38 protein-coding genes and 3 pseudogenes are annotated in these 41,309 nt (G+C 72.5%); 17 read left to right on the forward strand and 24 right to left on the reverse strand.

Annotated features, from left to right (window positions below; all coding sequences use genetic code 11):
* The first annotated feature begins 427 nt into the window (after positions 1-427).
* Entirely contained in the window at positions 428-1,069 is a 642-nt protein-coding gene (locus tag ACFWBB_RS25750; protein ID WP_385277010.1) for a hypothetical protein, read from the forward strand.
* Positions 1,070-1,190: 121 nt separating this feature from the next.
* Positions 1,191-2,312 carry a protein kinase family protein gene (locus ACFWBB_RS25755; RefSeq protein WP_385277013.1) on the forward strand — a complete coding sequence of 374 codons (1,122 nt, stop codon included), beginning with the start codon at positions 1,191-1,193 and terminating at the stop codon, positions 2,310-2,312.
* A gap of 1 nt (position 2,313) precedes the next feature.
* On the opposite strand, the gene ACFWBB_RS25760 is transcribed toward ACFWBB_RS25755, so the two are convergent.
* The gene (locus tag ACFWBB_RS25760; RefSeq protein ID WP_385277016.1) at positions 2,314-3,129 is read right to left on the reverse strand and encodes a glycoside hydrolase family 75 protein; all 816 of its coding nucleotides are present in this window, start codon (positions 3,127-3,129) and stop codon (positions 2,314-2,316) included.
* A gap of 451 nt (positions 3,130-3,580) precedes the next feature.
* Between ACFWBB_RS25760 and ACFWBB_RS25765 the strand changes: the two genes are divergently transcribed.
* Together ACFWBB_RS25765 and ACFWBB_RS25770 are read left to right on the forward strand one after the other, a co-directional pair.
* Positions 3,581-4,558 carry a fibronectin type III domain-containing protein gene (locus tag ACFWBB_RS25765; RefSeq protein WP_385277019.1) on the forward strand — a complete coding sequence of 326 codons (978 nt, stop codon included), beginning with the start codon at positions 3,581-3,583 and terminating at the stop codon, positions 4,556-4,558.
* Positions 4,559-5,053: 495 nt separating this feature from the next.
* Positions 5,054-5,599 (forward strand): hypothetical protein, encoded by a 546-nt coding sequence (locus ACFWBB_RS25770; protein ID WP_385277021.1) that lies wholly within the window; start codon positions 5,054-5,056, stop codon positions 5,597-5,599.
* Here ACFWBB_RS25770 and ACFWBB_RS25775 read toward each other — a convergent pair.
* The 4 genes from ACFWBB_RS25775 to ACFWBB_RS25790 form a co-directional block, all read right to left on the reverse strand.
* Positions 5,596-6,162, reverse strand: coding sequence for a PadR family transcriptional regulator (locus tag ACFWBB_RS25775; RefSeq protein ID WP_385277023.1), 567 nt, complete (start codon positions 6,160-6,162; stop codon positions 5,596-5,598). The genes ACFWBB_RS25770 and ACFWBB_RS25775 overlap by 4 nt on opposite strands.
* A gap of 31 nt (positions 6,163-6,193) precedes the next feature.
* On the reverse strand, positions 6,194-8,209 hold the full coding sequence (locus ACFWBB_RS25780) for an FAD-dependent oxidoreductase (RefSeq protein ID WP_385277025.1): 2,016 nt from the start codon (positions 8,207-8,209) through the stop codon (positions 6,194-6,196).
* A gap of 116 nt (positions 8,210-8,325) precedes the next feature.
* Positions 8,326-8,694: a hypothetical protein gene (locus ACFWBB_RS25785; RefSeq protein WP_385277027.1), complete on the reverse strand. Its 369-nt coding sequence runs from the start codon at positions 8,692-8,694 to the stop codon at positions 8,326-8,328.
* Positions 8,695-8,817: 123 nt separating this feature from the next.
* Entirely contained in the window at positions 8,818-9,720 is a 903-nt protein-coding gene (locus tag ACFWBB_RS25790) for a hypothetical protein (RefSeq protein WP_385277029.1), read from the reverse strand.
* 240 nt (positions 9,721-9,960) lie between these two features.
* On the opposite strand from ACFWBB_RS25790, the gene ACFWBB_RS25795 reads away from it, so the two are divergent.
* Together ACFWBB_RS25795 and ACFWBB_RS25800 are read left to right on the forward strand one after the other, a co-directional pair.
* On the forward strand, positions 9,961-12,033 hold the full coding sequence (locus ACFWBB_RS25795) for a SpoIIE family protein phosphatase (protein WP_385277031.1): 2,073 nt from the start codon (positions 9,961-9,963) through the stop codon (positions 12,031-12,033).
* A 118-nt stretch (positions 12,034-12,151) separates the two neighbouring features.
* Entirely contained in the window at positions 12,152-12,847 is a 696-nt protein-coding gene (locus ACFWBB_RS25800) for a hypothetical protein (protein ID WP_385277033.1), read from the forward strand.
* Here the strand turns inward: ACFWBB_RS25800 and ACFWBB_RS25805 are convergent.
* On the reverse strand, positions 12,840-13,691 hold the full coding sequence (locus ACFWBB_RS25805) for a putative protein N(5)-glutamine methyltransferase (RefSeq protein WP_385277035.1): 852 nt from the start codon (positions 13,689-13,691) through the stop codon (positions 12,840-12,842). The genes ACFWBB_RS25800 and ACFWBB_RS25805 overlap by 8 nt on opposite strands.
* 256 nt (positions 13,692-13,947) lie before the next feature.
* Between ACFWBB_RS25805 and ACFWBB_RS25810 the strand changes: the two genes are divergently transcribed.
* Positions 13,948-14,418, forward strand: a complete 471-nt coding sequence (locus tag ACFWBB_RS25810) for a MarR family winged helix-turn-helix transcriptional regulator (protein WP_385277037.1) — start codon at positions 13,948-13,950, stop codon at positions 14,416-14,418.
* Positions 14,419-14,454: 36 nt separating this feature from the next.
* Here ACFWBB_RS25810 and ACFWBB_RS25815 read toward each other — a convergent pair whose 3' ends face one another.
* Together ACFWBB_RS25815 and ACFWBB_RS25820 are read right to left on the reverse strand one after the other, a co-directional pair.
* Positions 14,455-15,183: a GNAT family N-acetyltransferase gene (locus tag ACFWBB_RS25815; RefSeq protein ID WP_385277039.1), complete on the reverse strand. Its 729-nt coding sequence runs from the start codon at positions 15,181-15,183 to the stop codon at positions 14,455-14,457.
* Positions 15,180-16,112: an NADP-dependent oxidoreductase gene (locus ACFWBB_RS25820; RefSeq protein WP_385277041.1), complete on the reverse strand. Its 933-nt coding sequence runs from the start codon at positions 16,110-16,112 to the stop codon at positions 15,180-15,182. Before ACFWBB_RS25820 ends, ACFWBB_RS25815 begins: the two co-directional genes overlap by 4 nt.
* Before the next feature lie 208 nt (positions 16,113-16,320).
* On the opposite strand from ACFWBB_RS25820, the gene ACFWBB_RS25825 reads away from it, so the two are divergent.
* The 7 genes and pseudogenes from ACFWBB_RS25825 to ACFWBB_RS25855 all read left to right on the forward strand — a co-directional run bounded on the left by ACFWBB_RS25825 (position 16,321) and on the right by ACFWBB_RS25855 (position 22,099).
* Positions 16,321-16,926 (forward strand): sulfite oxidase-like oxidoreductase, encoded by a 606-nt coding sequence (locus ACFWBB_RS25825; protein ID WP_385277043.1) that lies wholly within the window; start codon positions 16,321-16,323, stop codon positions 16,924-16,926.
* On the forward strand, positions 16,919-17,674 hold the full coding sequence (locus ACFWBB_RS25830; protein ID WP_385277045.1) for a ferredoxin reductase: 756 nt from the start codon (positions 16,919-16,921) through the stop codon (positions 17,672-17,674). Before ACFWBB_RS25825 ends, ACFWBB_RS25830 begins: the two co-directional genes overlap by 8 nt.
* Positions 17,675-17,843: 169 nt before the next feature.
* Positions 17,844-18,434 (forward strand): hypothetical protein, encoded by a 591-nt coding sequence (locus ACFWBB_RS25835; RefSeq protein ID WP_385277087.1) that lies wholly within the window; start codon positions 17,844-17,846, stop codon positions 18,432-18,434.
* A gap of 87 nt (positions 18,435-18,521) precedes the next feature.
* Positions 18,522-19,490, forward strand: coding sequence for an acetylxylan esterase (locus ACFWBB_RS25840; RefSeq protein ID WP_385277047.1), 969 nt, complete (start codon positions 18,522-18,524; stop codon positions 19,488-19,490).
* 10 nt (positions 19,491-19,500) lie between these two features.
* Entirely contained in the window at positions 19,501-19,905 is a 405-nt protein-coding gene (locus ACFWBB_RS25845; RefSeq protein WP_385277049.1) for a nuclear transport factor 2 family protein, read from the forward strand.
* Positions 19,906-20,127: 222 nt separating this feature from the next.
* A pseudogene (locus ACFWBB_RS25850) lies at positions 20,128-21,185 on the forward strand (serine hydrolase domain-containing protein).
* A gap of 155 nt (positions 21,186-21,340) precedes the next feature.
* Positions 21,341-22,099 carry a GntR family transcriptional regulator gene (locus ACFWBB_RS25855; protein ID WP_385277051.1) on the forward strand — a complete coding sequence of 253 codons (759 nt, stop codon included), beginning with the start codon at positions 21,341-21,343 and terminating at the stop codon, positions 22,097-22,099.
* Here ACFWBB_RS25855 and ACFWBB_RS25860 read toward each other — a convergent pair.
* Entirely contained in the window at positions 22,077-22,850 is a 774-nt protein-coding gene (locus tag ACFWBB_RS25860; RefSeq protein ID WP_385277053.1) for a class I SAM-dependent methyltransferase, read from the reverse strand. The two genes, ACFWBB_RS25855 and ACFWBB_RS25860, sit on opposite strands and share 23 nt — an antisense overlap.
* Positions 22,851-22,855: 5 nt before the next feature.
* Positions 22,856-23,419, reverse strand: coding sequence for a PadR family transcriptional regulator (locus ACFWBB_RS25865; RefSeq protein ID WP_385277055.1), 564 nt, complete (start codon positions 23,417-23,419; stop codon positions 22,856-22,858).
* Positions 23,420-23,498: 79 nt separating this feature from the next.
* Here ACFWBB_RS25865 and ACFWBB_RS25870 point away from each other — a divergent pair, with 79 nt between their 5' ends.
* Positions 23,499-23,906, forward strand: coding sequence for a nuclear transport factor 2 family protein (locus ACFWBB_RS25870; protein WP_385277057.1), 408 nt, complete (start codon positions 23,499-23,501; stop codon positions 23,904-23,906).
* Between the two features lie 262 nt (positions 23,907-24,168).
* Here the strand turns inward: ACFWBB_RS25870 and ACFWBB_RS25875 are convergent, their stop codons facing one another.
* Positions 24,169-25,071 (reverse strand): hypothetical protein, encoded by a 903-nt coding sequence (locus ACFWBB_RS25875; RefSeq protein ID WP_385277059.1) that lies wholly within the window; start codon positions 25,069-25,071, stop codon positions 24,169-24,171.
* 648 nt (positions 25,072-25,719) lie between these two features.
* On the opposite strand from ACFWBB_RS25875, the gene rho reads away from it, so the two are divergent.
* Positions 25,720-26,862: a transcription termination factor Rho gene (rho, locus tag ACFWBB_RS25880; RefSeq protein WP_385277061.1), complete on the forward strand. Its 1,143-nt coding sequence runs from the start codon at positions 25,720-25,722 to the stop codon at positions 26,860-26,862.
* Positions 26,863-26,950: 88 nt separating this feature from the next.
* A pseudogene (locus ACFWBB_RS25885) lies at positions 26,951-27,817 on the forward strand (D-alanyl-D-alanine carboxypeptidase family protein); the annotation flags it as partial.
* 83 nt (positions 27,818-27,900) lie between these two features.
* On the opposite strand, the gene ACFWBB_RS25890 reads toward ACFWBB_RS25885, so the two are convergent.
* The 13 genes and pseudogenes from ACFWBB_RS25890 to ACFWBB_RS25950 all read right to left on the reverse strand — a co-directional run bounded on the left by ACFWBB_RS25890 (position 27,901) and on the right by ACFWBB_RS25950 (position 41,175).
* Positions 27,901-29,415, reverse strand: coding sequence for a glycosyltransferase 87 family protein (locus ACFWBB_RS25890; protein ID WP_385277089.1), 1,515 nt, complete (start codon positions 29,413-29,415; stop codon positions 27,901-27,903).
* A 20-nt stretch (positions 29,416-29,435) separates the two neighbouring features.
* Complete coding sequence (mptB, locus tag ACFWBB_RS25895; RefSeq protein ID WP_385277063.1) at positions 29,436-30,842, reverse strand: polyprenol phosphomannose-dependent alpha 1,6 mannosyltransferase MptB; 1,407 nt, start codon at positions 30,840-30,842, stop codon at positions 29,436-29,438.
* A gap of 297 nt (positions 30,843-31,139) precedes the next feature.
* The gene (locus tag ACFWBB_RS25900) at positions 31,140-32,069 is read right to left on the reverse strand and encodes a glutaminase (RefSeq protein WP_385277065.1); all 930 of its coding nucleotides are present in this window, start codon (positions 32,067-32,069) and stop codon (positions 31,140-31,142) included.
* Between the two features lie 54 nt (positions 32,070-32,123).
* The gene (aspA, locus tag ACFWBB_RS25905; RefSeq protein ID WP_385277067.1) at positions 32,124-33,536 is read right to left on the reverse strand and encodes an aspartate ammonia-lyase; all 1,413 of its coding nucleotides are present in this window, start codon (positions 33,534-33,536) and stop codon (positions 32,124-32,126) included.
* A gap of 576 nt (positions 33,537-34,112) precedes the next feature.
* The gene (locus tag ACFWBB_RS25910; RefSeq protein ID WP_385277091.1) at positions 34,113-35,129 is read right to left on the reverse strand and encodes an asparaginase; all 1,017 of its coding nucleotides are present in this window, start codon (positions 35,127-35,129) and stop codon (positions 34,113-34,115) included.
* A 44-nt stretch (positions 35,130-35,173) separates the two neighbouring features.
* A complete protein-coding gene (locus ACFWBB_RS25915; RefSeq protein WP_385277069.1) occupies positions 35,174-36,613 on the reverse strand; it encodes an amino acid permease in 1,440 nt (479 codons plus the stop codon).
* Entirely contained in the window at positions 36,610-37,287 is a 678-nt protein-coding gene (locus ACFWBB_RS25920) for a FadR/GntR family transcriptional regulator (RefSeq protein WP_189922852.1), read from the reverse strand. The genes ACFWBB_RS25915 and ACFWBB_RS25920 overlap by 4 nt, the downstream gene beginning before the upstream one ends.
* 187 nt (positions 37,288-37,474) lie before the next feature.
* Positions 37,475-38,311, reverse strand: coding sequence for an undecaprenyl-diphosphate phosphatase (locus ACFWBB_RS25925; protein ID WP_385277071.1), 837 nt, complete (start codon positions 38,309-38,311; stop codon positions 37,475-37,477).
* A 94-nt stretch (positions 38,312-38,405) separates the two neighbouring features.
* Positions 38,406-38,771, reverse strand: coding sequence for a fluoride efflux transporter CrcB (crcB, locus tag ACFWBB_RS25930; RefSeq protein WP_385277073.1), 366 nt, complete (start codon positions 38,769-38,771; stop codon positions 38,406-38,408).
* Between the two features lie 149 nt (positions 38,772-38,920).
* Positions 38,921-39,253 (reverse strand): annotated as a pseudogene (locus tag ACFWBB_RS25935) (DUF190 domain-containing protein); the annotation flags it as partial.
* On the reverse strand, positions 39,250-39,705 hold the full coding sequence (crcB, locus tag ACFWBB_RS25940) for a fluoride efflux transporter CrcB (protein WP_385277075.1): 456 nt from the start codon (positions 39,703-39,705) through the stop codon (positions 39,250-39,252). The gene crcB (ACFWBB_RS25940) and the pseudogene ACFWBB_RS25935, both read right to left, overlap by 4 nt.
* A 78-nt stretch (positions 39,706-39,783) precedes the next feature.
* Entirely contained in the window at positions 39,784-40,752 is a 969-nt protein-coding gene (locus tag ACFWBB_RS25945; RefSeq protein ID WP_385277077.1) for an SMP-30/gluconolactonase/LRE family protein, read from the reverse strand.
* 135 nt (positions 40,753-40,887) lie between these two features.
* Positions 40,888-41,175 (reverse strand): ArsR/SmtB family transcription factor, encoded by a 288-nt coding sequence (locus tag ACFWBB_RS25950; protein WP_385277079.1) that lies wholly within the window; start codon positions 41,173-41,175, stop codon positions 40,888-40,890.
* Positions 41,176-41,309 lie beyond the last annotated feature (134 nt).

Below are 41,309 nucleotides of genomic sequence, written 5' to 3' on the forward strand. Positions count from 1 at the left end.
ACAACTTTTTTGTTGGGGGGGGCGGTTTTTTTTTAAAACCCCCCCGGCGGTGGGGCTTGGGGGGGGGGGCCCCCCCGGGGCCGGCGCCCGCCCACGGGGGGGGCGGCCGCGGCGGGTGCGGCGGGCCATCACGTCGGGGGAGACAGCCGGCGTCGCGGAATTCGCACCGGGACGTCGGCCTCCCGCGCGGCACACACCTCCTCGGCCCACTCCGCTGCGGGCCCGACCGCCGGATCGCTGAGGCCTGACGTCGGTTCGGAACACATGTCCGGGGAGAACAACCCGCTCCGGTTATCCGTACTATCTCTAGGCAGGGCACCGTGCACGCATGTTGCTGCCACCCCGCAGGCACCAGCCACAGGTCGGCACACATGACATGGTGGGCCCTTCAACTCCGGCCTCAGGTCGAGGAAAGGTTGTGCATCCCATGTCCGAGGACGCATCCGCTACCGAACTCACATCGCAGTACACCGCTCAGGTAACTGCCGACCTCGAACGCAATGCCAAGGAGCAGCAACGGCTCAGCGCGGAAATCGCCGCACTCCAGGAGCAGTTGGCTGCCCAACAGCGTGACCACACGGTGCTGCTCAGCATCCAGCAGGCGATCGGCGCAGCACCGGTCTCCGCAGAGCCTTCGGCCCTGCCGGACAGCGCCGCTGCGGTGCCTGCCCCCCGCGCGGCGAAGAAGACCGCCGAGTCCGGATCCGGCAAGCGGGCACGGACGAGGAAGACCGCCCCCGCGCCCCGTCAGGCCACGTCCGGGAAGCCGGCCGCCGAGAAGGCCTCCGGCAAGGCCGGATCCGCGAAGACGGTGCAGCCGACGCTGGTCGACCTGATCCGCGGCCATCTCTCGGAGCAGAACGAGCCGCGCTCGGCGGCCGAGATCGCCGCAACCCTCGGGAAGGCTCACCCCGACCGCAGCGTCAAAACGACCGTGGTGCGCACCACGCTCGAAGGGCTGGTGGCCAAAAGCCAGGCGCAGCGCAGCAAGCAGGGTACGTCGGTCTTCTACACCGCTTCTGCGGTACCGGAGCGGGCGGAGGAGCAGCCCGCACCAGCCGGTGCATGACACCGTTGCGGCACGCCCGTGCCACTGTGTTCCTGGCAGCGGCACCGGGCGGTCTGCTGCGCGATCCGCAGTGCAGAGAGTCCCGGCCTCACCGGCCGGGACTCTGTGTGGGCAGCCGCCGATGGATGTGACCGAGTCAGGACATGCCGCGCGGGTTGCCGCATACGCGGCCGCAGGGACACGGCTGTCGCTGTTGAGCGACCGCCGGCTGGAGAAGGCGGTGTCCGCCGCGCCGGGCCTCGGTTCCGGCATCGGCGGACGGTCGGCGGAGATGGAAGTCGAAGGGATGCCCGTCTTCGTCAAACGGGTTCCGCTGACGGACCTCGAGTTGCAGCCGGAGCACGTGCGGTCGACGGCCAACCTTTTCGAGCTTCCCCTCTTCTACCAGTACGGGGCGGGATCGGCGGGGTTCGGTGTCTGGCGTGAGCTGGCCGCGCACATCATGACGACCGGCTGGGTAGTGAAGAACGCGTACGCGGGATTCCCGCTGCTGTATCACTGGCGGGTTCTGCCCGACAGTCCCCCGGCCGGCTTCGTGGACGCGTTCGGGAGCGTTGAAGGGGCCGTCGCGCACTGGGACGGGTCACCGGCCGTACGCGATCGGCTGGAGGCCGTCGGACGGTCCTCTCACAGCCTGGTTCTCTTCCTGGAGCACGTGCCCCGGACCCTCGCTTCATGGCTCGGCGACAACCGGGATGCGGCCCGGCCGGAGGCAGGAGGCGAGTCGGCCTATCGGTGGGTCGAGGATGAACTGCTGCGGGGCACGCAGTTCATGAGCGCGCGCGGACTGGTCCACTTCGACACGCACTTCGCCAACGTGCTCACCGACGGCCGGCAGGTCTACTTCACGGACTTCGGGCTCGCGCTGAGCCGCGACTTCGAACTCTCGGCGAAGGAGGCCGCCTTCCTCACCGATCACCTTGTGTACGACCGCTCCTACGCACCGAACCACCTGCTTCGCCACCATCTGCCCGACGACGTACGCGGTGGCACCGAACACGGAACCTTCCTGCGCGAATGGGTCAACGGCCGCCGCCCCGGCAGGATTTCGCCCGACATCGGCGCGATCATCGACCGGCACGCCCCGCACGCCGTCGTTCTGGACGACTTCCATCATCGACTGCTGACGCAGAGCAAGCGCACTCCCTTCCCGGCGGCCGAGATCGAGCGGGCCCTGGCCAGTGCTTCAGTGTGTCAGTGCCCGGATCGTGAGAGCCCGGAGCCAAGGGTTCGACCATCCTGATTCAGGATCTTCCAGGTTCTCGTGCCGCAGACGGTTCTCCACCCTGCGCCGGCTCCGAAAGCCCGGTCGGCGCCCACTCGTCCACCGGCGGTTCCGGCAGACGGGTCTCTCCCCCCGTGCCGCGCACGAACAGCCGGGCCAGCCGTTCCCCGACCTCCACCGCCGACGCGTGACTCTCGATGGGGGTCGCCCGGGAGTTCTTGAAGACGATGTACGTGACGCCGGAGGGGGTGCCGCCGCCGCGCGGGTCGGGGCGGATGCCGAGCGCCTTGGCGGTGGCGTACGACGCCTCGCCGATGATCTCGCTCGGTCCCGTGTCGCCGACGACCGCGTACTGCACCCGGTCCTGGTAGATGACGGCCGCGACCGATCCTCCGTGTACCCCTTGGTCACGGTGGTCCCAGATGTCGCTCACCCCCGGCACCACGATGTACGGCAGTGTCTCGGCGCTCAGATAGCGGCCGTCGGACTGCTGGTACGCCGTGGCGCCGGAGAACAGCGGATCGGTGCGGCTGTTGCACTCCACGCCCGGGCGGCCGTCGCAGTCGATGTCCATGTCGGCCTTCCAGAACACCGCCTCGTCGGTGCCGCAGACCGGAATCGTGGCGGGAGTGTCGTCGTCGGCCCGGTAACGGCCGCGGGACACCGGGGTGCAGTCGCGGACCCGGGCCAGCAGGTCGGCGGCGCGGACCGAGCCCTCCTCCCGGGGCGCCGAGGCTCCGGGGGCACCCACGGACGGGTGCGGGGCGGCGGATGGGGCGGTCGGGGCCAGCAGGGCAAGGCCGGCCGCGGCCAGTGTCAGCGACTGGACGCGCACGATACGGTCCCTCTCGTAGGGGCATTGACGGGCACTCAGGACAATCTGGTGTCGACCGTGCCCCTGGGCCACCCGAGGGGGCCGTACGGAGCAGGCGGTACCGCGTACGGAGCACGGCGCCCGGTGCGGTGTGCCGGGGCCCCCGCCGTTGCCGTCGGCGTGGCGGCGGCCCGACGGTGCGACTGGGGCCGGGGGCCCGAGCGCCGTCTCGGCTCCGGGCCCCCGGGCCACTCGCCGGCTCGGGATCGGCGACGACAGCGGTCCGCGCCGACGGCCTGAACTCACGTGTGTGCAGAGCGAGTTCAGCCGCGAGGACTTCAGCTTACGTACCCTCCGGGAGCGGCCGCAGGCGGCCGCCCCCCGCACACCTGCCCACCCCCTTGCCGTGTGCGCACCACCACGCCATATTGGTCCGGACCATTGCCGCCGTGCCGGGCCGGGAGGCAAAGCCGTGCGAGGCGTTGTGCTGTGGGTGGTGCTGTGCGGGCCGGTGGCGGCCCTGTGCTGCGGATGTGCGAGCGGCGGAGGCGGTGAGGACGGGCGGGCGCCGGGCGCGCCGACCGGTGTCACCGCCGTGGCCGGGAGCGCAACGAGCGTGCACGTCATGTGGAACGCGGTCGCCTCGAGCCCCGCGGTCGGCGCGTACGAGGTGTACCGGGGCACCGAGAAGGTCGGGGACGTGTCCGGCGCCGCGCGCATGCTCGATGTCGTCCGCCTCTCGCCGTCGACGACGTACGTCTTCACGGTGCGAGCCCGTGACGTCGGCGGGCGGCTCGGTCCCCGCAGCCGGGAGGCGCGGGCCACGACACCGGTGGCCGCCGCGGCGGACCGCTCGGCCCCGACCCCGCCGGGCTCGGTGACCGGCCGGGCCGCCGGGAGCCGGGCCGTCCAGCTGTCCTGGTCGGCGGCCACGGACGACCGCAGGGTGGTGTCCTACGACGTCTACCAGGGCGGCGTGCGGATCCACAGCGTCGGCGGGGGCCAGACGGCGACGGTCGTCACGGGGCTGCGTCCGGGCGCGCGCTACTCGTTCACCGTCCGGGCCCGGGACGCGGCCGACAACGTCTCGTCCGCCGGTCCGCCCGTACGCCTGACCACCCCGCCGGGTGAGGGCGAGGGGGCGGACACCGCGCCGGCGGGCTTCCGGGCGGGCGTCCGCCTCGCCGACGGGGCGTACTACATCGACCTGTCGTGGGTGCCGCCCCGCGTGGACGGCGTGGTCACGGAGTACCAGATCCAGCTCGACGGCCGGCCGGCCACCTCACTGGTGTGGGGCGGGACCCCACCACCCGGGAAGGCGACATACAGCTTCTACGTGGGGCGGCAGAAGGGCGTGGGCCACCGTGTGCGGATCCGGGCCCGGCTGCCGGACGGCACGTGGGGCGCGTTCTCGGCGGAACGAACGGTGACGACGGGCACCCAGCACTGAGGAGCCGCCCCGGCGGGCCACGGGCCACCACGGGCCGGCCCACCGGCCGACCTGCGCCGGGCGACCGGCCGGGCCGCCCTTCGATCACTCTTGAGCCGCCGCTCGACACGGGTCGGGCGAGCCACCGTCCACGGCCACGGCGGCCGCAGCCACAGCCACAGCCACAGCCATAGCCATAGCCACAGCCATAGCCATAGCCATAGCCACAGGATGGGCGACCGGTCGCTCCGCGGACCAGGCCTCCCGTCGGCATCGGACAGGCCGGCCGTCGGTACCGGCCCAGGGCCGGTCGGTACCCGACAGGCCGGTCGTCGGTATCGGACAGGTCGGCCGTCGTTGGGAGCCGTCCGGAGGAATCCGTCACCTGGTCGGGGGCGGTCCGCGTGCGGGGTGGGGCCGGGGCGCGTTGGCTGCCCCTGAGGCAGCACGGGCGTACCCGACCTTCGGCGGCGCAAGGGATGTACCGCCAACCGTGCCGCCGCCGGAGGACATCCCATGCGCACTTCCCGTTTCCTCGTCCGTTCAGGACTGACCGTGGCAGCCGCCGCCGCTCTGCCGCTCGCCCTCACCGCCCACCCGGCCGTCGCCCGCACCTCGGGCATCTCCGTGAGCACGACCGGTTCCACGGTGTCGGTCGTGACCAGCGCCTGCACCCAGATCAACGGCAGCTGGGGCACGGCGGCGCTGCTCAACAGCGGTCAGGCGAGCTTCGCCCAGGGGCGCCAGGTCGCCCTGTCCGGGACGGCCGCCGGCCAGTCCGCCGCCTGGTCCGCCGTCTCCCCGGGCACCTACACCGTGGTCGTCATGTGCTCCAACGGCAGCGTCGCGGGCACCCAGGCCGTGATCGTCTCGACCCCGTCCACCCCGAAGGCCACGGCGACGCCCACTGCCTCGCCCTCGCGGGGTGTCATGGGCGGCCTCGGCGGCGCGGCCCACGACTACGGCCCCGTGGCCATGGGGGTGGGCGGGGCACTGGTGGGGACGGGTGTCATCGCGGCGGCCTGGTTCCTGCGCCGCCGCTCGAAGCCGTACCGGCTCTAACCGGTCGCGTCCGCCCCGTCCGCCCCGTCCGGCACCATGGGCAGCTCCTGGACGGCCTCGGTGAGCCACTGCGTCCAGAAGGTCTCCAGCTCGATGCCCGCACGCAGGACCAGGTGCTGGAGCCTGGCCTGCGCGCTGTCCTCGCCGGGCGGGAAGTCGCGCTTCTCGATCTCCTCGTACTCGGCCAACTGCCGCCGGTGCAGGTCGAGATGGCGGCGCAGGTCGGCCTCCAGGCCCGCGGTGCCGACGACGGCCGCGGCACGCAGCCGCAGCAGCATGGCGTCGCGGTGCGGCTTGGGGTCCTGGGAGGCCGCCGTCCAGCGGGCGAGTTCGGCGCGTCCCGCGGGCAGCACCTCGTAGGCCTTCTTCTGCCCGCGGGCCGGGGCTTGCGTGGGCAGGGCCCGGATGTGCCCCTCGGACTCCAGTTTCCCCAGCTCGCGATAGATCTGCTGGTGCGTCGCCGACCAGAAGTAGCCGATCGACTTGTCGAACCGGCGGGTCAGATCCAGCCCCGACGAGGGCCTCTCGAGCAGGGCGGTGAGGATCGCGTGCGGGAGTGACATGAAGTCATCCTAGGGACGGGCCGGTACGGTCCTACAGCGCCGCCGCCAGTTCCGTGCCCTGCTGGACGGCGCGCTTGGCGTCCAGCTCGGCGGCGACATCGGCACCGCCGATGAGGTGCGCCTTGACGCCGTCGGCGAGCAGCGCGTCGTACAGGTCCCGGCGCGGGTCCTGACCCGTGCACAGCACGATGGTGTCGACCTCCAGAAGCGTGCTCTGCTCACCGACGGTGAGGTGGAGCCCGGCGTCGTCGATCCGGTCGTAGCGCACACCCGGAACCATCGTGACGCCCCGGTGCTTGAGCTCGGTGCGGTGGATCCAGCCGGTGGTCTTGCCGAGGCCCGCGCCGACCTTGCCGGTCTTGCGCTGGAGGAGGTGGACCGTGCGCGGCGGGGCCGGGCGCTCGGGGGCGGCGAGACCGCCGGGGCCCCGGTAGTCCATGTCGACGCCCCACTGGCGGAAGTAGGCCGCCGGGTCCTCGCTGGTCCCGTCGCCGCCGTCGGTGAGGAACTCGGCGACGTCGAAGCCGATGCCGCCCGCGCCGAGAATCGCGACCCGGTCGCCGACGGGCGCGCCGTCGCGCAGGACGTCGAGGTAGCCGACGACGCTCGGGTGGTCGACGCCCGGGATGTCGGGGGTGCGGGGGCTGACTCCGGTGGCGACGACGACCTCGTCGTAGCCGGCCACGTCCGCGGCGGCGACGGGCGTGTTCAGCCGTACGTCCACGCCGTGCGCGTCGAGCTGGTGGCGGAAGTAGCGCAGGGTCTCGTCGAACTCCTGCTTGCCGGGGACCTTGCGGGCGACGTTGAGCTGGCCGCCGACCTCGCTCGCGGCGTCGAAGAGGGTGACGTCGTGCCCGCGCTCGGCCGCGCTGACGGCACACGCGAGACCCGCTGGGCCCGCGCCCACCACCGCGACGCGCTTGCGCAGCCGGGTCGGGGAGAGGATCAGCTCGGTCTCGTGGCAGGCGCGCGGATTGACCAGGCAGGAGGTGATCCTGCCGCTGAACGTGTGGTCGAGGCAGGCCTGGTTGCAGCCGATGCAGGTGTTGACGGCCTCGGGCGTGCCGGCCGCGGCCTTGTTCACGAAGTCGGGGTCGGCGAGCAACGGGCGGGCCATCGACACCATGTCCGCGCAGCCGTCGGCGAGCAGCTGCTCGGCGAGATCGGGGGTGTTGATGCGGTTGGTGGTGACGAGCGGGACGGAGACCGCACCCATGAGCTTCTTCGTCACCCAGGTGTAGGCGCCGCGCGGCACGGAGGTGGCGATGGTGGGGATGCGGGCCTCGTGCCAGCCGATGCCGGTGTTGATGATGGTCGCGCCGGCCTCCTCGACGGCCTTCGCGAGGGTGACCACCTCGTCCAGGGTCGAGCCACCGGGCACCAGGTCCAGCATGGACAGCCGGTAGATGACGATGAAGTCCTCGCCGACCGCCTCGCGCACCCGCCGCACGATCTCGAGGGGGAAGCGGGTGCGGTTCTCGTACGAGCCGCCCCAGCGGTCGGTGCGGTGGTTGGTCTGGGAGGCGATGAACTCGTTGATGAGGTAGCCCTCGGAGCCCATGATCTCGACGCCGTCGTAGCCGGCCTGCCGGGCGAGGCGGGCGGCGCGGGCGTAGTCGTCGATGGTCCGCTCGATGTCGGCGTCGGTGAGTTCACGGGGCGTGAAGAGGCTGATCGGCGCCTGGAGGGGGCTCGGGGCGACCAGGTCCGGGTGGTAGGCGTACCGGCCGAAGTGCAGGATCTGCATCGCGATGCGGCCGCCCTCGCGGTGCACGGCGTCGGTGATCGCGCGGTGCTGCTCGGCTTCCGCGTCCGTGGTGAGCTTGGCGCCGCCCTCGCCCGGCCGCCCTTCGTCGTTGGGGGCGATTCCGCCGGTGACGATGAGGCCCACGCCCCCGCGTGCCCGGGCGGCGTAGAACGCGGCCATGCGTTCAAAGCCGCGCTCGGCCTCCTCCAGGCCGATGTGCATCGAGCCCATCAGGACGCGGTTGGGCAGTGTGGTGAAGCCCAGGTCGAGCGGGCTCAGCAGGTGCGGGTAACGGCTCATGACGGCCCTCCGTGCGCGGTGTCTTCCCTCCAGTTCTAGAGGACCGCGCACGGTTTATGCAACTAGTTGCACAATAGGGCCGGGGTCATGTGCCGCAGGTCACCGGCGAGGCAGTCTCACCGGCTCTCCAACAGGACGTGCAGCTCCCGCTCCTGGTCTCCGGAGGCCGAGGATAGGTCGCGCACCTCGAAGACCGAGTCCAGCGTCGCGCGCAGCCGCTCGATCGCCCAGTAGCTGCCCTGCGCGTCCGCCTCCACGGAGGAGGAGAGACGGGCGGGCCTGGCGCAGTCGTGCGCCTCGGTGACCTCGAAGGTGCCCAGCCACACCATCGGGCGGCTCTCATGGAGCTGCTGCGGCGCCTCGTCCGTACTGCGGTCCGACTCGAAGCACTGGTTCAGCATGTCGAACACGATCCGGGCGTCCTCCTTGCTGCATCCGCTGATCTCGACGGAGACGGACTCCTCGTGCGGTCGCTCGCGATCCATCGTGCTCGCTCCTCTCGTGGCTGTGACGCGGAGGTGCGGGTTCCCCGCGAACCGCGCCACATCCCCAGAAAAGCATCACTTTCCGAGTGGGACCAACGAGAAGGAGGGGCGCCTGCGCCCCGGTCAGCTCCGGGTGAAGCGGTAGGTCTTGCTGTCGGTCAGCACACAGAAGCCGGGCGAGACGACGATCACCCGCAGGGTGCCGGAGCGCCGGTCGTAGTCGATGCCCTCCGCCTCGAACGTGCCCGAGCAGGAGCTGCGCAGCGGCAGCTGCCGCAGGGCGGTGACATGGCCGGTGACGTCGGAGGTGCCGTTCGGTTCGGCGGACAGGTCGATCCGGAGGAGCGGCTTGGTGATGCCGAAGAGGGTTCCGGCCGGGTCGTCCGAGGAGCACAGCAGCGTGGTCGGGCCGGTGAAGTCGCAGCCCTGGACGTCGCGCACGGCGTGGTCGAGACGGACGGTGGACACCTGCGGCAGGTTCGCCGAGGGCGAGGTGGCGGGGTTGGCGCCCGGAGTCGGGAAGACCAGGAACCGGGTCATGGTGCCCCACTCGCCCGACAGCATCCACTGGCTGTTCGGGGTGATCGCGTCCCAGGAGTTGTTCAGCGCCTCACCGGAGCCGAGGGTGTGGACGTACTCCGACCAGGCGCCGCCGGGCGCCTGCACGCGGTACATCTTCGCGTTGTTCGAGTCGCTCTGGTACGGCTCGACGTAGTAGCCGTCGTAGGACGCGTCCGGATCGCCGACGTGGTTCCAGCCGCGGGCCGACAGGGACAGCGGGATGGTGCCGATGCCGGTGTAGCGGTTGCCGCTGCCCGCCGGGACCTCGACCGAGGTCAGGCCCTGGCTCTCGGTCAGGGGGTCGGCACGGTCGGAGCCGACCTCGGTCCAGTTGTCGGCGGCCGCGGCGGGCGGGGCCGCGGAAAGGGTGGTGACCGTCGCGACGGCCAGCGCCAGCAGGGCAGCGCGGGCGGTGCGGGCGGTGCCGGCCGTGGTGCGACGGCGGCGGGCGGGACGCAGGGGCATGGGACTCCTCGTCGAGGGGGGTGGGCGCACTCGGCGGACAGTCTGGCCCGGGCATCGTGGTCATGTACAGACCAATTCCATGGACAGGTGCGGACCTTGAGGAGAACGGCGCGCGACGCCGTACTGGAGGAGCATGGAAGGGCGCGCGAGCCGTGGGAGAAATGGGTTGAGCACGATAGAACAGGGGGAGTCGGCACGGGGGACGACGTGCCGCGGCGATATGCGGAGGCGGTGCGTGGCATGAGTGGAGCCGGATCGTCCGCGGCCGAGGCCGGTGGCCCGACCGGGCCCAGCGGCCTGCTGGACGTGCTCAACGTGGCCTCTGTGGTGCTCGACACCCAGGGGCGCATCGCGTTGTGGAGCCCCCAGGCCGAGGAGCTGTTCGGGTACTCGGCGAACGAGGCCCTGGGGCGGTACGCGGCGCATGTGATGGTCGACGAACAACACGTCGACCTTGTCGTACAGCTGTTCGCGGACGTCATGGCCACGGGCCTCAGCTGGGCGGGGGCGTTCCCCATCCGGCGCAAGGACGGCACCACCCGGTTGGTGGAGTTCCGCAACATGCGGCTCATGGACGACCGGGGCGAGGTCTACGCCCTGGGACTCGCCGCCGACCGGACGACGGTGCGCCGGCTGGAGAGGGACCTGGCCCTGTCGACGCGGATGGTCGCCCAGTCCCCCAACGGCCTCGCGGTACTGGACACCGACCTGCGGTACGTCTCGGTGAACCCCTCGCTGGCGCGGATGAACGGCGTACCGGCCGAGGAGCACCTGGGCCGGACCGTCCGCGAGGTGCTGCCCCGGCTGGACGCGGACGCACTGGAGGCCGCGGCGCGCCAGGTGCTGCGGACCGGGGAGCCGCTCGTCGACCGGTCCGCCCTCGGGCGCACCCCGGCCGACCCCGAGGAGGACCACGCCTGGTCGCTCTCCCTGTACCGCCTGGAGGACGCCCGCGGCACCGTGCTGGGCGTGGCCGTCTCGGTCGTCGACGTCACCGACCGGCACCGGGCGGCCGTCGAGGCCGAGGCGGCCCGCCGCCGGCTGGCCCTGGTCGCGGACGCCTCCGCCCGGATCGGCACCACCCTGGACCTGGAGCGCACCGCCCTCGAACTGGCCGAGGTGGCCGTGCCGGAGCTGGCGGACGTGGCCGCGGTGGACCTGCTCGACGCGGTGGTGGCGGGCCGGCGTTCCCGTCTCGGGCCCACCGAGCCGGCCGTGATCCGCGCCCTGGCGGTGCGCGCCGCCGACGAGCCGGACGCGCTGCGGGCGGCAGACCAGCCCGGACAGGTGGCCCGCTACGCGCCGGACCGGCTCGTCACCGAGTGCGTGCGCACCGGCAGGCCGGTCATGGTGGCGCAGGTCAAGGACGAGGACCTCGGGCGCATCGCCCACTCCCCCGAGGCAGCCGCCCTGCTGGCCCGGGCCGGTGTGCACTCGTACCTGGCCGTGCCGCTCATCGCGCGCGGCGAGGTGCTGGGCGCCCTCGACCTCAAACGGACCCGCAATCCCCTGCCGTTCGACCACGACGACCTGCTGCTCGCCCGTGAGCTGGCGGCCCGTGCGGCCGTCCAGATCGACAACGCCCGCTGGTACCAGAGCGCCCGCACCACCGCGCTCACCCTGCAGCGCAGCCTGCTGCCGAGCCATCCGCCCGTCACCGGCGGCCTCGAGGTCGCCTCCCGCTACCAGCCCGCCGGCGCCACCACCGAGGTCGGCGGCGACTGGTTCGACGTCATCCCGCTCCCGGACGGCAAGACGGCACTCGTCGTCGGCGATGTGATGGGCAGCGGCATCGACGCCGCCGCCACCATGGGCCGGCTGCGTACCGCGACGACCACGCTGGCCTCGCTCGACCTCGACCCGGCGGTCCTCCTGGAGCACCTCGACCGGATCACCCAGGGCCTGGACCACTCCATCGCCACCTGCGTGTACGCCGTCCACGACCCCCGGGTGGGAAGGTGCCGGATCGCCAACGCCGGCCACCTGCCGCCGGTTCGCGTCCGCCCGGACCGTCCGCCGGAGCTGCTCGACCTGCCCACCGGCGTGCCGCTGGGCGTGGGCGGGGTGCCGTTCTCCACGACCGACGTCGACTTCGCGCCCGGCGACCAGCTCGTGCTGTACACGGACGGCCTGGTCGAGACCCGCAGGCACTCGCTCGACGAGCGTCTGGAGGCGCTGCTGGCGCTGCTCGACGATCCCGCGCGGCCGCTCGAGGAGGTGTGCGACCTGCTGCTGAGCGCCTTGCACCACCCCGACAACCACGACGACGTGGCCCTGCTGGTGGCCCGGGCGCGGACGCGTACCGGGGACTGAGCGCCGCCGCCCGCCCGATTCACAGGCTTTTGTTATCGCTTCCTTATCGGGCACCTCGGACAATCAATGTGAGGCGTGGCACTGGTGCCGCCGTCGTGCCCGAGGAGGGTGAGCCGTGATGCAGGAGCCGGACAGGCCGCAAGGGCCGGAAGAGGCCGAAGTGCTCTCGGGGCCGGTCGACGCGGAGCGGGACCGTGCCGGCCTGCGCACGCAGTGGCGACGCCGGTCGGCCCGCGGGCGGGCGGTGATCGCGGCCACCACCGTCGCCGTCCTGGCGCTCGGCGGCACCGTCGCCTACGCGGCGGCCTCGGGGGACTCCGGAGGCGGCGCACCATGGGCGTCGCCGGCCGCGTCCTCCTCCCAGGGGCCCGGTGGCCGGCACGGCCACGGCGGCCCGTGGTTCGGCCTCGGTGGCGACGCGGCGCACGGTGAGGCGACCGTCAAGGACCCCGGCACCGGTGACTGGGTCGTCCGCGTCTGGCAGCGGGGCACGGTGACGAAGGCGGACGGCAAGCAGATCACCGTCAGGAGCGAGGACAGCGCCGCGTGGACGTGGACGGTGGCTGCGGACGCGTCCGTGTCCGCCGACGGCGCCTCCGGCTCCGGGGCCGACGCGCCGAAGAAGGGCGACTCGGTGTACGTCGTCGGGACCCGTTCCGGTGACACGAACACCGCCGAGCGCGTCCTGTCCGGCACCTTCGGCGACCGCGGCCCGGACGACCGACGCGACGGCTCCCCGGGGCACGGCCCGTGGAACCACGAGGACGGCCGCTCGCCCTCCCCCGGTCCCACGGGCAGCGGAGCGGCTACCTGACCCCGGTCACCCGGGTTCCGACGACGACGTGGGCGTACAGCTCCTCGCCGTACGCCCGCCGTACGTCCAGACCGCTGCGGCTGAACGCCTCTACTGCGGCGGGGACTTGACGCTCGCCGGTCTCGACGAGGAGACAGCCGCCGGGGGCGAGCCAGCGCGGCGCCTCGGCGGCGACCCGGCGCAGCACGTCCAGACCGTCGCCGCCGCCGTCGAGGGCGGTGAGCGGCTCGTGGTCCCGTGCCTCCGTCGGCAGCAGGGACACCTCGCCGCTGGGTACGTAGGGCACGTTGGCGGCCAGGAGCTCTATTCGGCCGCGCAGTCGGCCGGGGAGCGCAGCGAACAGATCGCCGACGTGGGCGTGTCCGCCGTAGTCGGCGACATTGCGCCGGGCGCAGCGCACCGCCGCCGCGTCGATGTCCGCCGCATGCAGCTCGACCGGCCCGAGCGAGGCGGCGAGGGCCGCGCCGACCGCGCCCGAACCGCAGCACAGGTCGACGACGACCGAGGCGTGCGGCACCGCGGCGAGGGCCTGGTCGACGAGGAACTCGGTGCGGCGGCGGGGCACGAAGACGCCCGGCTCGACGGTGATGCGCAGACCGTGGAACTCGGCCCAGCCGACGACGTGTTCGAGGGGCAGGCCCGCGGCCCGGCGCTCCGCCATGGCCGCGGCCTCGTCGGGCGTCCGGGCCGCGCCGAGAATCAACTCCGCCTCCTCCTCGGCGAAGACGCACCCGGCGGCCCGCAACACGGCAACCAGCGCGTCACGGGCCGCGGCGGCGGAGGGCGAGAGAGGAGAGGAGGAGGGGAATGACGAGGAAGGAGAAGAAGGAGAACGAGGGGGCATGGAGCCGAGAAGCCTTTCGGGAGCCGAAGGGCGCTCTCGCGGTCGCCTACCGGCGGCGATCCACGCTGTCACGAGGTGAGAGCACCCGACCTGACACTGCGGTAATGGGTCTCACCTCCTCGGTCTCGCGCGACTGGGGACCTCCGCAGCCGGACGGCCACCCTACCCCAGCGACCGGACGCTTCTCCCGGCTCGCGCCCCCTCCTCAAAGTTGTATTATGCAACTAGGCGGGGAGGAAGCAGTGAGGGAGCCCCAGTGGAAGCAGCCGAGTCCGTGGAGACGATCCAGCGGGAGATGACGGTCTTCGCCCGGCGGGCCCGCGCCTCGGCGGGCCGGCTGCACCCCGAGCTGTCACTCGTGTCGTACACGCTCCTCGGACACCTCGAGGAGAGCGGCGGCTGCCGGGCCACCGACCTCGCCGCGCACTACGCCCTGGACAAGTCCACGGTCAGCCGTCAGGTCGGCGCCCTGGAACGCGCCGACCTGATCGAGCGGCGCCAGGACCCCGAGGACCACCGCGTGCAGGTCCTCCACCTCACCGACGCGGGCCGCCGCATCCTCGCCCAGGTCACCGAGAGCCGCCGCACGGCCTTCCGGGAACGGCTCGCGCAGTGGCCGGAGGACGACCTGGAGAGGTTCGCGGAGTACCTCGTGCGCTACAACGAGTGGCACGGAGCCGGGTCCGGGAGCGACCGGCTCCCCCTCGGCGGCCACGTGACCCCCTGACCCGTCGGTGGCGGCGCCCCGCGAAGAACCCGCTCGCTAGGCCACCGGGACCGGCTCCCGCCCCTCCCCCAGCCGCTCCGGCACCCGGGCCGCCAGGAAAGCCGTCCTGCGGCGCAGCCGGAAGCCCAGGGACTCGTACAGCCGGATGGCGTTCGTGTTGCCGGCGGCGGTGTGCAGGAACGGTGTCTCGCCGCGTTCGCGGATGCCGTGCGCGACGGCCAGGATCAGCCGCGTCGCCAGGCCCTCGCCCCGGAAGGCGGGGTCGGTGCAGACCGCGCTGATCTCGGTCCAGCCCGGCGGATGCAGCCGCTCGCCGGCCACCGCGATCAGCGCGCCGCCGCGTCGGATGCCCAGGTAGGTGCCGAGTTCGATGGTTCGGGCCTCGAAGGGCCCCGGCTGGGTGCGGGCGACCAGGTCGAGGATCTCGGGTACGTCGGCGGGGCCGAGCCGGATCGCCTCCGGCTCGGGTGCGGCGGCCAGCCCGTCGTCGACGAACTGCACGCCGTCCACGTGGAAGGTGATCTCCCAGCCGGCCGGGAGCTCACCGCGGAAGCCCGGCAGCGGGACCTCCGCGCCGGGACCGGCGAGCGCCGCGAGATCCGCCCAGTCGTCCGGGCCCGGGTCGTCCGGCAGCGCCAGCCAGGGCGACACGTCGACGGGGTAGCGCAGCACGCGGCCCCGGCGCTCGGCGAAGTGGGCGTGCGGTCCGGTGAGGGAGGCCAGGGCGGGATTGTCGAGGATGTGCGGGGGCTCGACGGTGCTCATGCGCCGGCTCCGATCTCGAGGACGACCTTGCCCCGCGCGTGGCCGCTCTCGACCTCGCGCAGCGCCTCGCCCGCCCGCTCCAGCGGGAAGGTGAGGGTGACATGCGGGTTCAGGTCGCCGCGGACCACCAGGTCCGCCACGGCCCGCAGTACGGCCGAGTCGCGGGCGCGCGCCACCCGGGCACCGCCCAGCTTCTCGGCCTCCTCGGCCGGCGCCCCGGCGGTGATCAGCCGGGAGCGGTCCCGCACCAGGCCGGCCGCCTCGTGCAGCACCTCGCCGCCGACGAGGTCGTAGACGCCGTCCACACCGTCCGGGGCGGCCAGGCGGACGCCTTCCGCCCAGCCGGGGCCGGACCGCACGTGCACGGCGCCGAGCGACTCCAGGAAGTCCTTCTTGCCCTCGCTCGCGACGCCCACGACGCGCAGTCCCAGGGCGCGGGCGATCTGCGCGACGGCGACACCCACCCCGCCGCCCGCGCCGGTGACCAGGAGCGTCGCCCCGGCCGGCAGAGCGAGCTGGTGGACACCGTCGTAGGCGGTCGCGGCGGCCACGGGGAGGGTCGCGGCGTCGGTGAACGACAGCCCGGCGGGCTTGTGCGCGGTGATGCCCGCGGCCAGCAGCGCGTACTCGGCGTAGCCGCCCGCGACCGCGGTGCCGAACACCTCGTCGCCGGGCGCGAACCCGGTGACCCCCTCGCCGGTCTCCTCGACGACGCCGGCCACCTCGTTGCCCAGGACCGCGGGGAATGCGCGCTCACCGCTCTCGCCGGGGCGCCGGTAGCCCGTGCGCTGCTTCCAGTCGACCGGGTTCACACCCGCCGCGCGCACCGCGACGAGCACCTCGCCGGGCCCGGGCCGGGGCCGGTCCAGGTCGACGAGCGCCTCGGTCTCCGGGCCGCCGTACCGGGTGAAGACGTACGCCTTCGGCATTGCTCCCACTCTCCTTCGCTGGCACCGGACCGCTGGACCGCTGGATCCGGAACGACACGTGCAAGAGCCCGGAGCCCGGTGGCTATTCCCCGCCACCGGGACTGTTCATACGGCCTTAACGATCGGCGGGCGGACCCGGTGCCGAGCACGGCTGACATGCACGTACGGTTGTCCGCGTAAGCATCCGCCGCCCTCACGCTGGAACCGCATGAACGTCACCCGAGGCTTCACCGGGCGTGCCCGTGTCCACAATCCGGGGCTGCCCCCCGGCCAGTACGACGCGGGCGACGACTGGCCCGTGCTGTCCGCCGAGGTCACGCCCGACCTCGCGCCCGCCGACTGGACCTTCCGCGTCGACGGGCTGGTGCAGGCGCCCCGCACCTGGGACTGGGACGAGGCGCACGCGCTGCCGGAGTCCGCGTACGAGGGCGACATCCACTGTGTGACCAGCTGGTCCAAGTTCGGGGTGCGGTTCGGGGGCGTGTCCCTGGACGCGTTCCTGGCCGCCGTCCGGCCTGATCCGGCGGCGACCCACGCCGTCGCCTACTCGCACACCGGGTACACCACGAACCTGCCGCTGTCCGACCTGACCGGCGGACGGGCGTGGATCGCCTGGGAGTACGACGGGAAGCCCCTCGCGGGTGAGCACGGCGGTCCGGCGCGGCTGCTGGTGCCGCATCTGTACTTCTGGAAGAGCGCCAAGTGGATCGCGGGCCTGCGGCTCCTCGACCACGACGAGCCGGGTTTCTGGGAGCAGAACGGCTACCACGCGCGGGGCAACCCCTGGGAGGAGCAGAGGTACTCCGGTGACTGAGACCTTCACTCCCCCGACCCGGTTCGCCGTGCCGGGCCGGATCGCCGTGAGCAACCGGTCCGCCGCCCTGTGGCAGACGGCGACCCTCACGGAGATCCGCCGCGAGACCCCGCACGCCGCCACCTTCCGGTTCGCGGTACCGGACTGGGCGGGGCACCTGCCCGGCCAGCATCTGATGCTGCGGCTGACGGCCGACGACGGCTACACGGCCCAGCGGCACTACTCGATCGCCTCCGCGCCCGACGACGAAGGGCACGTCGAGCTGACCCTGGACCACGTGGACGGCGGCGAGGTCTCGGGCTGGTTCCACACGAGGGCCGAGCCGGGTGACGAGGTCCAGGTGCGCGGTCCGCTCAGCGGCTTCTTCGCCTGGCCCGGCGACCGGCCCGCGCTGCTGATCGGCGCCGGCTCCGGGGTCGTCCCGCTGATGTCGATGGTCCGCCACCACCGGGCGCGCGGCCTGGACGTACCGCTGCGGCTGCTGGTGTCCGCGCGCGGCCCCGAGGAGCTGATCTACGCGCGGGAGTACGGCGCCGAGACGACGCCCGTGTTCACGCGGAGCGCGCCGGAGGGCGTGCCCGTGGGGCGGCTCACCGCCGGTCACCTCGCTCCGCTGCTCGCCGAGGTGCCCGCGGTCGGCTGGGAGGCGTACGTGTGCGGGTCCAACGGGTTCGCCGAGCACGCCTCGCGGCTGCTGGTCGAGGCGGGCCAGCGGGTCGACCGGATCCGGATCGAGCGGTTCGGCTGACCCTCCCGTGCCACCCGGGCCCGGCCGCCCCAGCACTCACCTCTTCCCCACCCGCCACCGTGCCGTCGGCTGCCAAGGGGCCGACGTGAACGAAGCGTGAAACGATGTACTCCGAACGGGGTATGACGCTCGTGTGGGCACTCGTACGCGTGACGGCGAGGAGGTCGACATGCGAGGCGGTGCGCGTGGTGGCCGGCACCGGCGGAACAATCCGCTGCGGCGCCGGTCGGATGTGGTGGAGGCGTGGACGGCGCTGGCCGTCGCCGCGCTGCTGCTGGTCGCCGTGCCGCTGGCCGGGGTCTTCGCCGGCCGGTGGGCCCACGCCGACGCCCGGACGGTCGCGTCCCAACTTCGGGCCGAGCGGCATCGCGTACGGGCCGAGGTCGTCGGCCATCCGCCCGCGACCATGCCCTCGGTGGAGGGCGGCAGGCAGCAGACGGTCCGGGTGGCCGTCCGGTGGACCCCGTCGGGTGAACACGCGCGGACTGCCGTCGCCCGGGTTCCGGAGGGCACGCGCGCCGGGGACATGGTGGACGTGTGGTTCGACGCGCACGGCCGGAGCGTGACGCCGCCGCCGAACGACACGATGGTGTGGCAGCACACCCTCACCCTGGGCACGTGCGCGGCCGGCGGTACGGCCGCCGTGGTGCTGCTGGGTCACTCCGTCGTCCGCCGCACGGCGATGCGGCACCGGCTGGACGAGTGGGAGCGCGAGTGGGCCCGTACGGAGCCCCGGTGGACCCGTCGCAGGCCCGCCTGAAGCTTCTCACCGGGGTCTGGCGAGGCCTCCAGCCGCCCACGTACGGTGTGATCATTCGTATGGGCACTTAACAAAAGGCGGTCCTCCATGCCCCTGTTCGACCTGCCCCTCGAGGAGCTCCGGGCCTACCGCAGCGCGTCCACCGAGCCCGAGGACTTCGACGCGTTCTGGTCCAAGACCCTCCAGGAAGCCCGCGAGCACGACCTGGACGCCCGCTTCGAGCCGGTCGACACGGGCCTGACCACGGTGCGGGTGTACGACGTGATCTTCGCCGGGTTCGGCGGGCACCCCGTCAAGGGCTGGCTGACGCTGCCCGCCGGGGCCGGGGAACCGCTGCCCCTGGTCGTGGAGTTCGTCGGTTACGGCGGTGGACGCGGACTGCCGCACGAGCACCTGCTGTGGGCGTCGACGGGCCGCGCGCATTTCATCATGGACACCCGCGGCCAGGGCAGTGTCTGGGGCGGTGGCGGCGGCACCGCGGATCCGGTGGGCGGCGCCCCCTCGTACCCCGGTTTCATGACGCGGGGCATCGACGCCCCCGAGAACTACTACTACCGCCGGGTCTTCACGGACGCGGTACGCGCGGTCGAGGCCGCCCGCTCCCATCCGCTGACCGACGCGGCACGGACCGTGGCGCTCGGCGGGAGCCAGGGCGGCGGCATCACGATCGCCGTGGGCGGTCTGGTGCCGGATCTGGCGGGCATCGCCCCGGACGTGCCGTTCCTGTGCGACTTCCCGCGCGCGGCGACGCTGACGGACCGTCATCCGTACCGGGAGATAGGCCTGTTCCTCAAGACGCACCGCGGTCGCACCCAGGACGCCCTGGACACCCTCGCGTACTTCGACGGCGTGCACTTCGCGTCCCGGGGCTCGGCCCCCGCCCTGTTCTCGGCGGCCCTGGAGGACCAGACCTGCCCGCCGTCGACCGTGTTCGCCGCCTTCAACGCGTGGGCACACGAGGACAAGGCGATCGAGGTGTACGACTTCAACGACCATGAGGGCGGCGGCCCGTACCAGGAGGCGGCCAAGCTGCGCTGGCTGCGGTCCTACGCCTGAAGGCCGGCGCATGGACACGCGTGCCGCCGCCGAGCGCTTCGTCCGTGTGTGGGAGCGGGCCTGGGCCTCGCACGACGTGGCGGCGCTGCTGGAGCTGTACGCCGGGTCCTGTGTCCACCGCTCGATGCCGTTCCGTGAACCGCACCGCGGGCGGGCCGAGTTGGCCGCGTATCTGCGCTGGTCGTTCACGGCGGAGCGGGTGACCGACGTGCGGTTCTCGGCCCCCGTCGTGGGCGCGGACGGAGTCGCGGTGGCCGAGTTCCGGGTGCTGTCCGAGGAGGACGGGGTGGCCGCCACGCTGGCCGGCTGTGTCCTCGTCCGGTTCGACGACGCCGGGCTCGCGGTCGAGTCGCGGGACTACTGGCACACGGCCGACGGGCACCAGGAGCCGACGGGCCGGCGGTTCCTGATCTGACCGCGACGGCCGGCCTCGGCGACCGGCCTTCCCTCCAGTCCGACCAGTCGGTACGTTCAGGGGGCCCGGGTCGCACCGTCGCGGTCCGGGGTTCCGGCGGACCACGGAGGCCCCGTGTCCGAGCACGCGCCACAGATCCACGGCCACTGCGACCCGCGGTTCGCGGCAGTGCGCGCCGCCTTCGAGGAGAACTTCCGGGACCGGGACGAGGTGGGCGCCGCGGTGAGCGTCACGGTCGGCGGTGCGCCGGTGGCCGACCTGTGGGGCGGCTGGGCCGACGCGGGGCGCACGCGCGCGTGGGAGCGGGACACGCTGGTCAACGTGTGGTCCACGTCGAAGGGCCCGACGGCGCTGTGCGCGCACATCCTCGCCGACCGGGGGCTGCTCGACCTCGACGCTCCGGTGGCCGCCTACTGGCCGGAGTTCGGCGCGGCGGGCAAGGACCGCGCCCTGGTCCGGCATCTGCTGTCCCACCGCGCGGGACTGGCCGGGCTGCGCGAGCCGCACTCCCTGGAGCAGCTCTACGACTGGGAGCTCACCACCGCGCGCCTCGCGGCCACCGAGCCCTGGTGGGAGCCGGGCACCCGGTCCGGCTACCACGCCCTGACCTACGGTTTCCTGGTCGGGGAGCTGGTGCGGCGGGTGTCGGGGCTGCTGCCGGGGGCCTTCCTGGAGCGGGAGGTGACCGGACCGCTGGGCGTCGACTTCACGATCGGGCTGCCGGAGAAGGAGGCAGGACGGGCGGCCGAACTGGTGCATCCGCCGGCCGCCTCGGCCGGTGAACAGGCCGCGATCTTCAGCCAGTTGGCCCCCGCCGCCATCGCCGCCCTGACCAATCCGCTTGCGGGCGCGGCCGAGGCGAACTCGCCCGGGTGGCGGGCCGCGGAGATCCCGGCGGCGAACGGCCACGGCACCGCGCGGGCGGTGGCCGCCCTATACGGGATCTTCGCCGGCCGGGGTACGTACGGCGGCCACCGGATCCTCTCCCCCGAGGCGGCCGAGCGGGTGCGCGAGGGACAGGGCGCCTGCCGGGATCTGGTGCTGGGGGCCGGGTTGGCGCACGAGACAGAGATCGGCTCGGGCTCTGGCTCAGCGGTCCGAACGGATCGTACGGACCCAACCCGCGCGCTTTCGGACATGACGGCTTCGGCGGTTCCTGCGGGCTCGCCGACCCGGAGGCGGGGGTGTCGCTGGGGTATGTGATGAACCGCATGGGGCCGCACATCGCCGACGACCCGCGGAAGACGGCGTTGGTCGACGCCCTGTACAGCGCGCTGTGAGCGGGGTCGCGACGAGGGCGGAGTGAAGGTGCGGGGCGAACCGGTTTCGGCCGATCGGCCGACCTGCCCTTCCCTGGTGGTTTAGACCAATGCTAGATCTGGTGGCGCACCGAGTCCGCACGAACACGGCACGTCACCCACAGGAGGCGCGCGGCATGGCCCGCAGCACCACCCCCACCACACCCCATGTCCACCCACACCCCGACGACCGGCCCCTGTACTGGCGCATCGCCCAGGAGTTGCTCGGCGAGCTGCGCGACGGCACCATCGCGCCCGGTGAACGGCTGCCGGGCGAGCGGCAGTTGGCCGGGCACTTCGGCGTCAGCAGGCAGACCGTACGGCAGGCCCTGGAGGTCCTGCGCAGCGACGGGCTGGTCGAGACCGACCGTCGGGGCAGCCACGCGGCCCTGCCGGGCGGGCCGCTCGGCACCCCGTCGTTCCTCGCCTTCCCCGTGGGCGCGCGGCCCGCGGACGATCCGTCGGCGGTGGCCCGGGCCGCCGTCAGCTGGGAGGCACCCCCGTCCGGGCACGCCGAGGCGCTCGGGCTCGCCCCGGACCGGCCGACGCTGGTGCACCGCTACGAGTCCGCCCGCGCCGACGGCCGCGGTCTGCGTACGGCCGTCACGTCCTTCTCCGCGGTGGCCCTGGCCGAGGTCGAGGAACTGGCCAGGTACCGCGACCGCGCCGACACGAGCGCCTCCCCGGAGCTCCGGCGGGCCTACGTCTGGATGCGCCGGGCCGGTCTGACCCTGCACCACCGGGACTGCATCACCCATCTCGACGACGCCCCGTCGATGCTGGTCACCCGGCGCGTGCACGACCAGTACGCGCGCCCCCTGGAGATCACCGACCTGGTGGTGGACACCCGACGGGAGGCGCTGGTCTACGCGTTCACGCTCCCGGCGGCCGGGTGATCCCGCTCCCGTCCGGACCGTCGTAGCGATCGGTCCGGCGCGCCTCGACCATACGGACCCGTGGACTTCCGTCGCTCCTCGTCCCGAACTCGGGCAGGGCGCGGAGGTCCACTCGGAACCCGGCACGCTCCAGTTCGCGTCGCACCTCACCGAGCCGGAAAGCGCGGTAGTACATCACGAACGGCGGCCGCCACACGGCGTTGCGCACCCGCATCACGCCGTCGAAGCCGAGGAGCATCCAGAAGGCCGGGGACGACGGCCCGGGCGGGGCCGGGACGGGGAACGCGAAGCATCCGCCCGGCCGCAGCGCGGTACGCACCTGGGCGAACAGGCCCGGCAGCTCGCGGGGCAGGAAGTGCCCGAAGGCGCCGAAGCTGACGACGAGGTCGAAGGCGGCGGTGAACGGCAGGGCGCGGGCGTCGGCGCGCACCCAGGACACCCGCGGGCCGGCCGGGCGGGCCCGCCCGCGTGCCTGCGCCAGCATGCCGGCGCTGAAGTCGACCCCCGTCACGCTCTCCCGGCACACCGTCGCCAGGACCTCGACCCCGGCGCCCGTGCCGCAGCACAGGTCGAGGCCGTCCTCGTAGGGGCCGGACTCCTCGAGGGCCGAGGCGACCGCGTCCAGGACGGAGTCGGGGGTACGGAAGGGCGTGTGGTCGAACTTCGGCGCGAGCAGGTCGTAGCCGTGCTCGACGGACGACAGTGCCTGGACGGCGAGTTCGCGCAGGGTGGGGCCTTCGGGACTGAACATCCGCGTCAGCCTACGGCCGTCCGCCGCTTCAGGAGCAGCAGGGCGCGTTCGCACCAGCGCAGGTTCGTCTCCTCGAAGGAGATGCCGGCCATCAGGGTCAGATAGGGGCCGATCCGGTCGGCCTCGCTCAGGTACGCGTCCTCGGTGCGCCCGTCGAGGAGGCGGTCGCGCACCCGCCGGTAGCGGTCGAGCTTGGCGCGGGACCAGGTCATGCGTTCCTCGACCAGCTCGCGGGTGACCTCGGGGTCCGCGCCGTCCATCGCCTGGATCTTGACGAGGAGTTCGTCGCGGATGGCGGTGGGCCGGCGGGGCGGGGCGGCGGCGAAGGCGTTCAGGTCCGTGCGGCCGGCCTCGGTGAGGGTGAACATCCGCTTGTTGGGCCGCCGTTCCTGCTGCACCAGCCGCGCCTCGATCAGGCCGTCCCCCGCGAGGCGCTCCAGTTCGCGGTAGAGCTGCTGCGGGGTCGCGGGCCAGAAGTTCGCGAGGGAGACGTCGAAGACCTTCGACAGCTCGTAGCCCGAGGCCTCACCCTCCAGCAGGGCGGCCAGGACTGCGTACTTGAGGGACATATGGACACCGTAACAGCAGGTGACTATTCTCATCCGCACCTACTCAACAAATTTACTACTCACGCTGTGAGGTGATCCGATGCGCGCGTTCCGTGAGGCGGTCGAGGCCGGCGATCTCGACGCCGTCGAAGCGCTGCTGGCCGAGGACGTGGTGTTCACCAGCCCGGTCGTGTTCAAGCCGTACCCGGGCAAGGCGATCACCGCGGCGATCCTGCGTGGGGTGACGCGGGTCTTCGAGGACTTCCGGTACGAGCGGGAGCTCGACGGGGGCGACGGGCGTGACCACGCGCTGGTGTTCACGGCCCGGGTGGGCGAGCGTGAGCTGACCGGCTGCGACTTCATCCATCTGAACGAGGACGGGCTCGTCGACCAACTCACGGTCATGGTGCGCCCGTTGTCGGGCGCCCAGGCTCTCGCGGCGGCCATGGGGGCGCAGTTCGACCAGATCCTGAAGGAGGCGGAGGCACGGTCGGCCTCCGCCTCCTGACCTCGGGCGACGGTGCGGGTGAGAGCTCCCGCGCCCCAGGGGCGACCCGGCCGCGTCGAGGAGGTGGCGCCGCTCGTCGTCCGTCCGCTGCCGGACGAGGCGTCGCACGTCAACGGCGCGGAGAGCACCGTGGACGGCGGGTACACGGCACACGCCGGGGTGATCGGCGATCACCACCGCGCCGGTCGCGCCGGAGGCCCGCCGCTGAGGCGAACCCCCGGGCGCCGGCTTCCGTGCCGTGCCGCCCCGGCCCTGCCGGGCCTCAGCCCCTGAGGTCCTCCAGGGCGGTCCTGGTGTCGGTCTTCAGATAGCCCGTGACCTCTTCGAGCGTCGGCGGGTCCTTGTCGCTGTCGTACGAGGAGTAGTAGGCGCTGTAACTCATCGTGTACGTCACCCAGCCGTCGCGCACGGCGAGCGTCGCGTACAGCGAGCCGCTCGTCGAACCGGACGTGGTGTCGTCGCTGACCAGGTAGGCCTCGTCGCCGATGCCGGTGACGGTCTGCACGTCATAACCCGAGTGACTGTCGGCGTAGTTCTTCCAGCCGGCGGTGAACTCCGGTCCCGGGTCGGCCTTCCTGTGCAGGTCGACCTGGGTGGAGAGATAGGCGTCCGCGTAGCTCGAACCGGTCTTCTTCAGGCTGAGGCTGCACAGGCTCTCGTCGAGGGCGTCGTCCTGGAGACTGTTGTGGGTCGGGGAGCCGTCGCTGTCCGGGTACTCCTCCTTGAAGGACGAGTAGTCCGTGGAGGTGCACAGGTTCGACGGTGCCGTATATCCGCGCAGGTCCGGATCGTCCGCGGCGCCGATCAGGAAGACGCCGGCCGCCCAGGCGGCGGACGCCACGACCGCGCCCACGACGGCCCACAGGACGGCCTTCCCCGCGCCGCCACCGCCGCTTCCCTGCGGCGGGCCGACCACGGGGTAGGGAGCCTGCTGGAGGTACGGGTTGACCGGCTGGGGCTGAGCGGGCTGCCCGACCAGGGTGGGCTGGGCATAGACGTTCTGCTGACCGGCTTGGGTCGCGGGTGCCGCCGGCGGGAAGCCCAACGGCCCGCCGGCGGCCGGCGACTGCGGATTCGGGTAGGGATACGCGCTCGGCTGGGCCGGCGCCCCGGACGGCTGGTCCGGCTGGTCCGGCTGCTGCGGAGGCTGAGGCGGCGTGGACATGACGTGAAGGTAATGCAGAAATAGCGGTCAAGTTCCCTGCCGTCACGGATCGTTACTCTCTGGGGACATCTGGGATGAAACCCGGAAGAGAACGGAATCCTCACCCGGCGTCTCCCGTCGGGCCGACTGTCCGGCGGCTGGGCCGACGCCGTCCGCACCTGTGTCCCCAGCGCCTGCGCCGCGGTGTTCCCGCGCTCCACCGGCAGGGTGACGAGCGCGCCCGGCAGGGACGCGCAGCCGCACATCAACTCGACTGGTACGCGGCGGCGACGGACCGCGGGCCCGCCACACCAGGCGCGGCACCTCCGCGAAGCCTTCCGGAGGGGTGAGGCCGTACGCGGCACCGGCGGGAACAAACCCCGCCATGAGCGCGCTGACGGCGTCGGAGCCGATCGGTGTGCTACATTGCCGGTAGCACTTGTGTACGCCCCGTCTGGGCGCCGGTGCCATTTCCCTTCAGTTCGCCGCGTCATCCGCCGTTTCCGGCCGGTGCAGCGGTTTTCCCGCACCACCTCACCGACGGTCGACTCCGCCGTGGCCGAGGTGCTGTTCCCGCCGCCCGAGGTGCGCCATGCGCCCTCCCTTCGCGGCTGCTCCCCCCATTCTTCGCATGCCCCATGCCTTCCGTCCGTGAAAGGACCGACCACCATGACCACCACTCTCGAACACCCCCCGCTACAGCAGCAGCCCGCGGCCCGGGTCGCCGCCGGTGTCCTCGACATCGACGCGAGCGGAAAGGGGCAGCTGCGCCCCGCGGACTGCCTGGCCACGCCCGCCGACCTCCAGGTCCCGGCCGCGCTGGTCCGCCGTCACCAGCTGCGCAGGGGCGACCTCGTCGAAGGGGTGCGCGGCACCCAGCGCGCCCTGACCGAGATCGCGCGCGTCAACGGCCGCGCCCCCGACGAACTGCGCACCCGCCGTCACTTCCGCGACCTCACGCCCCTTCACCCACACGAGCGGCTCCGCTTCGAACACCCGGCGGCCGGCCTCGCCGGACGGGTCGTGGATCTCGTCGCGCCGGTCGGCAAGGGCCAGCGCGGACTGATCGTCGCGCCGCCGAAGACGGGCAAGACCGTGCTGCTCCAGCAGATCGCCGCCGCCGTCGCCGGCAACCACCCCGGGGCGCGGCTGATGGTCGTCCTGCTCGACGAGCGGCCCGAGGAGGTCACCGACATGCGGCGCTCCGTGCGCGGCGAGGTGTACGCCTCGACGTTCGACCGAGCGCCCAAACAGCACATCGCCCTCGCCGAGCTCGTCATCGAGCGGGCCAAGCGGCTCGTCGAGGCGGGCGAGGACGTCGTGATCCTCCTCGACTCGCTGACCCGGCTGTGCCGGGCGCACAACAACGCTGCCGCCGCCGGGGGCCGCACCCTCAGCGGCGGTGTCGACGCGACCGCGCTGATCGGCCCCAAGCGGTTCTTCGGCGCCGCGCGGGCGGCCGAGGAGGGCGGATCGCTCACCATCCTCGCCACCGCCCTGGTCGAAACCGGCTCCCGCGCCGACGACTTCTACTTCGAGGAACTGAAGAGCACCGGCAACATGGAGCTCCGCCTCGACCGCGAACCGGCCTCCCGTCGGGTCTTCCCGGCCGTCGACCTCAACGGCTCCGGCACCCGGCGCGAGGAACTCCTCTACTCCCCGGGCGAGTTGACGGCCGTACGCGGTCTGCGCCGGGCGCTTCAGCCCCGGGACGGCCAGGCGAACCTGGAGACGCTCCTGGAGCGGATGCGCGCCACCCCGGACAACGCGGCCTTCCTGCGCCGCATCCAGCCGACGCTGCCCGCCGCATAGGACGGAACGTGCGGCATCCGGGTACTCACGCGCCCTCGTCCGGCACGGGCAGCGCGGGGAACGCCCGGTTCGTTCCTACGTTGATCGTATGACGATCGGATTCTCTTCCCGGGCCACCGCAACGGCCTGCGCGTTCTGTGTGGCGGGCGTCCTCGCCCTCGGCCCCACCGCGGCCGCCGCCCCGGCCGACGCCGACCCCGCAGCACCCGGCGGACCCGGCGGACCCGGCCGGCCACGGGTGGCGGCGCCCTTGCCGTCCCAGTTGTACCGCTCAGGAACGCAGGTCAGGCCCCACCGCGGCGTCCCCGAACTCCCCGATGTCTCGGCACTGTCCTGGCTGGTCGCCGACGCGAACTCCGGTGCGGTCCTCGCCGCGTCCGACGCGCACCGCAGGCTGCCGCCCGCCAGCACCCTCAAAACCCTGTTCGCCCTCACCGTGCTGCCGGTCCTGCCCGGCGAGGTCAGGCACCGGGTGAGCGAGGAGGAACTGATGGGCATCGGGCCCGGCAGCAGCCTCGTCGGCGTCGCCGAGGGACACACGTACGAGGTCGCCGACCTGTGGCGCGGAGTCTTCCTCAACTCGGGCAACGACGCCGTGCACGTGCTGGCGGCCCTCAACGGCGGCTGGCACACCACGGCCACCATGATGCAGGCCAAGGCGCGTTCGCTGGGCGCCCTGGACACGCATGTGCTGTCGCCCGACGGATACGACACTCCCGGCCAGGTGTCGTCGGCGTACGACCTGGCGGTGTTCGGGCGTGCGGGGCTGCGCAACCCGGACTTCGCGCGGTACTGCGCCACCGCGGAGGCACGTTTCCCGGCGGACGGGGACGGCGACGGCGACGGGTCGTACGGGATCGCCAACACCAACCGGCTGCTGACCGGGGCGGACGGCGTCGAGCCGTATCCGGGGCTGATCGGCATCAAGAACGGCTACACCAGCAACGCCGGCAACACCCTGGTCGCCGCCGCCCGCCACGGCGGGCGCACCCTCGTCGTGACGGTGATGAACCCGCAGGCCGGCGGCGGGTTCGCCGTCTACGAAGAGGCGCGCGAGCTGCTCGACTGGGGGTTCGCCGCCGCCGGACGGGTCGATCCGGTGGGCTCCCTGGACGCCTTGCGGGCCCGCCCGCGTCCGTGGCCGGGCCCCCGGCCGGGCCCGGAGCCGGAGTCCGTGCCGGCACCCGCCGCGACCGTACCCGCGCCGGTCACGACCGTGCCCGCGCCCGTCATGGGCGCGCCGGTCGCGAGCGCCTCCGTGGCGAGCGCCTCCGCCGCGACATCGGTGGCCGCGACCCCGGTGGTCGCGACCCCCGTGGCCGCCGTCGCCGCAGCGGCCGACGACGCTCCCGGCTGGGCGGAGGCGGCGCTGATCGCGGGCGCCGCCGCACTGGGCGGAACCGCCGTGGCACTCGTGCTGCGGCTCGTCGGCCGCCGCCCCTCGGGGAAGTGACCGACGGGCAGCCACACCAGCAGGCCGAGCGTGATCCAGGTGTAGGTGTTGCTGCCGAGGAAGCCGTCGACGCCGGACGCGTCGTCGAACCACAGCCACACCACACTGGTGCACAGCACCGCGTACAGGGCGCCCGCGACGCGTGGGCGCCCCGCGCGGATCAGCACCGCGAAGGACGGCAGCAGCCAGACCAGGTGGTGCACCCACGTCACGGGGCTGACCAGACAGGCGGTGAGACCGGTGAGCGCGAAGGCCGCCTGCCGGTCCCCCACGGCCTCCGCCCGCCGGACCCGCCACGCCCACCCGCACAGCGCCAGCAGAACCAGCACCGCCCAGACCGCCCGGCTCTCCACGCCCAGCCGCGCCAGGACACCCTGGAGCGACTGGTTCGAGACGTAGTCGAGCCGGCCCACGCGGTTGGTGTCCCACAGCGCCCGCGTCCAGTAGAAGCGTGAGGCGTCCGGCGCGACCAGGGCCGCGAGCGCCGTGGCGGCGGCCGCCACGCCCGTGGCCACGGCAGCCGCCCGCCACCGGCGGGTGACCAGCAACAGGCCGATGAACAGCGCCGGAGTGAGCTTGACCGCCGCCGCCAGGCCGATGCCCACCCCGGCCCAGCGGGGCCGCCCGGTGGCCGTCGGCCGGGCGTCCATCAGCACCAGGGCGAGCAGCAGCAGGTTGACCTGGCCGAAACTGAAGGTGTCCCGCAGCGGTTCGAACAGTGCGAGGGCGCAGGCGGCGAGTCCGACGCCGTACCAGCCGTACCGCCGCCACCGGGGCCCGACCCACACCCGCACCACGACGGCCAGCGCCGCCAGGTTGAGCAGCAGGGCGGTCACGATCGCGGTGCGCAGCCCGACCAGCGCCATCGGCAGCATGAGGACGGCCGCGAACGGAGGGTAGGTGAAGCCGTACGGCGTGCCCGGCACCCGGTAGTCGTAGACGCGGCCGCCGTCGTGGATCCAGCTGTTGACGGTGCCGTAGTAGACGCGCAGATCGAACCAGTCGCGCAGCAGGGGCACCGTCACGGTGAAGGCGGTGACGGCGGCGGCGAGCGCGAGAAGCAGCAGGAGGCGGCCCCGGTCGGTGCGGGGCGGTCGCACTCCCCGGATCTCCGCCGGGCTCATGCCGTACGTCCCAGGACGCCCGGCGTCCGGGCGGCGAGACGCGCCTGCCACAGGACCACCAGGGCGAGCGCTCCGCCGGAGACGGCCAGGAGCAGGCGGCCCGTGTCGGCGGGGCCCCCGTCGGGCAGGACGGCGAGGCCGAGGACGCCCGCCACGGCAGCCGTCCGGTGACGGATCAGGGTGTCGGGGGCCGCAGCGGCGATCAGGAACAGGCCCCACAGCGCGTACCAGGGGCGGATCGCCGGGCCGAACGCGGCCACCGTGGCGAGACTCAGGCCGAGCGCGTACACCGGGCGCGGGCGCAGCCGCCACCAGATGACGACGAGGACGACGGCCGTGGCCGCCAGCCCCAGAACGTGCCAGACGGGCACCGCCAAGGGCGCCAGATCGCTGCCCAGGCCCTCCAGGAGCGCGCGGGTGGCACGGCCCAGCAGACTGGTGAGCGCCCAGTTGTGCGCGGAGACGGGTGTGCCCAGGGCCGCTATCCAGCCGTACCCGGTGCCCGCGACGGCGGTCGCCACGACCGTGGTGGCGGCGGACGCGGCCCCCGTCGCCGGCAGGGTGCGGACCGGGCGCCCGCCCGGGCGCAGTTGCAGCACCACGACGGCGACGAGACCCAGCGCGGCGGGCGCCTTGACCAGGGCGGCCAGGGTGATCAGGACGGCCCCGAGCACCGGGCGCCGGCCGAGCGCGGCGACCAGACCGACGCCGAGCAGACCCAGCATGATCGCGTCGTTGTGGGCGCCTGCCACCAGGTGCAGCAGCACCAGCGGATTGAGCACGCCCAGCCAGAGCGCGGCGGCCGGGTCGGCTCCGCTGTGCCGGGCGAGGCGGGGCAGGGCGGCCGTCATCAGCGCCACTCCCGCCAGCGCGACGCACCGCATCCCGAGAAGCCCGGCGGAAAGGGCGCCCCTGGTCAGTCCCGACAGGGCGGCGGCGACGGCGAGGAAGACCGGGCCGTACGGGGCTCCGGTGTTCCGCCACAGCGGTGCGACCTCGTCGGCGAGCGGACCGCCCAGCCGGGCCGGACCGTGCGCGTACACGTCGAGGTGCGCTTCCACCATGGCGCCCTGGGCCAGGTAGCTGTACACGTCGCGGCTGAACAGCGGCGGCGCGATCAGCAGCGGCGCCGCCCAGACCGCGAGGACCAGGACGAGGGCGCGCGGGGTCGGCGGATCGGCGCCGCGCACCAGTGTGCCCAGGAGGACCCAGGCCGCGGTCAGCAGCACCAGCCCGAAGTACACACCGACCAGGCCGAGCACGGCGTGCGCCGAGGACGGGGCCAGGAGCTCCCGGGCGGGCAGCGCGCCGGCCGTCTCACCGCCGAGCGCGAGACAGGCCGTACCGGCCAGGCCGAGGACCTGGCAGCGACGGAGATCGATGGGGAAAGCCTTGGCCAACACTCCGTCATGGTGTCCATCCCGGGTGGCCGCGGAGCGACGTCGCGCCTTCGGGGCGGCGGCGTGTGTGTGACCGGCACGTGAGATTCACCTGCTCATCCCCCGGGCCGAGCGGGCGGTCCTCCCGGCCACCACGCACATGGCGCTGACGCGGCGCACGAACCTGCTGCTTCCCCTGCTGACGGAGTTCCTGGCCCGGCCGGAGTGAACCACGCGCTCCGAGCGGGCGCGGAAACGGTTCGGACGGGCTCGGACGGGCTCGGACGGGCTCGGCCAGACGAGGACGGGTTCGGAACGGCCTCAGAAAACCGACAGGCCGGTCAGGGTCGTGAACCGGTCCAGCGCGGCCACTCCCGCCACCGAGTTGCCTCGTTCGTCCAGGCCCGGGCTCCACACGCAGAGCGTGCAGCGGCCCGGTACGACGGCGATGATGCCGCCGCCCACGCCGCTCTTGCCGGGCAGCCCGACCCGGTAGGCGAATTCACCGGCCGCGTCGTAGGTACCGCAGGTCAGCATCACCGCGTTGACCTGCTTGGCCTGGCTGCCGGTGAGCAGCCGGGTGCCGTCGGCGCGGACGCCGTGCCGGGCGAGGAAGCCGGTGGCCAGGGCGAGGTCGGCGCAGGAGGCGGTGAGGGAGCACTGCCGGAAGTACTGGTCGAGGAGGACCGGCACGGCGTTGTCGATGTTGCCGTAGGACGCCATGAAGTGGGCGAGGGCGGCGTTGCGGTCGCCGTGCATGGATTCGGAGGCGGCGACCTCCTCGTCGAAGCCGAGCGCGGTGTTGCCGCTCTCCGCACGCAGGAACGTGAGGAGTTCGCCCGCCGCGTCGCCCGTACGGGTCTGGAGGCGGTCGGTGACGACCAGCGCGCCCGCGTTGATGAACGGATTGCGCGGGATGCCGTTCTCGTACTCCAGCTGGATCAGGGAGTTGAAGGGGTTTCCCGAGGGTTCGCGGCCCACGTGCTCCCAGAGTTCGTCACCCTCGCGGGCCAGGTCGAGGGCGAGGGTGAAGACCTTGGTGAGGGACTGCGTGGAGAACGGCACCCGCCAGTCCCCCACGCCGTACACCGTGCCGTCCGGCTCCGCGACGGCCATGCCGAAACTGCGCGGGTCGCGGGCCGCGAGCGCCGGGATGTAGTCGGCGGGGCGGCCCCGGCCCGGGGTGCGCTCCATCTCCTCGGCGATGCGTTCCAGGACCGGCTGGAAGGCGCGGGACGACGTCGTTGTCATGATCACTATTGTGCCTCCGCACCGGTCCTGGCGCGTGGTCGCAGCTGGGGGGTGTCAGACGAGGGGTGTCCCGCTGCCCGCCAGGACCTCGGGGCGCAGCAGGTCGGCGAGCCGCTCGGCGGGCAACAGGCCCTTCTCCAGGACGAGTTCGGCGACGCCTCGGCCGGTGCGGAGCGCCTCCTTGGCGATGTCGGTCGCGGCCGTGTACCCGATGTGCGGATTGAGGGCGGTGACCAGACCGATGGAGTTCTCGACGCTCGCCCGCAGCGCCTCGGTGTTCGCGGTGATGCCGTCCACACAGCGCTCGGCGAGGGTCAGGCAGGCGGCGCGCAGATGGGTGATGGACTCCGACAGGGAGTGCAGGATGATCGGCTCGAAGGCGTTGAGCTGGAGCTGTCCGGCCTCGGCGGCCATGGTGATGGTGACGTCGTTGCCGATCACCTCGAAGGCGACCTGGTTGACGACCTCGGGGATCACCGGGTTGACCTTGCCCGGCATGATGGACGAACCGGCCTGCACCGGCGGCAGGTTGATCTCACCGAGACCGGCGCGCGGCCCGGAGGACAGCAGCCGGAGGTCGTTGCAGCTCTTGGAGAGCTTCACCGCGACCCGCTTCAGCACGCCGGACATCTGGACGAACGCGCCGCAGTCCTGGGTGGCCTCGACGAGGTTGGCGGCGGTGACGAGCGGCAGGCCGGTGATCTCGGCGAGATGGCGGCGGGCGGCCTCGGCGTAGCCGACGGGGGCGTTGAGGCCGGTCCCGATGGCCGTGGCCCCCAAGTTGATCTCATGGATCAACTGGACTGCCTCGTCAAGACGGTTGCGGTCCTCGTCAATCATGACGGCATAGGCCGAGAACTCTTGACCGAGTGTCATGGGGACCGCGTCCTGCAACTGTGTACGGCCCATCTTGAGCACATTGCGGAACTCGACGGCCTTACGGGCGAAGGCGTCCTGCAGTACCGACATCGCCCTGAGCAGTCCACGCACCGCGAAGACCGTCGCTATCTTGACGGCGGTCGGGTAGACGTCATTGGTCGACTGTCCGAGGTTGACGTCCTCGTTGGGATGCAGGTGCTGATACTCCCCCTTCCGGTGCCCGAGCAGCTCCAGCGCCCGGTTGGCGATGACCTCGTTGGCGTTCATGTTGGTCGAGGTGCCCGCGCCGCCCTGCACGACGTCGACGACGAACTGGTCGTGCAGCTTGCCCGCGCGGATCTCACGGCAGGCGGCGACGATGGCGGCCGCCTTGGCCGACGCCAGCAGACCGAGCTCCTCGTTGGCGAGGGCGGCGGCCTCCTTGACGGCGGCGAGGGCGTCGATGAGGTGGGGGTAGGCGGAGATCGGCGTCCCGGTGATAGGGAAGTTCTCCGTCGCGCGCAGGGTGTGGACACCCCAGTACGCGTCGGCGGGAACGTCCCGGTCCCCGAGCAGATCGTGTTCGCTGCGGGTGACGGCGGCGGTCATGAGGGTGCGGCCTCTTTCTGGAGGGCGGGGCGGGGTGAGGGCGATGAAGGAAGGACGGCCGGCTCGGGCGGTACGGGGTCATGTCCGCCCGAGCCGGTCGGGCGCCGGCCCGGTGGTGACCGGGACAGCGGTTCAGGGGCCGGCCGCGAGGGCTCGGCCGTACGGGGCCGCACGGCGGAAGGCCGTGCGGCACGCGACCTACGGCCGGGCCTTGGCCGACTCGCGGCTCGGGGTTCGCCTTCGCGGTTCGCGGCTCGCGGCTCGCGGTTCGCGACAGGTTGTTCCACGGGGTGGCACGGCGGGCGGCGGCACGACGCCCCGCTCGTCGGCCGGGCACGAGCACCGGCCGCCCGACGGGCGCGGAGACCGGCCGGCCGACTCGCACGGAGATCGTCCGCCCGTCAGGCGCGACCCCGCCCCCCGCACATGGGGACGGCGCCCCGCCCGACGGGCCGCGCCGCACCGGACCCGGCACAGCGGCCGTGGCCGCGTCTCACCGCGGCCGGCGTGCCGCCGCTGCCCGGCTCCGGCGGCAGGGCGGCCGCCCGAGCGAAACGGCACCGGCGGCCGGAGCCGTCAGGCGCAGGCCCGCACCGTGATCGGGTCCAGCGCGCGAGCCGGGCGGACACAGCCGACCGGTTCGCCGCCGCCGAGGAGGGCTTCGCCCGCGAACTCGGTGAGGAGCGCGGGGTCGACACCGGCTCGGACGAGCGCCGCCGCGGTGACCGGGACGCGGGCGCGGTTCGCGCCGTCGGAGATCTTGACGGCGACGGCCCGGCCGTCCGGGAGCGCGGCCACCTCGACGCCCTCGAAGCCGTCCTTGGCCAGCAGGCCGGGGACGGCCCGCATCAGGGCGGCCACGTCCCGGCCGGAGCCTGAGGCCATCTCGGGGTGCTCGCGCATCGCGTCGGCCACCCGCGCCTCGGGGGTGCCGGGCGCGGAGGTGGTGATGCGGGCGGCGGCCCGGGCGAGGCCGTGCAGCGAGACGGAGAACAGGGGGGCGCCGCACCCGTCGACGGTGATTCGTGCGATCCGCTGGCCGGTGAGGTCCTCGACGATCTCGGCGATCGCCTGCTGGAGCGGGTGCGCCGGATCGAGGTAGTCGTCGAGGGACCAGCCGTTGAGCTTGCAGGTGTGGAGCATGGCCGCGTGCTTGCCGGAACAGTTCTGGGCGAGGCGGGACGGCGCGCGGCCCTCGCGTATCCACCCGTCGCGGACCACCGGGTCGTACGGCAGGTCCGTGACGTTGCGCAGGTCGTCCTCCGTGAGCCCAGCCGACTCGAGGATCCGCCGGGTCCCGGCGAGGTGGCGTTCCTCGCCGGAGTGGCTGGCGGCGGCGAGCGAGAGCAGCTCGCCGTCGAGCGGCAGCCCGGCCCGGACCATGGCGACGGCCTGGACGGGCTTGAGCGCCGAGCGCGGGTAGCAGGCGGCCTCGATGTCGCCGAGCTGGAGCTCGGTCTCACCGCCCGCGCCGAGGACGACGACGGAGCCGTAGTGGATGCCCTCGGTCACCCCGCCGCGGACGAGGTGGGCGACGGGCGCGTGGAGGGGTTCGCGGATCGCGGGGGCGTCGGCGAGGGAACTGCTGTACATCACTGCCTGCATCACTGGTGGGTGGTCGGCGGCCGGTGACGGGGTCACGCGTCGGCCCTGGACGAGGTGCGTGCGCGGTTGCGGCGGATGGCGTACCACCCGGCGACCAGCGCCGCGACGATCAGCGGCAGGCACAGCACGGTGGTGCGTCCGGCGCCGCCGTCGGCGTACATGAGGATCAGGACCGAGACGAGGAAGAACAGTGTCACGAGTTCGGTCCAGGGAGAGCCCGGCAGCCGGTAGTCCGGGCGGGTCAGCTCGCCCTTCTGGGTCTTCTGCCAGAAGAGGAGGTGACAGACCATGATCATGCCCCAGGTGGAGAGGATGCCGATCGCCGCGAAGTTCAGGACGATCTCGAAGGCGTCCGCCGGGACCACGAAGTTCAGACCGACACCCAGGACACAGATACCGCTGGTGAGCAGAATGCCGCCGTACGGGACCTGGCTGCGGCTCATCACGCCGGTGAACCTGGGGGCGGAGCCGGACATCGCCATGGAGCGCAGGATGCGGCCGGTGGAGTACAGGCCGGAGTTGAGCGAGGACATGGCCGCGGTGAGGACGACGAGGTTCATCACCCCACCCGCCGCCGGGATGCCGATGTTGGAGAGGACCGTCACGAAGGGGCTCTCGCCGGACGTGTACTTGTTCCACGGCAGCAGCATCGACAGCAGGACCACGGAGCCGACGTAGAACAGACCCACGCGCCACATGATCGAGTTGATCGCCTTCGGCATGATCTTCTCGGGGTTCTCGGTCTCACCGGCGGCGACGCCGACCAGTTCGACGGAGGCGTAGGCGAAGACGACGCCCTGGATGATCAGCAGCATGGGCAGCAGGCCGCTCGGGAAGATGCCGCCGTTGTCGGTGATGAGGGACGGGCCGGGGGTGGCGCCGTCCACCGGGTGCTGGGTGACCAGCAGGAAGATGCCGATACACATGAAGATCACCAGGGCGCTGACCTTGACGATGGCGAACCAGAACTCCAGTTCGCCGAAGATCTTCACCGAGATCAGGTTCACGGTGAGTACCACGGCCAGGGCGATGAGCGCGATCACCCACTGGGGTATGTCGGAGAACATGCCCCAGTAGTGGGTGTAGGTGGCCACCGCGGTGATGTCGGCGATGCCGGTGGTGGCCCAGTTCAGGAAGTACATCCAGCCGGCCGTGTACGCGCCCTTCTCGCCCATGAACTCGCGTGCGTAGGACACGAAGGCACCGGAGGACGGGCGGTACAGGACGAGTTCGCCGAGGGCGCGCACCACGAGGAAGGCGAAGACTCCGCAGACCGCGTAGGCGATGAAGAGGGAGGGTCCGGCGTCGGCGAGCCGGCCGCCCGCGCCGAGGAAGAGCCCGGTGCCGATGGCGCCGCCGATGGCGATCATGTTGACGTGGCGGGACTTCAGCGACTTGCTGTAGCCCTCGTCTCCGGCGTCGACGTGACGGGTCGAGGGGCGCGTCTCGTCTTTGAGGTGCTGGTCGCTCACGCCGCGGGTCCGCCTTCCAGGGGAGTGTCCGTGCGCGGGGCGCGCACGATGTCGGTGAGGGTGGTCTCGACGCGGTCGAGGTGGTGGCTCATGGCCTCCACCGCGTCGGGCTCCGAACCGTCGATCAGTGCCTCGACGATCGCCCGGTGCTCGCGGTTGGACTGCTCGCGCCGTCCGCCCAGCTCGTTGAGGAAGGCCGACTGACGCGCCAGTGCGTCCCGGATCTCCTCGATGACCCGGCGGAACACCGGGTTCTGGGCGGCCTCGGCGACGGCCAGGTGGAACAGGGTGTCCATCGCGACCCACGCGGTGGTGTCCGTCTCCCGCTCCATGCGGTCGAGCAGATGGGCCAGGTGGTCCAGGTTCTCCGGGGTGCGGCGCAGGGCCGCGTACCCGGCGACCGGGATCTCGACGTGCCGGCGCACCTCGAGCAGGTCACTGGCCGCGTAGTCGCCGAAGGTGGGGTCCTCCACGGTGTTCGCGATCACAAAGGTGCCCTTGCCCGTCTTGGCGACGGTCAGGCCCATCGTCTGGAGGGCGCGCAGCGCCTCCCGCAGGACGGGCCGGGAGACCTCGAGGGTGCGGCAGAGCTCCGCCTCGGAGGGGAGCTTGTCGCCGATGGCGTACCGGCCGCGTTCGATGGCACCGCGGAGGTGGGTGAGTACCGCTTCCATGGCGCTGATACGCCGCGGCCCCGCACCACCTGTCTGGCTGTCTGACAGGTTCACGGGAGTGATACTCCGGGTGTCCGCCCGCCGCTGTCAAGGCTCGCCCTGAAACAAAGAATTCAGGGGGCGGGAAGCCTGAAAGACGACTTCCCGCCCCCTGAGGGGATTCACATGGCACTCTGCCGGGTTGTGGTCAGCTGTCGAGGACGCCGGCGGCCAGCAGCCCGAACAGTGCCACGCCGACGACGAGCCGGTAGATGACGAACGCGTTGAAGGAGTGCTTGGCGACGAACTTCAGCAGCCAGGCGATGGAGGCGTAGGCGACGACGAAGGACACGGCCGTGCCCACCACCAGGGGCGCCGCGCCCGCACCCGTGCCCAGCGCGTCCTTCAGCTCGTAGATTCCCGCGCCGGTCAGGGCGGGGATGCCGAGAAAGAACGACAGCCGGGTGGCGGCCACCCGGTCCAGGTCGAGCATGAGCGCGGTGGACATGGTGGCGCCGGAACGGGAGAAGCCGGGGAAGAGCAGCGCGAGGATCTGCGAGCTGCCGACCAGCATCGCGTCCTTGAACGAGGTGTCGTCCTCGCCGCGCTTGTGGCGGCCCATCTGGTCCGCCGCCCACATCACGCCGCTGCCGACGATCAGCGACCCCGCGACCACCCACAGCGAGGCCAGCGGCCCCTCGATGAGCGGTTTGGCGGCCAGGCCGACGACGACGATCGGGATGGTCGCGTAGATCACCCACCAGGCGAACTTGTAGTCGTGGTGGTGACGCTCCTCACGGCTGCGCAGACCCCGGAACCAGGCCGAGACGATCCGCACGATGTCCTTGCGGAAGTACACGAGCACGGCGGCGATCGCCCCGACCTGGATGACGGCCGAGAACCCGACGACGGCGTCGTCGTCGACCGGGATGCCCATCAGGCCCTCGGTGATCTTCAGATGGCCGGTGGAGGAGACGGGGAGGAACTCGGTCACTCCCTCGACGGCTCCGAGGACGACGGCTTGGCCGACGGAGATGGCGCTCATGGAATCCAGTTCTGAGAAGACGAATGTGTCGACAGCGTTGTAGACGTTCCGGTGTCATGCACAGTCCTACCAGCCTCGAAGCCGGCCGGACCGCCTACGACCACGCCCACCGACCCATCGCGAGACCGGCGGACGCGGCGCCGAGACCCAGCACCACGCTCGCCACGGCGTTCGCGGCGGCGTAGAGGCCTGCACCGGTCTCGGTCAGCCGTAGTGTCTCGTACGAGAACGTCGAGTAGGTCGTCAGCGCTCCACAGAGGCCTGTCCCCAGGAACAACCGCAGGTCGGGGCCGACGACGGTGGCGCCCGTCAGGGTACCGAGGATCAGGCAGCCGGTGAGGTTGACGACGAAGGTGCCCCAAGGGAAGAGCGAGTCGTGACGGGACTGCACCGCGCGGTCGGTCAGATAGCGGAGCGGGGCGCCGATCATGCCGCCGACGGCGACCACCAGCCAGTTCACAACGACTTCTTACCCTTCGTGTCCGAATCGCCCAGATTCTCCGCCTCGTTCTCCGCCTCGTTCCTCCGGTTCGTCGTCTGCTTCCTCATCTGGTTCGCCGTCCGGTTCGCGGTCCGGTGCTCACCCCGGCCCCCGGCCCGGTTTCCGCCCCGGCCCACGTACCGGATCACCTCACAGGGATCGAGGGTCACCATGCCCTCCGAGACCAGCTCGTCGAGCTCGGGCAGGAAGGCCCGCACCCGCTCCTCGGTGTCCACGACGACGATCGCGACCGGCAGGTCCTCGCTCAGCGAGAGCAGCCGGGAGGTGTGGATCAGCGAGGAGGCGCCGAAGCCCTCGATGCCCCGGAAGACGCTGGCGCCCGCGAGACCGGCCGCGTGGGCGCGGTGCACGATCTCCGTGTAGAGGGGCTTGCGGTGCCAGGTGTCGTTCTCGCCGACGAAGACGGTCAGCCGCAGAGCACTGCCGGTCAGCCTGGTCATCGCTGCCTCCACAGAAGAACGCGTCGGGTCGCCGTGGCCGCCAGCCACACCATGAGGAGCGCCGCGGACAGGGTCGCGGCGAGGTAGGCCAGGGCCGTGCCGGGACGGCCCTGGCCGAAGAGCTGCCGGATGTCGACGGCGTAGGTGGAGAACGTGGTGAAGCCGCCCAGCACACCGGTGCCGAAGAAGGGCCGTACGAGCCGGTGGACGGTCACCGCCTCGGTGATCAGCACCAGGAAGACACCGATCACCGCGCAGCCGACGACGTTCACCCAGAACGTCGTCCAGGGGAATCCGCCGGCCTGCGTGGGCCACCACAGGGAGGCCGCGTAACGGGCCACGGCACCGATGCCGCCGCCGACGGCCACGACGGCGACCACCGGGAGCCGGCCCGTCCCGGTGGTCCTGCGCGCGGCGCCGGTACGCAGGCTTCCCGCCTCCGGAGCTGTCATGTCGTACGTCTCCTGCCCGGGCCGGGAGCACCCCACCTCGTCGGAGTGATCACGACCGGGCACCAGCCTAACGCCGTCTTACTTGGTCACGGGCGCCTCGCAGACCGCGATGCCCCGCTCCCAGAGGCTGCCCAGCACCAGCCGGCCGCCGGTCTCGCAGACGCTGGTGACCATGCGGAACCCGGAGCGGCGGTGGGTCAGGTGGTGGAGGATCCGGCCGTCGTCGTCGATCGCGAGGACGCCCGTGGCGCCCGACGGGCGGAACGGCGCGTTCCGGGCGAGGCGGGCGGCCCGCCGGCGTACGGCGGGGCCGGTTCGGTGCAGCAGGTCGAGCGGGGGGACGCGCGGACCGGCCAGCGCCACCCAGACCGGGCCGTCCGGCGCGCCGCGCCACATGTTGTCCGGAAAGCCCGGCAGGTGCTCGACAAGGGGCTCGGCCTGCCCGGCCCGTGGGCCGGTGAGCCGGTAGCGGGTGAGGCGGCGGGCACCGGTCTCGGCGACGATCAGAAAGGAGCCGTCGGCGCTGCGCGCCAGGCCGTTGGCGAACTGGAGTCCCTCCAGGACGACTTCGGCCTCACGGGAACCCGGCTCCAGACGCAACAGGCGCCCGGTGCCGGTGTGTTCGACGATGTCACCCATCCAGTCCTGCAGGGGATGGACCTGGCTGGAGACGGTGAAGTAGACGGTTCCGTCGGGCAGGGCCACGACGTTGCTGCAGAAGCGCAGCCGCTCCCCCGCCACCGACTCGGTCAGGACACGGACGTTTCCGGTGCCGCCGTCGGGGTCCACGCGCAGCAGCGCGCCGTCGGCGCAGCAGACCAACAGGTCGCCGTCCGGGAGGAGTTCGAGGCCGAGTGGCCGGCCGCCGATCTCGGCGATGTGCTCGACGCGAGCCGCGGGCGGGTCGTCCAGACCGTCGACACGCAGGATCCGCCCGTCCGACACCCCGGTCAGCACGCGCCCTCTAGGGTCGGCGACGACGTCTTCGGGGCCGCGCCCGGGGAGAGTGATGTACCTGAGAGGGACGAGAGGCGTCCGACGGTCCATATGGGCCCGCCCTTCCTTGAAGAGGCGGCCATCCTCGCAGGCGGGCGCGGAGCGGACAGGTCGTGGCCGTGGTCCTTTGCCGGGGCTTTCCGCGGGGCGATCTCTCCATCCTCTGCCGCCCCTCGCCGAAGTCCCCTACCACCCCTTCTCGAACATCCGCGCCACTTCGGCGATGCGCATCTCGTCGCGCCGGTAGTAGGTGCGGCGCCCGATCCGCTTGGCGCGCAGCAGGCCGACGCCCGCCAGCAGGGTGAGGTGGGTGCTCGCCACCTGGCGGCGCACGCCCAGTTTCACCGCGACGCCGTCCGCCGTGACGCCGTCCTCGACGAGGTCGCCGTGCCGTTGCGGCGGGAAGTGCCGGGCCGGCTCCTTCAGCCACTCCAGGATGTCCAGTCGCCTCTCGCTCACGGGAGTCGTCAGCATCGTCGTCCCCTCTGTCCCGTCGGTCGGGGCTCCCTCGCACCGCGTCTCCCCACTCTTCCGCAGTCGGGGCCGCCGTGTCCCGTACTCCGCCTGCCTTGGCCGGGATCCAACACCCCTGCCGTACAAGGCCGTTC

The organism is Streptomyces sp. NPDC060000 (assembly GCF_042737375.1).
Taxonomy (GTDB): domain Bacteria; phylum Actinomycetota; class Actinomycetes; order Streptomycetales; family Streptomycetaceae; genus Streptomyces.

Excerpts from the sequence above, each read along its gene's own strand:
- ACFWBB_RS25750 (WP_385277010.1), top strand. The coding sequence starts at position 428 with ATGTCCGAGGACGCATCCGCTACCGAACTCACATCGCAGTACACCGCT.
- ACFWBB_RS25755 (WP_385277013.1), top strand. The coding sequence starts at position 1,191 with ATGGATGTGACCGAGTCAGGACATGCCGCGCGGGTTGCCGCATACGCG.
- ACFWBB_RS25770 (WP_385277021.1), top strand. The coding sequence starts at position 5,054 with ATGCGCACTTCCCGTTTCCTCGTCCGTTCAGGACTGACCGTGGCAGCC.
- ACFWBB_RS25775 (WP_385277023.1), bottom strand. The coding sequence starts at position 6,162 with ATGTCACTCCCGCACGCGATCCTCACCGCCCTGCTCGAGAGGCCCTCG.
- ACFWBB_RS25780 (WP_385277025.1), bottom strand. The coding sequence starts at position 8,209 with ATGAGCCGTTACCCGCACCTGCTGAGCCCGCTCGACCTGGGCTTCACC.
- ACFWBB_RS25785 (WP_385277027.1), bottom strand. The coding sequence starts at position 8,694 with ATGGATCGCGAGCGACCGCACGAGGAGTCCGTCTCCGTCGAGATCAGC.
- ACFWBB_RS25790 (WP_385277029.1), bottom strand. The coding sequence starts at position 9,720 with ATGCCCCTGCGTCCCGCCCGCCGCCGTCGCACCACGGCCGGCACCGCC.
- ACFWBB_RS25795 (WP_385277031.1), top strand. The coding sequence starts at position 9,961 with ATGAGTGGAGCCGGATCGTCCGCGGCCGAGGCCGGTGGCCCGACCGGG.
- ACFWBB_RS25800 (WP_385277033.1), top strand. The coding sequence starts at position 12,152 with ATGCAGGAGCCGGACAGGCCGCAAGGGCCGGAAGAGGCCGAAGTGCTC.
- ACFWBB_RS25805 (WP_385277035.1), bottom strand. The coding sequence starts at position 13,691 with ATGCCCCCTCGTTCTCCTTCTTCTCCTTCCTCGTCATTCCCCTCCTCC.
- ACFWBB_RS25815 (WP_385277039.1), bottom strand. The coding sequence starts at position 15,183 with ATGAGCACCGTCGAGCCCCCGCACATCCTCGACAATCCCGCCCTGGCC.
- ACFWBB_RS25820 (WP_385277041.1), bottom strand. The coding sequence starts at position 16,112 with ATGCCGAAGGCGTACGTCTTCACCCGGTACGGCGGCCCGGAGACCGAG.
- ACFWBB_RS25825 (WP_385277043.1), top strand. The coding sequence starts at position 16,321 with ATGAACGTCACCCGAGGCTTCACCGGGCGTGCCCGTGTCCACAATCCG.
- ACFWBB_RS25835 (WP_385277087.1), top strand. The coding sequence starts at position 17,844 with ATGCGAGGCGGTGCGCGTGGTGGCCGGCACCGGCGGAACAATCCGCTG.
- ACFWBB_RS25840 (WP_385277047.1), top strand. The coding sequence starts at position 18,522 with ATGCCCCTGTTCGACCTGCCCCTCGAGGAGCTCCGGGCCTACCGCAGC.
- ACFWBB_RS25845 (WP_385277049.1), top strand. The coding sequence starts at position 19,501 with ATGGACACGCGTGCCGCCGCCGAGCGCTTCGTCCGTGTGTGGGAGCGG.
- ACFWBB_RS25855 (WP_385277051.1), top strand. The coding sequence starts at position 21,341 with ATGGCCCGCAGCACCACCCCCACCACACCCCATGTCCACCCACACCCC.
- ACFWBB_RS25860 (WP_385277053.1), bottom strand. The coding sequence starts at position 22,850 with ATGTTCAGTCCCGAAGGCCCCACCCTGCGCGAACTCGCCGTCCAGGCA.
- ACFWBB_RS25865 (WP_385277055.1), bottom strand. The coding sequence starts at position 23,419 with ATGTCCCTCAAGTACGCAGTCCTGGCCGCCCTGCTGGAGGGTGAGGCC.
- ACFWBB_RS25870 (WP_385277057.1), top strand. The coding sequence starts at position 23,499 with ATGCGCGCGTTCCGTGAGGCGGTCGAGGCCGGCGATCTCGACGCCGTC.
- ACFWBB_RS25875 (WP_385277059.1), bottom strand. The coding sequence starts at position 25,071 with ATGTCCACGCCGCCTCAGCCTCCGCAGCAGCCGGACCAGCCGGACCAG.
- rho (WP_385277061.1), top strand. The coding sequence starts at position 25,720 with ATGACCACCACTCTCGAACACCCCCCGCTACAGCAGCAGCCCGCGGCC.
- ACFWBB_RS25900 (WP_385277065.1), bottom strand. The coding sequence starts at position 32,069 with ATGACAACGACGTCGTCCCGCGCCTTCCAGCCGGTCCTGGAACGCATC.
- aspA (WP_385277067.1), bottom strand. The coding sequence starts at position 33,536 with ATGACCGCCGCCGTCACCCGCAGCGAACACGATCTGCTCGGGGACCGG.
- ACFWBB_RS25910 (WP_385277091.1), bottom strand. The coding sequence starts at position 35,129 with ATGTACAGCAGTTCCCTCGCCGACGCCCCCGCGATCCGCGAACCCCTC.
- ACFWBB_RS25920 (WP_189922852.1), bottom strand. The coding sequence starts at position 37,287 with ATGGAAGCGGTACTCACCCACCTCCGCGGTGCCATCGAACGCGGCCGG.
- ACFWBB_RS25925 (WP_385277071.1), bottom strand. The coding sequence starts at position 38,311 with ATGAGCGCCATCTCCGTCGGCCAAGCCGTCGTCCTCGGAGCCGTCGAG.
- crcB (WP_385277075.1), bottom strand. The coding sequence starts at position 39,705 with ATGACAGCTCCGGAGGCGGGAAGCCTGCGTACCGGCGCCGCGCGCAGG.
- ACFWBB_RS25945 (WP_385277077.1), bottom strand. The coding sequence starts at position 40,752 with ATGGACCGTCGGACGCCTCTCGTCCCTCTCAGGTACATCACTCTCCCC.
- ACFWBB_RS25950 (WP_385277079.1), bottom strand. The coding sequence starts at position 41,175 with ATGCTGACGACTCCCGTGAGCGAGAGGCGACTGGACATCCTGGAGTGG.